The organism is Duganella sp. P38 (assembly GCF_050859475.1).
Lineage (GTDB): Bacteria > Pseudomonadota > Gammaproteobacteria > Burkholderiales > Burkholderiaceae_D > Rugamonas.
Map to the genome: position 1 here is coordinate 3,738,689 of NZ_CP193936.1, position 56,358 is coordinate 3,795,046.

At 63.8% G+C, this 56,358-nt stretch carries 48 protein-coding genes, 2 tRNA genes, 3 pseudogenes and 2 riboswitches (1 of these 55 running past the window's edge); of the genes and pseudogenes, 19 read left to right on the forward strand and 34 right to left on the reverse strand.

What is annotated here, in order from left to right; genetic code table 11:
- Positions 1-313 carry the 3' portion of a hypothetical protein gene (locus ACRQ5J_RS17310; RefSeq protein ID WP_432378356.1) on the forward strand. Its footprint begins 113 nt before the window's first position, so only the last 313 of its 426 coding nucleotides appear in the window; its start codon lies beyond the left edge, outside the window; its stop codon occupies positions 311-313.
- On the opposite strand, the gene def is transcribed toward ACRQ5J_RS17310, so the two are convergent.
- The 5 genes and pseudogenes from def to ACRQ5J_RS17335 all read right to left on the reverse strand — a co-directional run bounded on the left by def (position 310) and on the right by ACRQ5J_RS17335 (position 9,705).
- Positions 310-1,920, reverse strand: coding sequence for a peptide deformylase (def, locus tag ACRQ5J_RS17315; protein WP_432378358.1), 1,611 nt, complete (start codon positions 1,918-1,920; stop codon positions 310-312). The genes ACRQ5J_RS17310 and def overlap by 4 nt on opposite strands.
- A gap of 13 nt (positions 1,921-1,933) precedes the next feature.
- Complete coding sequence (gene ligA, locus ACRQ5J_RS17320) at positions 1,934-4,270, reverse strand: NAD-dependent DNA ligase LigA (protein ID WP_432378360.1); 2,337 nt, start codon at positions 4,268-4,270, stop codon at positions 1,934-1,936.
- Between the two features lie 12 nt (positions 4,271-4,282).
- Positions 4,283-5,464, reverse strand: coding sequence for a cell division protein ZipA C-terminal FtsZ-binding domain-containing protein (locus ACRQ5J_RS17325; protein WP_432378362.1), 1,182 nt, complete (start codon positions 5,462-5,464; stop codon positions 4,283-4,285).
- A pseudogene (smc, locus tag ACRQ5J_RS17330) lies at positions 5,461-8,988 on the reverse strand (chromosome segregation protein SMC). Before smc ends, ACRQ5J_RS17325 begins: the two are co-directional and overlap by 4 nt.
- A 90-nt stretch (positions 8,989-9,078) precedes the next feature.
- Positions 9,079-9,705, reverse strand: a complete 627-nt coding sequence (locus ACRQ5J_RS17335) for a phosphatase PAP2 family protein (RefSeq protein WP_432378364.1) — start codon at positions 9,703-9,705, stop codon at positions 9,079-9,081.
- Between the two features lie 117 nt (positions 9,706-9,822).
- Here ACRQ5J_RS17335 and ACRQ5J_RS17340 point away from each other — a divergent pair, with 117 nt between their 5' ends.
- The 3 genes from ACRQ5J_RS17340 to ACRQ5J_RS17350 all read left to right on the forward strand — a co-directional run bounded on the left by ACRQ5J_RS17340 (position 9,823) and on the right by ACRQ5J_RS17350 (position 12,326).
- Complete coding sequence (locus tag ACRQ5J_RS17340; RefSeq protein ID WP_432378366.1) at positions 9,823-10,443, forward strand: glutathione S-transferase family protein; 621 nt, start codon at positions 9,823-9,825, stop codon at positions 10,441-10,443.
- 88 nt (positions 10,444-10,531) lie between these two features.
- Complete coding sequence (locus ACRQ5J_RS17345) at positions 10,532-11,965, forward strand: methyl-accepting chemotaxis protein (RefSeq protein WP_432378367.1); 1,434 nt, start codon at positions 10,532-10,534, stop codon at positions 11,963-11,965.
- 160 nt (positions 11,966-12,125) lie between these two features.
- Entirely contained in the window at positions 12,126-12,326 is a 201-nt protein-coding gene (locus ACRQ5J_RS17350) for a hypothetical protein (protein ID WP_432378369.1), read from the forward strand.
- A gap of 52 nt (positions 12,327-12,378) precedes the next feature.
- Here the strand turns inward: ACRQ5J_RS17350 and ACRQ5J_RS17355 are convergent, their stop codons facing one another.
- Positions 12,379-12,939 carry an ATP-dependent Clp protease proteolytic subunit gene (locus ACRQ5J_RS17355; protein WP_432378371.1) on the reverse strand — a complete coding sequence of 187 codons (561 nt, stop codon included), beginning with the start codon at positions 12,937-12,939 and terminating at the stop codon, positions 12,379-12,381.
- 121 nt (positions 12,940-13,060) lie between these two features.
- Positions 13,061-13,147, forward strand: a riboswitch (glycine riboswitch).
- 10 nt (positions 13,148-13,157) lie between these two features.
- A riboswitch (glycine riboswitch) is annotated at positions 13,158-13,257 on the forward strand.
- Positions 13,258-13,301: 44 nt separating this feature from the next.
- Here ACRQ5J_RS17355 and gcvT point away from each other — a divergent pair.
- The 7 genes from gcvT (at position 13,302) to ACRQ5J_RS17390 (ending at position 19,470) form a co-directional block, all read left to right on the forward strand.
- Positions 13,302-14,423, forward strand: coding sequence for a glycine cleavage system aminomethyltransferase GcvT (gcvT, locus tag ACRQ5J_RS17360; protein WP_432378372.1), 1,122 nt, complete (start codon positions 13,302-13,304; stop codon positions 14,421-14,423).
- Between the two features lie 33 nt (positions 14,424-14,456).
- Positions 14,457-14,837, forward strand: coding sequence for a glycine cleavage system protein GcvH (gene gcvH / locus ACRQ5J_RS17365; protein WP_432378373.1), 381 nt, complete (start codon positions 14,457-14,459; stop codon positions 14,835-14,837).
- 105 nt (positions 14,838-14,942) lie between these two features.
- Positions 14,943-17,837, forward strand: a complete 2,895-nt coding sequence (gene gcvP / locus ACRQ5J_RS17370; RefSeq protein ID WP_432378375.1) for an aminomethyl-transferring glycine dehydrogenase — start codon at positions 14,943-14,945, stop codon at positions 17,835-17,837.
- 203 nt (positions 17,838-18,040) lie between these two features.
- Positions 18,041-18,367, forward strand: coding sequence for an ArsR/SmtB family transcription factor (locus ACRQ5J_RS17375; RefSeq protein WP_432378377.1), 327 nt, complete (start codon positions 18,041-18,043; stop codon positions 18,365-18,367).
- A gap of 8 nt (positions 18,368-18,375) precedes the next feature.
- A complete protein-coding gene (locus ACRQ5J_RS17380) occupies positions 18,376-18,612 on the forward strand; it encodes a hypothetical protein (RefSeq protein WP_432378378.1) in 237 nt (78 codons plus the stop codon).
- 20 nt (positions 18,613-18,632) lie between these two features.
- Positions 18,633-19,049, forward strand: coding sequence for a hypothetical protein (locus tag ACRQ5J_RS17385; RefSeq protein WP_432378380.1), 417 nt, complete (start codon positions 18,633-18,635; stop codon positions 19,047-19,049).
- Positions 19,050-19,122: 73 nt separating this feature from the next.
- Entirely contained in the window at positions 19,123-19,470 is a 348-nt protein-coding gene (locus tag ACRQ5J_RS17390; protein WP_432378382.1) for a hypothetical protein, read from the forward strand.
- On the opposite strand, the gene ACRQ5J_RS17395 is transcribed toward ACRQ5J_RS17390, so the two are convergent.
- From ACRQ5J_RS17395 to ACRQ5J_RS17405, 3 genes are read right to left on the reverse strand one after another with little or no spacing between them, the layout of a single operon-like run.
- Complete coding sequence (locus tag ACRQ5J_RS17395) at positions 19,471-20,913, reverse strand: hypothetical protein (protein ID WP_432378383.1); 1,443 nt, start codon at positions 20,911-20,913, stop codon at positions 19,471-19,473.
- Positions 20,910-21,626, reverse strand: a complete 717-nt coding sequence (locus tag ACRQ5J_RS17400; protein ID WP_432378385.1) for an ABC transporter ATP-binding protein — start codon at positions 21,624-21,626, stop codon at positions 20,910-20,912. The genes ACRQ5J_RS17395 and ACRQ5J_RS17400 overlap by 4 nt, the downstream gene beginning before the upstream one ends.
- Positions 21,623-22,009 carry a GntR family transcriptional regulator gene (locus ACRQ5J_RS17405; protein ID WP_432383675.1) on the reverse strand — a complete coding sequence of 129 codons (387 nt, stop codon included), beginning with the start codon at positions 22,007-22,009 and terminating at the stop codon, positions 21,623-21,625. The genes ACRQ5J_RS17400 and ACRQ5J_RS17405 overlap by 4 nt, the downstream gene beginning before the upstream one ends.
- A 191-nt stretch (positions 22,010-22,200) precedes the next feature.
- Between ACRQ5J_RS17405 and xth the strand changes: the two genes are divergently transcribed.
- The 3 genes from xth to ACRQ5J_RS17420 are packed head-to-tail and all read left to right on the forward strand — an operon-like array spanning position 22,201 to position 24,646.
- On the forward strand, positions 22,201-22,980 hold the full coding sequence (gene xth, locus ACRQ5J_RS17410; protein WP_432378387.1) for an exodeoxyribonuclease III: 780 nt from the start codon (positions 22,201-22,203) through the stop codon (positions 22,978-22,980).
- A complete protein-coding gene (locus ACRQ5J_RS17415; protein WP_432378389.1) occupies positions 22,980-23,744 on the forward strand; it encodes a histidine phosphatase family protein in 765 nt (254 codons plus the stop codon). Before xth ends, ACRQ5J_RS17415 begins: the two co-directional genes overlap by 1 nt.
- Positions 23,741-24,646 carry an NAD(P)H-hydrate dehydratase gene (locus ACRQ5J_RS17420; protein WP_432378391.1) on the forward strand — a complete coding sequence of 302 codons (906 nt, stop codon included), beginning with the start codon at positions 23,741-23,743 and terminating at the stop codon, positions 24,644-24,646. The genes ACRQ5J_RS17415 and ACRQ5J_RS17420 overlap by 4 nt, the downstream gene beginning before the upstream one ends.
- A gap of 8 nt (positions 24,647-24,654) precedes the next feature.
- On the opposite strand, the gene ACRQ5J_RS17425 is transcribed toward ACRQ5J_RS17420, so the two are convergent.
- From ACRQ5J_RS17425 to ACRQ5J_RS17470, 10 genes and pseudogenes are all read right to left on the reverse strand, one after another.
- Positions 24,655-25,665 carry an IS110 family transposase gene (locus ACRQ5J_RS17425; protein ID WP_432378393.1) on the reverse strand — a complete coding sequence of 337 codons (1,011 nt, stop codon included), beginning with the start codon at positions 25,663-25,665 and terminating at the stop codon, positions 24,655-24,657.
- Positions 25,666-25,933: 268 nt separating this feature from the next.
- A pseudogene (locus tag ACRQ5J_RS17430) lies at positions 25,934-27,597 on the reverse strand (peptide chain release factor 3).
- Positions 27,598-27,654: 57 nt separating this feature from the next.
- Positions 27,655-32,229, reverse strand: coding sequence for a pilus assembly protein (locus ACRQ5J_RS17435; RefSeq protein WP_432378395.1), 4,575 nt, complete (start codon positions 32,227-32,229; stop codon positions 27,655-27,657).
- 10 nt (positions 32,230-32,239) lie between these two features.
- Entirely contained in the window at positions 32,240-32,815 is a 576-nt protein-coding gene (locus tag ACRQ5J_RS17440; RefSeq protein ID WP_432378397.1) for a pilus assembly PilX family protein, read from the reverse strand.
- The gene (locus tag ACRQ5J_RS17445; protein ID WP_432378399.1) at positions 32,812-34,026 is read right to left on the reverse strand and encodes a prepilin-type N-terminal cleavage/methylation domain-containing protein; all 1,215 of its coding nucleotides are present in this window, start codon (positions 34,024-34,026) and stop codon (positions 32,812-32,814) included. Before ACRQ5J_RS17445 ends, ACRQ5J_RS17440 begins: the two co-directional genes overlap by 4 nt.
- Positions 34,027-34,028: 2 nt before the next feature.
- On the reverse strand, positions 34,029-34,595 hold the full coding sequence (locus ACRQ5J_RS17450) for a type IV pilus modification PilV family protein (RefSeq protein ID WP_432378401.1): 567 nt from the start codon (positions 34,593-34,595) through the stop codon (positions 34,029-34,031).
- Complete coding sequence (locus ACRQ5J_RS17455; RefSeq protein ID WP_432378403.1) at positions 34,592-35,218, reverse strand: pilus assembly FimT family protein; 627 nt, start codon at positions 35,216-35,218, stop codon at positions 34,592-34,594. The genes ACRQ5J_RS17450 and ACRQ5J_RS17455 overlap by 4 nt, the downstream gene beginning before the upstream one ends.
- A 169-nt stretch (positions 35,219-35,387) precedes the next feature.
- Positions 35,388-35,630 (reverse strand): annotated as a pseudogene (locus ACRQ5J_RS17460) (type IV pilin protein); the annotation flags it as partial.
- 102 nt (positions 35,631-35,732) lie between these two features.
- Complete coding sequence (locus tag ACRQ5J_RS17465) at positions 35,733-36,719, reverse strand: sensor histidine kinase (protein WP_432378404.1); 987 nt, start codon at positions 36,717-36,719, stop codon at positions 35,733-35,735.
- A complete protein-coding gene (locus tag ACRQ5J_RS17470; RefSeq protein WP_432378406.1) occupies positions 36,716-37,384 on the reverse strand; it encodes a response regulator transcription factor in 669 nt (222 codons plus the stop codon). The genes ACRQ5J_RS17465 and ACRQ5J_RS17470 overlap by 4 nt, the downstream gene beginning before the upstream one ends.
- 193 nt (positions 37,385-37,577) lie before the next feature.
- Here ACRQ5J_RS17470 and ACRQ5J_RS17475 point away from each other — a divergent pair, with 193 nt between their 5' ends.
- Positions 37,578-38,357, forward strand: coding sequence for a Crp/Fnr family transcriptional regulator (locus tag ACRQ5J_RS17475; RefSeq protein WP_432378408.1), 780 nt, complete (start codon positions 37,578-37,580; stop codon positions 38,355-38,357).
- Here the strand turns inward: ACRQ5J_RS17475 and ACRQ5J_RS17480 are convergent.
- From ACRQ5J_RS17480 to ACRQ5J_RS17535, 12 genes are all read right to left on the reverse strand, one after another.
- Entirely contained in the window at positions 38,254-39,837 is a 1,584-nt protein-coding gene (locus ACRQ5J_RS17480; RefSeq protein ID WP_432378410.1) for a CHASE3 domain-containing protein, read from the reverse strand. The genes ACRQ5J_RS17475 and ACRQ5J_RS17480 overlap by 104 nt on opposite strands.
- 110 nt (positions 39,838-39,947) lie before the next feature.
- Positions 39,948-40,580, reverse strand: a complete 633-nt coding sequence (locus ACRQ5J_RS17485; protein WP_179671926.1) for a response regulator — start codon at positions 40,578-40,580, stop codon at positions 39,948-39,950.
- Between the two features lie 143 nt (positions 40,581-40,723).
- Positions 40,724-41,140, reverse strand: coding sequence for a MerR family transcriptional regulator (locus tag ACRQ5J_RS17490; protein WP_432378412.1), 417 nt, complete (start codon positions 41,138-41,140; stop codon positions 40,724-40,726).
- A 17-nt stretch (positions 41,141-41,157) separates the two neighbouring features.
- A complete protein-coding gene (locus ACRQ5J_RS17495; protein ID WP_019919772.1) occupies positions 41,158-41,505 on the reverse strand; it encodes an integration host factor subunit alpha in 348 nt (115 codons plus the stop codon).
- A 167-nt stretch (positions 41,506-41,672) separates the two neighbouring features.
- Positions 41,673-44,096: a phenylalanine--tRNA ligase subunit beta gene (pheT, locus tag ACRQ5J_RS17500; RefSeq protein ID WP_432378415.1), complete on the reverse strand. Its 2,424-nt coding sequence runs from the start codon at positions 44,094-44,096 to the stop codon at positions 41,673-41,675.
- 112 nt (positions 44,097-44,208) lie between these two features.
- Complete coding sequence (gene pheS, locus ACRQ5J_RS17505) at positions 44,209-45,228, reverse strand: phenylalanine--tRNA ligase subunit alpha (protein ID WP_432378417.1); 1,020 nt, start codon at positions 45,226-45,228, stop codon at positions 44,209-44,211.
- 78 nt (positions 45,229-45,306) lie between these two features.
- The gene (rplT, locus tag ACRQ5J_RS17510) at positions 45,307-45,666 is read right to left on the reverse strand and encodes a 50S ribosomal protein L20 (protein ID WP_092271776.1); all 360 of its coding nucleotides are present in this window, start codon (positions 45,664-45,666) and stop codon (positions 45,307-45,309) included.
- Positions 45,667-45,691: 25 nt separating this feature from the next.
- Complete coding sequence (gene rpmI / locus ACRQ5J_RS17515) at positions 45,692-45,889, reverse strand: 50S ribosomal protein L35 (protein WP_056156036.1); 198 nt, start codon at positions 45,887-45,889, stop codon at positions 45,692-45,694.
- A 277-nt stretch (positions 45,890-46,166) separates the two neighbouring features.
- Positions 46,167-46,706 carry a translation initiation factor IF-3 gene (gene infC, locus ACRQ5J_RS17520; RefSeq protein ID WP_432383676.1) on the reverse strand — a complete coding sequence of 180 codons (540 nt, stop codon included), beginning with the start codon at positions 46,704-46,706 and terminating at the stop codon, positions 46,167-46,169.
- 21 nt (positions 46,707-46,727) lie between these two features.
- Positions 46,728-48,635: a threonine--tRNA ligase gene (gene thrS, locus ACRQ5J_RS17525; protein WP_432378420.1), complete on the reverse strand. Its 1,908-nt coding sequence runs from the start codon at positions 48,633-48,635 to the stop codon at positions 46,728-46,730.
- A 192-nt stretch (positions 48,636-48,827) separates the two neighbouring features.
- Positions 48,828-48,904 (reverse strand) — tRNA-Val (locus ACRQ5J_RS17530).
- A 46-nt stretch (positions 48,905-48,950) separates the two neighbouring features.
- Positions 48,951-49,027, reverse strand: a tRNA-Val gene (locus tag ACRQ5J_RS17535).
- Between the two features lie 140 nt (positions 49,028-49,167).
- On the opposite strand from ACRQ5J_RS17535, the gene ACRQ5J_RS17540 reads away from it, so the two are divergent.
- The 3 genes from ACRQ5J_RS17540 to ACRQ5J_RS17550 are packed head-to-tail and all read left to right on the forward strand — an operon-like array spanning position 49,168 to position 51,794.
- On the forward strand, positions 49,168-50,106 hold the full coding sequence (locus ACRQ5J_RS17540; protein ID WP_432378422.1) for a cation diffusion facilitator family transporter: 939 nt from the start codon (positions 49,168-49,170) through the stop codon (positions 50,104-50,106).
- Between the two features lie 31 nt (positions 50,107-50,137).
- Positions 50,138-51,139: a serine hydrolase domain-containing protein gene (locus ACRQ5J_RS17545; protein WP_432378424.1), complete on the forward strand. Its 1,002-nt coding sequence runs from the start codon at positions 50,138-50,140 to the stop codon at positions 51,137-51,139.
- 13 nt (positions 51,140-51,152) lie between these two features.
- Complete coding sequence (locus ACRQ5J_RS17550; protein ID WP_432378426.1) at positions 51,153-51,794, forward strand: CatA-like O-acetyltransferase; 642 nt, start codon at positions 51,153-51,155, stop codon at positions 51,792-51,794.
- A gap of 101 nt (positions 51,795-51,895) precedes the next feature.
- Here ACRQ5J_RS17550 and ACRQ5J_RS17555 read toward each other — a convergent pair whose 3' ends face one another.
- The 3 genes from ACRQ5J_RS17555 to ACRQ5J_RS17565 are packed head-to-tail and all read right to left on the reverse strand — an operon-like array spanning position 51,896 to position 55,395.
- Positions 51,896-54,154, reverse strand: coding sequence for a RelA/SpoT family protein (locus tag ACRQ5J_RS17555; protein ID WP_432378428.1), 2,259 nt, complete (start codon positions 54,152-54,154; stop codon positions 51,896-51,898).
- A 7-nt stretch (positions 54,155-54,161) separates the two neighbouring features.
- Positions 54,162-54,512, reverse strand: coding sequence for a RidA family protein (locus ACRQ5J_RS17560; RefSeq protein ID WP_432378430.1), 351 nt, complete (start codon positions 54,510-54,512; stop codon positions 54,162-54,164).
- A gap of 4 nt (positions 54,513-54,516) precedes the next feature.
- Entirely contained in the window at positions 54,517-55,395 is an 879-nt protein-coding gene (locus ACRQ5J_RS17565) for an alpha/beta fold hydrolase (RefSeq protein WP_432378432.1), read from the reverse strand.
- Positions 55,396-55,511: 116 nt separating this feature from the next.
- Between ACRQ5J_RS17565 and ACRQ5J_RS17570 the strand changes: the two genes are divergently transcribed.
- Entirely contained in the window at positions 55,512-56,306 is a 795-nt protein-coding gene (locus ACRQ5J_RS17570; RefSeq protein ID WP_432378434.1) for a 3-hydroxybutyrate dehydrogenase, read from the forward strand.
- The last annotated feature ends 52 nt before the right edge of the window (positions 56,307-56,358 follow it).

The window sequence follows — 56,358 nt, forward strand, 5'->3', positions numbered from 1 at the left end:
CGTGCTGCGGCTCACCCGCGAAGAGGAAAAGGCGCTGATCGCCCGCATTGAGGCGATCGACAACTACGAGGCGCTCGGGCGCATCGAACAGCGGCTGCACGAGTTGCTGGGCGTGCGCCTGACCATCACCCCCAGCACCAACGGCGTGCGTACTGTCATGGGCTTGCAGATCAAACTTGCGGAGCAGCCGGGCTTGTGCCGGCGCACGCGCGAGAGCATCCCCGCCGCCATCCGGCGCTGCCTCGGCAAGCATCCGGAAATCATCTACGCGCTGCTGAACGCGCGCGATCTGCTGCGCGACGGCGAAGACTAGTCGGCGTGGAACTCGCTGGCGTTGACGAACAGCTCCCAGCTGGCGATGAACAGCGCCGCCACTACAGGACCGATGACGAAACCATTCAGGCCAAACAGCGCCATGCCGCCGATGGTGGACAGCAGCACCACGTAATCGGGCATCTTGGTGTCCTGGCCGACCAGGATCGGGCGCAGGAAATTATCGACAAGGCCGATGACGAACACGCCGAACAGGGCCAGGCCGACGCCCTGCCACAACTCGCCGGTGGCCACGAAGTACACCGCCACCGGCGCCCAGACAATGGCCGCGCCTATCGCCGGCAGCAGCGACAGGAACGCCATCAGCACGCCCCACAGCACCGGCGCGCGCACGTCGAGGAACCAGAACGCCAGGCCGCCCAGCGCGCCCTGCGCGATGGCCACCAGGATATTGCCCTTGACGGTGGCGCGAATCACGGTGGTGAAGTTCTGGAACAGGCGCTGCTTGTACTTGCGGCTCAGCGGCACCGCCTCGCGCACACGCTTGGCCAGTTTGTCGCCGTCGCGCAGCAGGAAGAACAGCAGATAGAGCAGGATGCACAGGCTGGTGAGGAAGTCGACGGTGTACAGGCCGGCGTTGATGGCGCGCTTGGCCACATCCTGACTTACCTGCGAGGCCGCTTCGGTAAGCTTGTCCTGCAGGTAGGAGAGACTGGTCAGATGGAAGCGGTCCAGCAGCGACACCAGCCAGTTGGGCAACGCCGCCATGACCTTGTTGAAGAACGAGCCGACCGTGATTTCGCCCGAACGCATCAGCTCCACCACCGACGAAGCCTGGTTGATGATCGAAATCGAGATCAGCGTCAGTGGCAGAATCACCATCACGACGATTAGCAGCAGCGTCAGCGTCGCGGCCAGCGCCGCGCGGTTGCGCGTGCGTTGCAGCAGCCAGCGATACACAGGCGCGAACAGAATGGCCAGCACCACGCCCCAGAAAATCGCGCCGGCATACGGCGCCAGTATCCAGCCGAAGCCGATGGTGACCACGGCCAGCAGGAACAGGAATACTTTTTGTTGGAAGGAGAATGGAACCATAATCGTCGCTACGCGTCGGTCGTCGTCGTTGGGATCGAGGCCGGGGAACATCACCTCGGTGAAGCCGAATTTGGAAAAGTCCCTGATCCGCATCGGATACAGCTTGCCCAGCAGGTGATCGACCTCGTGCTGCACCACGCGCGCGTGGAAGCCATCGACCTCGCGCCGGATTGGCTGATTATGCTCATCCACGCCCTCGTAGCGCAGCTTGACGTAGCGCGGCACGCTGCCGCGCAGTCCCGGCACCGACAGGCAGCCCTCGAAACCCTCTTCCATCTCTTCCGACAACGGCGTCAGGACAGGGTTGATCAGCACCGTCTCCGGCACCTGCGGCGCCTCCGGATAGCGCGGGTTCTGCTTGAAGCCAAAGATCACCAGTTGCAGGTTGACGCCAATCTGCGGCGCCGCCAGCCCGGCGCCATTGGCCGCGTACATCGTATCGAACATGTCCGCAATCAGCTGCTTCATCGCCGGCGTATCGAACTCGGTCACCGGTTCCGCCACGCGCAGCAGGCGCGGGTCGCCCATCTTGAGGATTTCACGAACGGTCATTGCCTCTCCTTTCTTATTCTTGTGCGAGTAGCGCCAGCAGGCCGGCTTCGTCGAGGATGGTTACTTCCAGTTCCTGCGCCTTGGCCAGTTTGCTGCCGGCGTCGGCGCCGGCTACCAGGTAGTGCGTTTTCTTCGAGACGGAGCCGGAAACCTTGCCGCCTTTGGCTTCGATCAGCGCGGCGGCATGGTCTCGGCCCATGGTCGGCAGCGTCCCGGTCAGCACGAAGGTCTTCCCGGTCAGGTGCCCTTCGGCGGCCACCGCTTCCGGCAGCTGCGCCAGCAGGTCTTCACGCAGCAGGTGCAGCACCTTGACTTGCTGGCGGTTGCCCGGCTGCGCCATCCAGTTCTCCAGCGATTCGGACACTGTCGCCGGCAGGCCGAAGACGTTGAACACTTGCAGATACGCCAGCGCCTCCAGCGTTACGCCTTCTTCCACCAGCTGCTTGCTGCGCGGCTCGGTCAGTTTCGGAATCGCCAGCGCCGCCATCAGCTTGACCGGATCGAGTTTTTCGCGCAGCTTGGCGCTTGGCGGATGCTCGCCTTGCGGCGCCACGCCGGCCGCCAGCAGCGCGTCGATGGCTTGCTGGTTTTTCGGTTCGGCGAAGAAGTCGGCGATCGATTCGGCCACCGTGCCGCCGATATCGGGCAGCACGCGCAGCAGCGCCGCCGGTACGCGGCGGATCAGTTCAAAACGGCCCAGCCACTCGGCCAGCGTCTTGGCGGTGGATTCGCCGACGTGACGGATGCCGAGCGCGAACAGCAGCCGTTCCAGCGGCGGGTTCTTGCTGGCGGCGATGGCTTCCAGCAGGTTGTCCGCCCATTTGGTGGCGATCTTGCCCTTGGCGACCGTCTCCGGCGTGGTGCCGTCGCGTTCATCGGCCAGGCGCTTCATTTCCAGCAGATCGTCGAGCGTCAGCGCGTACAGGTCGGCCACGCGCTGCACCTTGCCCCATTCGACCAGGCTGTCGATGTAGCGGTCGCCCAAACCTTCGATGTCCATCATGCGGCGGCCGGCGAAGTGGCGGATGGCTTCCTTGCGCTGCGCGGAGCAGAACAGGCCACCGGAGCAGCGCGCGATCGCTTCGCCCTCTTCGCGCACCACGTGCGAGCCGCATACCGGGCATTCCTTCGGCAGCTCATACACCACTGTCGATTCGGGTCGGCGCTCAAGCACCACGGCCAGCACTTCCGGAATGACGTCGCCGGCGCGGCGCACGATGACGGTGTCGCCCACGCGCACGTCCTTGCGGCGCACTTCATCCTCGTTGTGCAGCGTGGCGTTGGTGACGTTGACGCCGCCAACGAATACCGACGCCAGGCGCGCCACCGGCGTGATGGCGCCTGTCCGGCCGACCTGCACTTCGATCGCCTGCACGGTGGTCAGCGCTTCCTCGGCCGGGAATTTGTGCGCCAGCGCGAAACGCGGCGCGCGCGAGACGAAGCCCAGCGTGCGCTGGTCTTCCAGGCGGTTGGCCTTGTACACCACGCCGTCGATTTCGTATGGCATGGCCGGACGGGCTTCGCCGATCTGTTTGTAGTAGGCCATCAGGCCATCGTAGCCGCGCACTACCGTGGCTTCCTTCGCTACTGGCATGCCCAGTTCACGATACCAGTCCAGCAGCGCCGAGTGCGAGGCCGGCATGTCCGCGCCTTCCAGCGCGCCGACGCCGTAGGCAAAGAAACTCAGCTTGCGCGACGCGGTAATGCGCGAATCGAGCTGGCGCAGGCTGCCCGCCGCCGCGTTGCGCGGATTGACGAACTCCTTCTGGCCCGCTTCGCGCTGGCGCGCGTTCATCGCCTCGAAATCCTTTTTGAACATCAGCACCTCGCCGCGCACATCGAGGATGGCCGGCGGGTTGGCGGTGTTCAGGCGCAGCGGAATGCTGCGGATGGTGCGGATGTTGGCGGTGACATCCTCGCCGGTATAGCCGTCGCCGCGCGTGGCCGCCTGTGCCAGCACGCCGTCGATGTAGCGCAGATTGATCGCCAGGCCGTCGTATTTGACTTCGGCGGCGTATTCCACCAGCGCGGCGGTGTCCAGCCCTTCGCGCACGCGGCGGTCGAAGTTCTCGATATCCTCGTCGGTGAAGCCGTTGTTCAGCGACAGCATCGGCACCGTGTGCGTCACCTGCTCGAACTGCGGCAGCGGCGCCGCCCCGACACGCCTGGTCGGCGAGTCGGGCAGCGCCAGCTCAGGGTGCGATGCTTCGAGCTGCTGCAGCTCGATGAACAGCTTGTCGTACTCCGCGTCCGGAATGGTTGGCGCGTCCAGCACGTGATAGGCGTGCAAATGCCGGTTCAGCTCCGCGCTGAGTTGCTCGATGCGCGTTTTGAAATCTACTTCTGACATTGCCAGACCTTCTTAGCTGAACAGACGCAGCGCACGGGTCGAACCGGCCGGAATGTCGGCGTCGTTCATCTCCGTATAGAAATCCTGAACCTGGCCGGCGATTTCAGTCAGCGCCGCGTCGGACAACGGCTGGTTGTAATCGTCGACGATGGTCGCGTCCAGGCGCGCCACCAGGCCCTTGGCGCAAGCGACCATGGCGCCGAAGCCGTCGCGCGCCGGCGCCACGCATGGCACGTCCAGCAGCAGCGTCAGGCGCGAGGTGGTTTCCTCGGCCGGGGTGACGTTGGTCGACAACGAGAACAGGAAGCCGCCGTCGCCGTCCGGCATCACAAAGCGGCCGTCCGGGCGCAGGTCGAAGCCCTGCTTCTCCAGCGCGCCGATGAGCGTGTTGATCGCCCACGGCGCGCCGTTCGATTGCAGGTTGACGCCCAGTTGCGCGTCGTGGCCGGCGACGAAACGGTGCAGGTTGCGCGCCTCGGCCATCACTTCGATCATGTCCGGAATCGCCGGCTCGGCGCCGATTTCGTCGGCCATGGCGCGCAGGCGCGTCACCAGTTCCGAATATTCCAGTTCGTTCAACGCGGTGCTGCGGCTGGCCAGCTGCACGCCGCCTTGCAGTTCGGTGTAGACGCCGCCATGGGCGATCGGCTCCCAGTCGCCGCTGACGGCCTTGCCGATGTAGTGCACCGGCTTGTTGCCGACCATGCGCAGCGTTTGCAGCACCGGCAGCAGCTTGTCGCCGCGCGCCGGCGCTTCCAGCGCCAGCGGCAGCAGGCAGTCGATCAGCGGATCGACCAGCGCGGTCGCCTGCTCGGCGGCGGCGGCCGATGCGGCGTTGGCGCGCGCGGCCAGTTCGTCCTCGCTGGCGGGCTTGCCGGCGTCGTCCTCGGTGGTGAATTCGGCCGCCACCGCGCCCAGCGCCGCTGCGGCGGCGGCGGCCTCGCCGCCGGCCACGCCGGGCGCCGCGCTGTCGAGCGAGAAGCTCGGTTCCTGGCGCACCTGCGGCGCCAGCGGGTCCACGGCGGGCGCCAGCTGCGGCTCTTCGCCGCTGCGCATCAGCACATCGTCATGGTCGGTCGAGAAGGCGCGTTCGACGCTTTTCTTGGCCTTGTACTCCTGGATTTTGTTGTACGTGAAGACGCCGGCGACAAACACGCCGGCGGCCGCGATTAAACTGAGTTGAAGATCTGTCATGCTGCTTGTGCCTCGGTAGCGAAGTTTGCGGCGGATTCCATATCCACCGCCACGATGCGCGATACACCCTGCTCCTGCATCGTCACACCGATCAGTTGATTGGCCATCTCCATCGCAATCTTGTTGTGCGAGATGAAGAGGAATTGAGTATGTTCGGACATGCGCTTGACCATGCGGCAGAATCGCTCGGTATTGGCGTCGTCCAGCGGCGCGTCCACCTCGTCCAGCAGGCAGAACGGCGCGGGGTTCAGCCGGAACATGGAGAACACCAGCGCGGTGGCGGTCAATGCCTTCTCGCCACCGGATAGCAGGTGGATGGTGGCGTTCTTCTTGCCCGGCGGCTGGGCCATGACCTGCACGCCGGAGTCGAGGATTTCGTCGCCGGTCATGATCAGCTTGGCCTGGCCGCCGCCAAACAGGATCGGGAACAGTTCGGAGAAGTGGCCGTTGACGCGGTCGAACGTGTCTTGCAGCAGATCGCGCGTTTCCTTGTCGATCTTGCTGATGGCGTCTTCCAGCGTGGTGATCGCCTCCTGCAAATCGGCGTTCTGCGCATCGAGGAAATTCTTGCGCTCGGAAGCGGTGGCCAGTTCGTCCAGCGCCGCCAGGTTGACGGCGCCCAGCAGCGAAATGGCGTTGGTCAGGCGCGTCACCTCGCCTTGCAGGTAGGACGCCTTCATGTCCGGATGCAGCTTCTCGGCCAGCGCCGCCTCGTCGGCCTGGGCCTCGGCCAGTTGCGCGGCGAACTGCTCCTGGTTCAGGCGCGCGGCCTGCTCCTTCAGCTGCATCTCCATGATCTTGTCGCGCTGCGGTTGCAGCGCGCGCTCGGTCGACATGCGGCCTTCCTCGAACATGCGCATCTGCTGCGCGATCTGATCGAGTTCGTGGCGCGCGTCGGACAGCGCTTTCTCTTGTTCGGTGCGGCGGTCCAGCAGCTCCTGCAAGCCCTCGTTGGCGCTGCCCTGCTCCAGGCCTTCAAGCTCCATGCGGCCGGCCTCCATGCTCTCGGTCACCTGCGCCACCTGCGCGGTGGCGGTGGCGACATTGCGGCGGAATTCCTCGATCTTGCTGCGCTGGGTCTTTTCCGCGAACTGCACTTCCTGCGCCGCGCGTTCCAGGTCGCGCAAGGCCTGGCGGGCGTCGGCCAGGCGCTGCTCTTTCTGCATAAAGTCGGTCTGGCCGTCTTCGTGCGTGCCTTGCAGCTCGCCCAGCTCCATGTCCAGCTGCTCGAACTTCTCTTCGGACTCCAGCTTGATCTGCGTCTGCTCCTCTTCCTGCGCGGCGATTTCGGCCAGGTCGGTTTCGATCTGCGTGCTGCGCTGGTTGAAGCGCGCCTCGATCTCGGACAGCTTCACCACCTCCAGCTGCAGCGTGTGCACCGACGATTGCAGGCCTTGCAGCCTGGCGCGGTACTCACTCAGCCGGCGCGCCAGATCCGACACGGCGGCTTCCGCGCGAACCGAGCGCGCACGCGCCTCGTCAGCGAGCATCTGCTGCGCGCGCAGCTGCTTGGTGATGTTGTCGATTTCCTGCTGCCGTCCCAGCATGCCCGTCCTGCTCGGAGTCGGCGGCGTAGAAGCGCACGCTGCCCTGCGTGACGACGTGGCCCTGGCGGGTGATGATGCTGCCGCCGGCCGGCAGCCTGGCGCGGTCGTCGAACGCTTGCGCCGTGTCCTCGGCGATGTAGACGTTGTGCAGCCAGTCCTGCAGCAAGCCGCGCAGACCAGGGTCGTTGATCTTCAGCAGATTCAGGAAAGGCTTCAGGCCCGGCGCCTCCACCGGCGCCGGCGGCACGGCGGTCGATGGCGCATACAGCGCCAGCTTGGCCGGCGGCGCATCGCTGAAGAAGGCCTTGGCCCATTCGATGTTCGACATTTGCAGCGCCGAGGTGCGCTCGCGCAGCAGCGATTCCAGCGCCTGCTCCCAGCCCGCTTCGATGTTCAGCTTCTGCCACAGACGCGGCAGCGATTCCAGCTCGTGCTTTTGCAGCCATGGCGTGACCTTGCCCTGCGTTTGCACGCGCTCCTGCAACTGGCGCAGCGCATTGAGGCGCGCTTCCAGCTGCGCGTTGGCGGCGGTTTCGGTGTTGACCTGCTGCTGCGCTTCCTGGCGCTCCTGCTCCAGCCTGGGCTGCTGCTCCAGCGCTTCCTCCAGCACGAACTGCTGTTCTTCCAATGCCAGCTGCTTTTCTTCCAGCTGCAAGCGCAGGTTGGCCAGATGCGCGCTGTCCGGCAGGCTCAAGCCGTTCTTTTCCTGTTGCAGGCGCTCGCGGCGCACAGCCAGGCCGTTCAGGATGTTGCTGGCGTTGCGCTGGTGCGCCGATTCCAGTTCCAACTGCTGCTGCGCCTGCATGATGCGGGCGCGCGATTCGGTGCTCCTGGCCTGCGCTTCCTTCCACGCCTGCTCCAGCGTCGGCAGCGATTCGGCCTTTTGCTCGGCCATCATCTGCGCCTCTTCGACCTTGGCGCCCAGTTCCTCCAGCGAGAATTCGGCCTCGCCGATCTGCTCGCTGTATTCGCTGACCTGGCGCTGCCACTGCTCGCGCTGCGCGCCCAGCGCGGCCAGCTGCGCTTGCAGGCGGCCGCGCGATTCGACCACGAACTTGATCTGCGCTTCCAGGCTGCCGATTTCGGCATTGGTCTGATACAGCGCGCCCTGCGCGGTGTGCAGGCGGTCGCCGGCGGCGAAGTGCGACTGCCGCATCTGCTCCAGCGACAGCTCGACGTTGCGCAGCTTGGCGGTCTGCTCTTCCAGGTCGTTCTGCGCCTGCTCGACTTCGCGGAAGTATTTTTCTGCTCGTTCTCGGCCTCGATCTTGCGCAGCAGCCAAAGCAGCTTTTGCTTTTCTTCCTGGTCGGCTTGCAGCTGATGGAACCTGGTCGCCACGGCGGCCTGGCTCTCCAGCTTTTCCAGGTTGGCATTCAGTTCGCGCAGGATATCCTCCACGCGCAGCAGATTCTCGCGCGTGTCGTGCAGGCGGTTTTCGGTTTCGCGGCGGCGCTCCTTGTACTTCGAGACGCCGGCCGCCTCCTCCAGGAACACGCGCAGCTCTTCCGGGCGCGATTCGATAATCCGCGCAATCATGCCCTGGCCGATGATGGCGTAGGCGCGCGGACCGAGGCCGGTGCCGAGGAAGATGTCCTGGATGTCGCGGCGCCGCACCGGCTGGCCGTTGATGTAGTAAGTGGACGTGCCGTCGCGCGTCAGCGTGCGCTTGACGGCGATTTCCGCGTACTGGCCCCACTGGCCGGCGGCCTTGCCGGCGTTATTGTCGAACACCAGCTCCACCGAAGCGCGGCCGGCCGGCTTGCGGTTGGTCGAGCCGTTGAAGATCACGTCCTGCATCGATTCGCCGCGCAGCTCCGAGGCCTTGGATTCGCCCAGCACCCAGCGCACGGCGTCGATGATGTTCGACTTGCCGCAACCGTTGGGACCCACCACGCCAACCAGTTGACCCGGCACCTGGAAATTGGTGGGATCAACGAAAGACTTAAATCCCGACAATTTGATGGAGGATAGACGCACGTTGTTATCTAGGGGTTGGGGCTGGAAAATTTCACAATAATACCATTTTGCGCATCATATCAGGCCGCAAACCAGAGGGCTACACCGTTGTCAGCGCAGCTGTGGCTTGGGCGCGCGCCAGCTGGCGCGGGTATAGGGACGGTCGTGACCCGACAGGTGCAGCGCCACCTTGGTGATCCAGGTTTCCGCCGGGATCGGCTTGACCTGCGGCGCCGCCAGCAGCACCGGCACGCACAGCACGGCCAGCACGCGGCTCATCGGCAACTGGCGCTCGCCCTGCGCGCACCAGATGAAGGCGGCGGCAATGGCCAGGCCGAGCACGCAGCCGGTCCAGGCTTCCGAGGCCGAGTGGGCGTCGGTATGGATGCGCGACATGGCGATCAGCACCGACAGCACCATGCCGGCCGTGCTGCCCAGCATCTGCGCCCAGGGCGGCGACGAGCGCGTGACCAGGAAGCCGGCCACCGGAAACACCGCCGCCGCGCGCATCGCGTGGCCGCTGAAACCGCCGAACTCGACCGAGGCGACGCCCAGGCCCCAGCCGATGTAGGCGATCTTGGTCAGCACCACCAGCGCCATGCCGCCGCCGAACAGCAGCACCCAGCTGGCCGCCAGCCGCCACGACTTGCCCACCAGCAGCCATGCCAGTATCGCCAGACCGATCGGGCCGGTGACGGCCAGACTCCCTACCACTCCCAACCAATGCCACAAAACCATAGCCATCCTTATTCCGCACTGCAGCATGCATTAAAACACATGGGAACATATTTTAGCGATATATTTCCCTTGCGCAATATCCGCTGCGCGCCAGGCAAGCTGTGGCATACTCTGGCGATGCTATCGATTTACGGAAAATCCAGCTCGATCAACGTCCGCAAAGTGCTGTGGACCTGCGCCGAACTCGACCTGCCCTACCAGCTGCAACAATACGGCGCGGGCCACCAATCCACGAGCACGCCGGAATTCCTGGCGATGAATCCCAACGGCATGGTGCCGGTCATCGTCGACGACGGCCAGGCGCTGTGGGAGTCGAACACCATCTGCCGCTACCTCGCCGCCAAGCATGGCCGCGGCGACCTGCTGCCGGTCGCGCCGATGGCGCGCGCGCAGATGGAAAAGTGGATGGACTGGCAGGCAACCGAGCTGAACAACTCGTGGCGCTATGCCTTCATGGCGCTGGTTCGGCACAGCCCGCTGCATGCCGATGCGGCCGCCATCGCCGCCAGCACGGCCGAATGGAACCGCCTGATGGGCATGCTGGACCGGCAACTGGAAGAGCGCCCCTTCGTCTGCGGCGACCATCTGACGCTGGCCGATATCGTCCTCGGCCTGTCGGTCAACCGCTGGCTGTCGACGCCGATGACGCGCCCCGCGCTGGCCGCGGTCGGCGCGTATTTTGCGCGCCTGGGGCAACGCCCCGGCTTCCGCCAGCACGGCTGCAACGGCCAGCCCTGACGGCGCCACGCCGCATGCTTGCGCGGCATCAACGGGCGGAATGGGCGTTTCCTTAAGATAAAACTCTGTCCACGCCCTGAAGGATGCCATGAAAATCCTGCACAACCTCGAAACGTCCCGCAAGCTGCTGGCCGCCTTCGCCATTCTGCTCAGCCTGACGGCCGTGGTCGGCCTCAGCGCGCTGTCGCGGCTGAACGCCATCAACCAGGCTTCGCTTGAATTATCCGGCAAATGGCTGCCGCAGACGGTGGACGCCCTGGCCAGGCGCAACGCCGCGCTGCTGAACGAAGGCAACGCGGCCTCGCCGGAGGCCGAGCTGCAACAGCAGCGCGCGCTCAACGCCCAGCTGAGCCGCCTGATGGTCGGCGCCATCCAGGCCAGCCAGGAAGAAACGCGCCAGACGGAAGCGCTGTACAAGGAAGCCCGCATCATCACCTTCAGCGTGCTGGCGACTGCCATCGGCGGCGGCGCCCTGCTCGGGCTGTGGGTGGCGCGCTCGATATCGCGTCCGCTGCAGCAGGCGATGGCGGTGGCGCAGCGCATCGCCGGTGGCGACCTCAGCTCGCGCATTGCGCCGCAGCCCGCCAACCAGATCGGCAAGCTGCTGCTGGCAATGCAGCATATGAACGACCAGCTCCAAGGCATCGTCGGCCAGGTGCAGAGCGGCACCCGGGCCCTCGGCGGCGCGGCGGCGCAGATCGCCGAGGGCAATCAGGAATTGTCGGCGCGCACCGGGCAGCAGGCGTCGGCGCTCGAACAAACCGCCGCGTCGATGGAACAGCTGACCACGACCGTGCGCCAGAACGCCAAGCATGCGGCGGCGGCCAACAAGCTGGCGTTGTCGGCCTCCGCCATTGCCGAGCGCGGCGGCGGCGATGTGGCGCAGGTGGTGGGGACGATGGCGTCCATCAACGACAGCTCGCGCAAGATTGCCGACATCATCGGCGTGATCGACGCCATTGCCTTCCAGACCAATATCCTGGCGCTGAACGCGGCCGTGGAAGCGGCGCGCGCCGGCGAACAGGGGCGCGGCTTCGCGGTGGTGGCGTCCGAGGTGCGCAACCTGGCGCAGCGCAGCGCTGCGGCCGCCAAGGAAATCAAAGACCTGATCAACGATTCGGTCGACAAGGTGGCGCTCGGCTCGCAACTGGCCGACCAGGCGCGCCAGACCATGGACAAGGTGGTCGACAGCGTGCAGCAGGTGACCGGGCTGATCGGCGAAATCGCCAGCGCCAGCGCCGAGCAGACCAGCGGCCTGGAACAGGTGAACCAGGCCATCGCCGCCATGGACCGGGCAACGCAGCAAAACGCCGCGCTGGTCGGCGAGGCGGCGGCCGCGGCCACCGCCATGCGCGGCGAGACTGGCAAACTGAGCGCGGCAATCAGCGTGTTCACCGCCGCCGATGAAGGGCTGGCGCCGCCGGCGCAACGGTGCACTGCGGGCGCGGGCGCGCTGGCGGCGGCGCCCGCCGGGCAGGCTGCGGGCCGCCCGCAGCAACAAGTCGACTGGGAAGAGTTTTAATTTGCCAGCAAGGCCTGCTCCTACAAGCATCTGGGCCAAATTCCGATACCGAGCCGGAGTTCAAAATCGCATCATGGCGTCACCGGAAACGCCTCAGCTCCTCCAACAGCCGGGACGATTCTGGCGAGTACGTTCTTTTCACTTTTACAAAGGAAGCAAAATGAACTCGAATCAAAAAGGCAGCAGCAACAACCAGGGCTCGAAACAAGGCTCCAACCAAGGCAGCAGCAAGCAATCGGGCAGCGCAGGCTCGTCCAGCGGTTCGCGTAGCGGCAACCAGGGCGGCACCCACGAGCAGCACGTCGAAGCTGGCCGTCAAAGCCACAAAAATGACGGCAACAAGCAATCCGGCAACCGCTAAGTAGACATTCTGCGGTACATGCGGCGCTGCGCGCGCCGCATCGCCGGACACATCAGATATTGGTGACGCGCTGGCCGCCAGGCGGCACAAAGTCCTCGACGCCGTTCACCAGCCCCACTTTCAACGCCTCGGCCGCCGTCAGGTGCAGGTCCGAGTATTCATGGGTGCGCCAGTGCTCGTCGGTCAGCTGCACGTGGTTGCGCAGGATCTGTTCGGTGCGGGCGTCGTCGGCCTGCAGGCCTTCGACGATGATGCGCAGCGCATCCGGGCGGGCGCCGTGCGGCGCGCTGGCGTGCGACTTGTGCACCATGAAGCGGGCGGTGTCGCTGGCATAGCGCTCGGCGCCGGCCAGGAACAGCACCACCGCGATCGACGCCACCGCGCCGGCGTTGTAGGTGACAATCTTGATCGGCAATTTGCTCAGGTAGTTGTACAGGCAGATGCCGTCGCTGACGTAGCCGCCGTTGGACTGGATCAGGATGTGGGCGGTGGTAATGCGGTCCTCGGTCATGTCGGCAACCGCGTCGAAGACGCGGCGCACCATGTCGCTGTTGACATCTCCGGACAGCGTGAACCACGCATGCCCGTCGTAATTGGTTTGGTCTTGGCTCATCTGTGGGCTCTCAAAATCGTGTGATTTATTCTAGCAAATTGTTTCTTTTCCAGCATTTTGCGCGTTCATTCGTGCGCGGCCAGGCAAGATTGACATTCAAGCCCTTCTGACATATATTCCCGAGTCTTGATCGGGAGAGGGCAAACCAGCTTTGCCGCCGAAGGGGCACTACCCAAAAACTCTCAGGCAAAAGGACCGGTCAGGGGGCCATGCAGCGTGGCTCAAACTCTGGAGAGAGGTTGCGGACGCAACCCACCGAAGGGGCGTGCGGAACCAGCTTTCCGCTATCTCTCAGGTACCAAGGACAGAGGGGTTTTGGAATCATTGGCATTCCCGTTAACCTCTTTCGTTTGGACCGTACCATGACGCTCAAAGCCACCCCACTCAATAACGCACACCGCGCAGCCGGCGCCCGCATGGTCGATTTCGGCGGCTGGGACATGCCGGTCAACTACGGTTCGCAGATCGAAGAGCACAACGCCGTGCGCACCGACGTCGGCATGTTCGACGTCGCCCACATGTGCGTGGTCGATATCAAGGGCGACCATGCGCGCGCCTTCCTGCGCCACCTGCTGGCCAACAATGTCGACAAGCTGCAGGTGTCGGGCAAGGCGCTCTACTCGTGCATGCTGAATCAGGAAGGCACCGTCATCGACGACCTGATCGTCTACTTCATCAACGAAAGCTGGTTCCGCCTGGTGGTCAACGCCGGCACCGCCGAGAAGGACGTGGCGTGGATGCAGCAGCAGAACGCCGCCGGCAAGCACGGCCTGACCATCACCCAGCGCCGCGATGGCGACAACGCCATGGCGCTGATCGCCGTGCAGGGCCCGAACGCCCGCGCCAAGGTATGGCAAGTGATTCCGGAATCGCAAGCCGCCGCCGCCGAGATGAAGCCGTTCAACGTCGCCTTCGCGCAGAGCGCCGCGTTTGGCGAGGCGATGATCGCCCGCACCGGCTACACCGGCGAGGACGGGTTTGAAATCGGCGTGGCCGCCGACAAGGCCGAACAACTGTGGCAGGCGCTGGCCGCCGCCGGCGTCAAGCCGGCCGGCCTGGGCGCGCGCGACACGCTGCGCCTGGAAGCCGGCATGAACCTGTACGGCCAGGACATGGACGAAAGCGTCAACCCGCTGGACGCCGGCCTGGCCTGGACCATCGACCTGGTGGCCGAGCGCGATTTCATCGGCAAGGCGGCGCTGCAGGCCAAGGGCCAGAACGCCCAGTTCGTCGGCCTGATCCTGCGTGAAAAAGGCGGCGTGCTGCGCGCGCACCAGAAAGTCATCGTGGCCGGCAGCGACGCCACCGGCGAAATCACCAGCGGCACCTTCAGCCCGACCATGCAGCAGGCGATCGCGCTGGCGCGCGTGCCGATGGGCGTGAATGTCGGCGACACCGTGCACGTGGAAATCCGCGACAAGAAACTGGCCGCGTCTGTGGTTAAATTGCCGTTCGTCCGCAACGGCAAAATCCTGGCCGTCTGAATTTAATACCCTCACCCTCTGGAGCATTACAATATGAACATTCCTGCAGACCTGAAGTACACCGAATCCCACGAGTGGGTACGCGCTGAAGCTGACGGCACCGTCACTGTAGGCATTACCGAGTACGCACAGGATGCACTGGGCGATATCGTCTTCGTCGAGCTGCCGAAAGTCGGCAACAGCTACACCGCCGGCGACGACGCCGCCGTGGTGGAGTCGGTGAAAGCCGCTTCCGACATCTACGCGCCGGTATCGGGCGAGGTGGTGGCCGTGAACGAAGACGTGGTTAACGCGCCCGAGTCGATCAACAGCGACGCTTATGCGGCATGGCTGTTCAAGATCAAGCCGGCCGACGCCGCCGCCATCGACGGCCTGCTGGATGCCGCCGGCTACACCAAAAACATCGGCGCCTGATGCCCGTCGCTCCCGCGTAGGCGGGAGTCCATGGCACGCCCACTCTGCATAGGTTCCCGCCGCCCGCGGGAACGACAGCCTACCCCAACTGCCCTCGCCCACATCATGACCCGCACCAGCCTGACCCAACTCGAAGCACGCGACGCTTTCATCGCCCGTCACATCGGCCCGGACGCCGCCGAACAGCAGGAAATGCTGTCGGTTCTCGGCTACGCCTCGCGCGCCGCCCTGATCGACGCCATCGTGCCCGCCAACATCCGCAACCAGGCCGCCCTGCCGCTGGGCGCCTACGCGCAGCCGATGCCGGAAAGCGAAGCGCTGAACAAGCTGAAAAAAATCGCTGCGAAAAACAAGGTGCTGAAGTCGCTGATCGGCCAGGGCTACTACAACACGCTGACGCCCAACGTCGTCCTGCGTAACATCTTTGAAAACCCGGCCTGGTACACCGCCTACACGCCCTACCAGCCGGAGATTTCGCAAGGCCGCCTGGAAGCCATCCTGAACTTCCAGCAAACCATCACCGACCTGACCGGCATGGGCATCGCCAACGCCTCGATGCTCGACGAAGGCACGGCCGCCGCTGAGGCGATGACGCTGATCCAGCGCGTCAGCAAGTCCAAGTCCAACGTCTTCTACGTGGCCGACGACGTGCTGCCGCAAACGCTGGAAGTGGTGCAGACCCGCGCCAGGCCGCTGGACATCGACGTCAAGGTCTTCCATCCGGCCGAACTGGCCGGCATCGGCGAATGCTTCGGCGTGCTGCTGCAATACCCTGGCGTCAACGGCAATGTGCGCGACTACAAGGCCGACGTTGAAACGGTCAAGGCCAAAGGCGCGATGGTGGTTGCCGCCGCCGACCTGCTGGCGCTGACGCTGCTGACGCCGCCGGGCGAATGGGGCGCCGATGTCGTCGTCGGCAACTCGCAGCGCTTCGGCGTGCCGCTGGGCTTCGGCGGCCCGCACGCCGGCTACATGGCCACCCGCGACGAATTCAAACGCTCGATGCCGGGCCGCCTGGTCGGCGTCACCATCGACGCGCAGGGCAACAAGGCCTACCGCCTGGCGCTGCAAACCCGCGAGCAGCACATCCGCCGCGAAAAAGCCACGTCGAATATCTGCACCGCGCAAGTACTGCTGGCGGTAATGGCGTCGATGTACGCCGTCTACCACGGCCCGCAAGGCCTGCAACAGATCGCGCAGCGCGTGCACCGCCTGACCGGCGTGCTGGCGTCCAACCTGAAAACGCTGGGCTACACCATCACCAACGACAGCTGGTTCGACACCCTGACCGTCAATGTCAAGAACGCCGAGCAGCTGCACGCATCGGCCCACTCGCACGGCGTCAACCTGCGCGTGATCGACGCCACCCACGTCGGCGTGTCGCTGGACGAAACCACCACCCGCGAAGACATCGCCCTGCTGTGGACCGTGTTCTCGCATCCGGTTGGCGGCCCTGCGCACGGCCCGGACTTCGACAGCGTCGAAGCTGCCGTCGCCGAGTCGTTCCCGGCCGCGCTGGCGCGTAGCTCGGCCTACCTGACGCACCCGGTGTTCAACCGCTACCACTCGGAAACCGAGATGCTGCGCTACCTGCGCTCGCTGGCCGACAAGGACCTGGCGCTGGACCGCACCATGATCCCGCTGGGTTCCTGCACCATGAAGCTGAACGCCACCAGCGAAATGATCCCGGTCACGTGGCCGGAATTTTCGACCATCCACCCGTTCGCACCGGAAGCGCAGACCGTCGGCTACCGCGAGATGATCGCCTCGCTGGAAGAGATGCTGTGCGCCGTCACCGGCTACGCCGCCGTCTCGCTGCAGCCTAACGCCGGCTCGCAGGGCGAATACGCCGGCCTGCTGGTGATCCAGGCTTACCACCAGTCGCGTGGCGAGGGCCACCGCAACATCTGCCTGATTCCATCGTCGGCGCACGGCACCAACCCGGCATCGGCATCGATGGTCGGCATGCAGGTGGTGGTGACCGCCTGCGACGCCAACGGCAACGTCGACCTGGCGGACCTGAAGGCCAAGGCAGAACAGCACTCGAAAAACCTGGCCTGCGTCATGGTCACCTACCCTTCGACGCACGGCGTGTTTGAAGAAGGCATCCGCGAACTGTGCGACATCGTCCACAGCCATGGCGGCCAGGTGTACGTCGACGGCGCCAACATGAACGCACTGGTCGGCGTGGCCGCGCCGGGCGCGTTCGGCGGCGACGTCTCGCACCTGAACCTGCACAAAACCTTCTGCATTCCGCACGGCGGCGGCGGCCCGGGCGTCGGCCCGATCGGCGTCGGCGCGCACCTCGCCAAGTTCCTGCCGAACCAGCGCTCGAACGGCTATATCCGCGACAACGCCGGCATCGGCGCCGTCTCGGCCGCGCCATACGGCTCGGCGTCGATCCTGCCGATTTCGTGGATGTACATCGCCATGATGGGCGCCGAAGGCCTGACCGCCGCCACCGAAACCGCGATCCTCAACGCCAACTACATCGCGCGCCGCTTGTCGCCGCACTTCCCGGTGCTGTACGCGGGCCACGACGGCCTGGTGGCGCACGAGTGCATCATCGACCTGCGCCCGTTGCAGGACGCCACCGGCATCTCCAACGAGGACGTCGCCAAGCGCCTGATGGACTTCGGCTTCCACGCCCCGACCATGTCGTTCCCGGTGCCGGGCACGCTGATGATCGAGCCGACCGAATCGGAATCGAAAGCCGAGATGGACCGCTTCATCGACGCCATGATCGCGATTCGCGGCGAGATCGCCAAGGTGGAAAGCGGCGAGTTCGACAAGCTGAACAACCCGCTGAAGTTCGCGCCGCACACCGCCGAGGTGCTGACGGCCGACGTCTGGGACCGCAAGTACTCGCGTGAAGTGGCGGCGTATCCGGTGCCTTCGCTGCGCAAGCAAAAGTACTGGCCGCCGGTCGGCCGCGCCGACAACGTCTACGGCGACCGCAACCTGTTCTGCGGCTGCGCGCCGATCAGCGACTACGAGTAAGCCTGGCTCGGCCCTGCGCCGTAACGGCGCACATCTAAGCAACCCCGTCATTCCCGCGCAGGCGGGAATCCATAGAGCGCCTCAAAGGCCAACTCAGCATGGATTCCCGCCTGCGCGGGAATGACGTTGTTTTAACTGGACCGGATAAACCCCTGCCACAATTTCTGCTTGCGTTCGCCTCACCTGTCAGATATTCTTTACACATGAAACCGAAACATCTCACTGGTGACCAGCTGCTGGCGGCGCTGGCGGCGCTGTCCAACCCGCACCGTTTGCGGGTGGTGGCGGCGCTGTCGGCCGGCGGACGGAATTATGTGAGCCAGCTGGCGCGCGAGTTGGGTATCAGCCGGCCGTTGCTGCATCTGCATTTGCAGAAGCTGGAGGATGCCGGGCTGGTCACGAGCCAGCTGGAATTGTCGGCCGACGGCAAGGCGCTCAATTATTTTGAGGCGGCGCCGTTCGCCATCGACCTGACGCCCGCCCTGATCGCGGCAGCAGTCGCTACTTTGACGCATAACCCTGAAAAATAGAGGCAACCATGTCTGAACCGGTGTACCTGACAACGCTCGCCATCTTCTTCGGCACGATCTTCATGATCGTCCTGATCCGCTCGCAGACCAGCGTCAAGAAGGCCCAGCTACAGGCGGAGAACGCGGAGTCCTACCGCGCCATCGCCGAACGCGCCACCGCCGCGCAGGAGCAAACCGCCGCCGCGCTGGCCGATCTGCAAACCCGCATCATCGCCATCGAAAAGGTGCTGAAGCAAGTCGAATAACCACCACCGGGAGCCAAGCCATGCCACACGTATCACTGTTTCGCCTGTATTCGCTGAGAGCTGTCTATCTGATCATCGCTGTGGGCCTGGCGCTCGCAGTGTGGCCGGGCGTGCTGCGCCATGCCGAACCGTGGGGGCTGGCGCAGGGCGTGGTCAAATGCATGTTGACGGCGTTCAGCCTGCTGTGCATCCTCGGCATTCGCTATCCCTTGCAAATGCTGCCGGTGCTGCTGTGGGAAATGCTGTGGAAGTCGCTGTGGCTGCTGCTGGTCGCCCTGCCCGCCTGGCGGCACGGCGCCATGAACGCGAACGTGGCCACCACCGCCGTTGAGTGCGCGGTCGCCATCATCATCCCGCTGGCCATGCCGTGGCGCTACGTGTTCGACCACTACATCCACAAGAACGGCGACCGCTGGCGCGCCGCCGTTGCCAGCTAGATCCGCATCGTGCGCCGCGTTTCACACCAGCACGGCGATAATGCGCGCAGCACGTACGATTTGAGGAGTCATATTGAAAGCATCTCCCGCGCCGGCACTGATTTCGGCATTGTTATTCCCCGGACTGGGCCATCTCGCGCTCAAGCCCCGGCGCGCCGCGCGCGGCATGCTGTTTTTGATCCCGGCCGCCGTGGCGGTGTTGTATCTGTTGCAGTCCGTCGTGCAACTGGCCAACCAGCTGGTCGACGAGATCAACGGCGGCAAGCTCGCTTTCGATCCGCTCGCCATCCTGGAGCGCGTACATGCGTCCGGCGTGGATAATCCCGCCACCAACATCGCCTCGGCGGTCGTGCTGATGTGCTGGGTCAGCGCCGTGGTCGATGTGCTGTGGTTAAGCCGCCGCCCGACCGCGCCACATTAATCACTCGGCCAACCGACCCGCCGGCAGCACCGGCGGGAGCGCCACCAGCTTGTGCCAGCGCCACGCCACCGCCAACGCACTGACAAGCGCCACCAGGGCGCCCAGCCAGAACCAGGGTACGGCCGGCCAGCGCTCGGCAACCGCCAGAAAAGCCGAACAAACCATCAGATAGAGGAGCGTCAACGCCTTCCAGGAGCTTGTACGGGTGGTTGGACGCATGACGGCGTAGTCTCGCAGCAGCGCGCAGGCAAACGGCAGCATCAAAGTGGCCAGCACGAAAGAAGAACCGCGCAGCCTTCCCTCGCGCAACACGAAGAAGTCAAAGCAGGCGACGCATACCAGTGCAGCGGCCCAGACAATAACGAAACCACGCACCAGGGCACCAGCCAGCAAGCGGTTCACGTCGCGCGCTGGCGGCGCGCCGGGGCTGAGGAAAAACACTGCCTGCTCGGTGCGGTAGCTGAGTGCGCCATCGATGGCGCGGTCAACATAAGTGACGACGGTAAGCAACAGGCCGCCCTTCATCACCATGCTCCACATGAAGAACTGACGGGTTTCACGCCAAGCGCTGAAGATCGCCAACCCAACCAGCAACAGTGCCATTGCCACTGCCAGATCGACCACATAGCCGAGCGGATACGCCCCCGGCCCCAGCGCATGCACCATCATCCGCTGCGGCGTGCCGCCGGTGCGGCTATCGTTACGCAGCGCCAGGTGATAGCGGGCGCGCCAGGTCGCTTGGCGCCATCTGTCCAACAGCGTGTTTGAAACCGGCAGCGGCGGCGCACCGACGGCAACCAGGCGCTGGTTATACAGCTTGAACCAGGCCCAATGCCGATCGCCGCCGCGCGGCAAAACACGCTGCAGTCCGAGCGCACCCAGTATCAGCAGCAAGACGCTGCCAATCGCGGTAATCCACGACTGCCCCAGATGCGCATGCAATGCAGCGCCGATGTCGTCGACCAGTGCGGATTGCGAGGCGATCAAGGAGACTGCCAGAGGAACCAGCATCGCTTGAGGATAACGAGTCACAAACAGGATATAAACGTTCATCATGCCAGCAGCCAGCAAGCCATAGCCGCCGTATTCCGACAGGGCCGCCGTTAACAATCCGCCCAGCAAGGTGCTGAAGATAAACAAGATAGCGACCACGCGCAGCAGCCGCCCGCGCAAGCCCGGCGTCAAACAGGCGTATTCCGGCCGGTTTTGCCGCGCGGCGCTCTTCAGCACCGCACCACACCACATCATCGTTGCGCACCATAACAATAATGCCAGTACGCATGAAGCGACCCTGGGTTTGTCTGCATACCAGGTGGCTGCGAGCACCAGCACGGCGCCGCCGCCAAGCAGCCAGTTGATGCGTACCATCATGCGATAGATGCTGTGCTCACGCACCACTTGCAACAGCAATTGCCGATATGCTGGCCAGCCGGCGGCGTTCATTTCGTCACCTCGACAAACAGGTCTTCGAGACTGAGATCTTTACCCTCCAGCAACTCATCGAGCGCGCCTTGCAGCACGATTTTGCCGCCTTGCAGGAAAGCGACGTCCAGCGCCACGCGCTCCAGATCGGACAGGATATGGGTGGAAAAAACAACGGTCGTATCGCGTTCTACGACATCGGTGATCAATTCTTGCAAGAAGTCACGGCGGCCGATGGGGTCAAGGCTGGCGACAGGCTCGTCCAGCACCAGCAGCGTTGGATCGTGGGCCAGCGCGCGGATGATCGACAGGCGCTGCTTCTGGCCGCCGGAAAGCTTGGCGATCTGCTTGTTTGCGGCATCGCCGGTGAAGCCCCAACGCTGCATCAGGCCGTTGACCTTGGCCTGATTCCAGCGCGGATACAACGCCTTGAAATAATCCAGCAGCTGCAAAGGCGTCAGCCACTCGAACAACTCCGACTTTTGCGGCACGTAGCCGATGTCGGCGCGAACCTGGTCGCTCAGTGCCGACGCCGGATGGCCGAACAACTTGCTGCTGCCAGCATCGGCTTCGCGCAGGCCCAGCAGGCATTCCAGCAAAGTCGATTTGCCGGCGCCATTCCGCCCGAGCAGGCCGACCACCTTGCCCGGTTCAATCGTCCAATTAACGCCTTGTAAAACCTGCTGATTACCGAAGGCTTTATGCAGATTGGTTATTTCGATGACCGGCTTCATTTGGCTTCTCCAAGAATTTTGGTAAACAGCGCAATCACTGTTTCATTATCCATTTCCAGCTGACGTGCTTCGGCGGCGGCTCTTTGCAACGTAGGAATCAATAGATTTTCACGACCCTGCGGACTATTTCCTTTTGCAACCAGCATGCCTACGCCACGTGCGCGATTTAATAAGCCCTCGGTTTCAAGCATGTTATATGCCTTGGAAACTGTCATTGGATTTACAGCCAAAGCCACCGCCACGTCCCGCACGGACGGTAAAACATCGCCCGGTTTTAAGACGGCAGCGGCAATTAAGCGTCGGACCTGCTCTATTAACTGCCGGTAAATTGGCTCGGACGAGCCGGTGGCGATCGAAAACAGGCTGGGAGAGTGTGTGACCATTTTCACGTATTTGTGTATTAGTTGATTAATACAGTATACGCAATTGGGGCTGGCGTCAAGCGCCGCCACGTCGCTGCGCGGCCTGATGCGCCAGCACCTGGCCTGATCGCGCCAATAACTGGCGCAGTCACCAGCGTTTGAGTGCGCTGACGCACAGGGAGGGAGCAAAGAGAGTGCGTATACTTGAACGCATGCGTATAGCCACTTTCAACATCAACGGCATCGGTGCCCGCCTGCCCGCCCTCCTTCAATGGCTGGAAGAAACCCAGCCGGATGCCGTTTGTCTTCAAGAATTAAAAGCGCCGCAAGAAAAATTTCCCGAAGCTGCGATTAATGCGGCAGGCTATCAGGCGATCTGGCACGGTCAGAAAAGCTGGAATGGCGTAGCAATATTAGCGCGCGGCCAGCTGCCGATAGAAACTGGCCGAGGTCTGCCGGGCGATCCCGACGATGTTCAAAGCCGGTATATCGAGGCGATAGTCGACGGCATATTAATCGGCGGCTTATATCTTCCAAATGGCAATCCGGCACCGGGGCCGAAATTCGACTACAAACTAAAATGGTTTGAGCGCTTGATTATTCACGCCGAGAAGCTATTGGATAGTCCTGCCATACTGGCTGGCGATTTTAACGTCATGCCGACCGAGCAAGATGTTTATAAACCCGAGCGCTGGCTCGATGACGCGCTTTTCCGTCCCGAGGTGCGTGAAGCCTATCACCGGCTGCTGGCGCAGGGATGGACGGATGCGCTGCGCACCATGCATCCCGGCGAAACAATCTACACCTTCTGGGACTACTTCCGTAATGCCTACGGCCGCAATGCCGGACTGCGGATCGACCATTTGTTGCTCAGTCCGTCGCTGGCGCCGGCGCTGAAGAAGGCCGAGGTCGACCGCGATGTGCGCGGCCGCGAAAAACCCAGCGACCACGCGCCGGTGTGGGTGGAACTGGATATCAAAAGGATAAGCTGATGGAACAGAAATGGCCGCAGCAACTCTGGCTGGTCCGGCACGGCCAAAGCGCCGGCAATGTGGCGCGCGACGCCGCCGAGGCCAGCAAACAATTCCTGATTGACATCGCTGACCGGGATGTCGACGTGCCACTGTCCGAACTCGGCCAGCGCCAGGCTGCGGCCATGAGCGAGTGGTTTCACGCGCTCGGCCCGGCAGGGCAGCCGACGGTGGTGCTGCATTCGCCGTACGTACGCGCCCGCGCCACCGCCAAGGCCGTCCTCGACCGCCTCGACCGGGATGGCCTGACCGCCATCGCCGCCGACGAACGGCTGCGGGAAAAGGAATTCGGCATCCTCGACCGGCTGACTCCGCTGGGCATTCACGACAAATACCCGGAGTTGGCGGAGCAGCGCGCCCACGTAGGCAAGTTCTACTTCCGCCCGCCCGGTGGCGAAAGCTGGTGCGACGTCATCCTGCGGCTACGCAGCGTCATCGACACCATCACCCGCGAATACCGGGGCGAACGGGTACTGATCGTCGCGCACCAGGTGATCGTCAACTGCTTCCGCTACCTGCTGGAACGGCTGGACGAAGACGCCATCCTGGCCATCGACCGCGCCGGGGACGTGCCCAATTGCGGCATCACCGAATACCGCTTCGACCCGACGGTCGGCAAGCATGGCAAGCTGATGCTGGTGCAAGCCAACTTTGTCGCGCCGCTGGAGCAGACCGGCACGCCGGTGACGCACGAAAAAGACCAGCCAGCGGCAGCCAAATCATGAGCGACGACATCACCGCCCGCCTGTTACGCGACTGGCCGCTGCCGATGCCGGCGGCAAACGCCGACAAAGATGCGAGAGGATATGCGCTGATCGTTGCCGGTTGCAAGGAGATGCCGGGCGCGGTGCTGCTGGCGGCCACAGCCGCCTTGCGGGCCGGGGCCGGCAAGCTGGTGATCGCCACGGCGGCCAGCATCGCGCCACAAGTAGGCGTCGCCGTTCCCGAAGCGCGCGTGATCGGCTTGCCGGAAACCGAGGCCGGCGGCCTGATGGCGGACGACGCCGGCAGCCTGATCCACGTCGCCAGACAAGCCAGCGCGGTGCTGATCGGGCCCGGCATGGAAGACGACGCGGCCTGCTGCCGGCTGGTACGCGCGCTGCTGCCGCACTGCGCCGGCAAGCCGCTCATCCTGGACGCGGCCGGCATGAGCATCGCCGCGCGCGACGCCGACTGCGCCGAGGCGGCCGCACCGGGCGGCTTCCGCTTCGACAATCCAACGCTAATGACACCGCATGCAGGCGAGCTGGCCAGCCTCACTGGCGCGGACAAGGGCGACATCCAATCGCAGCCGGAAGCGGCGGCCCGGCTGGCGGCGCAGCGCTGGCAAGCGACGGTAGTCCTGAAAGGCGCGCTGACGGTCATTGCCGACGCCAGCACGCGGCAATGGTGCCACGAAGGCGGCAACACGGGCTTGGCGATATCGGGTTCGGGAGACGTCCTGGCCGGCATCATCACCGGCCTGGCCGCGCGCGGCGCGACGCTCGAACAGGCGGCGGCCTGGGGCGTAGCCCTGCATGCGATGGCGGGCGAACAGCTAGCCCTCAAGCACGGCCCGCTAGGCTACCTCGCGCGGGAGATCAGCACCGAAGTGCCCGCCCTGCTGCGCGCCCTCGCCGCCAATTAAAACCGGGGTCAGATACCGTCTTGAATGGCAAGCCCTTTTGAAAGGTAATTGGCGTCAAAGGGCTTGCCGGTACGAATGACACCGTAGATGAGATGCACGAGCTTATGCATCACGGCGCCGATCACGGCTTTTTTCGCCATGCCATTATTCGCCAGGCGCTGGGCAAACTGGTGTAGTAGCGGGTTGTGGCGGCTTGCCACCATGCCGGGCATATAAAGCGCGGCGCGCATTGAGGTGCTGCCCTTGCGGCTGATGGTGGTGCGCCCCCGAAGCGAGGTTCCTGAGCTGCGCTGGCGTGGCGTCACGCCGAGAAATGCCGCCAAGGCCTTCGCGTTGCCGAAGCGCCGAATGTCGCCCAACTGGCCTAAGATGCGAGCTGCGGTGGTGTTACCAATGCCTGGAATACTGGTGATGAGCTGCGCGTCGTGCTTGAGGCCGGGATGGCGGTCGATGTGGTCATCCACGTCGTCTTCCAGTTGCTTGATCTCGGTGTCAAACCAGGCAATAAGCAAGCGCGCGTGCTCAGCCACCTCGCCCATGCCGCTGGCCTCATAGCTTTCCAGCCGGTTGCGTTCCTGCTGGCGCATATCCTTCAGAGCCAGTATCCGCTGCGACCACGCACGCAACTGACGTTGCTCCAGCGGAGCGGGCGCCCACGTTGCCGGCGCCATCGCCGCGCAGTAACGTGCGATCAATGCTGCGTCCGCCTTGTCGGTTTTATTGCGCAGGTTCTCGCTCTGGCCAAAGCCCTTGATGCAGCCCGGATTGACTACGCTCACGGCAAGCCCGGCATCATAAAGCGTGGTCGCCACCTCCTCGAAATACACACCGGTCGCTTCCATGCAGACCCGTAATGCCGCCTTGGGTAACTTGGTCTTGTCCAGCCATTCCAAGAGCACCTGATGGCCTGCGGCAGAGTTATCTATGACCTTGCTCTTGATCTTGCCGTTCACTAGCAGGGCCACGTCGAGCTTTTTCTTGCCGACATCGATCCCCACGATTGCTGTTGAGCTATCCATTTTTGACCTCTCTCGTATGCGGGCTTACGCGCGAGGCGATGACCCAAGATACCGTTCGGACTTTTAAAATGAAACAGGCAGGGGCACCAATCTGACCCACGGGCTCAATGGCCCAAATTCTGATCGGCATCACCCTGCCTGACCACCTCCGTCACTTTATCCGATGATGGGGCGGTATGCTCAATATACGAGGTCTGACATTCGCACACGAGCTCAACTGCTGCGCAGTTGAGCTCGTGTGCGAATGTCAGACCTGACCCCGAATGGGTTAGAGCTTGGCGGAGTGTTCGCGGGTGGCGTGGAATTGCAGCTTCGGCCAGCGCTCTTGCGTTAGCCGCAAGTTAACGCTCGATGTGGCCAGGTAGGCCAGATTGCCGGCGGCGTCGTAGGCGACGTTGTGACCAAGCTGGTCTTCGAAGTCCGACAGCGCTTTTTGTCGTCGCTGGATACCCAACGCGCACTGCTGATGCTGGTGCTTTCGAACACCGCGTCGACGCCGTATTCGTTCAGCAGACGGCTGGCTACCACTTCAAACTGCAGTACGCCGACCGCGCCCAGCACCAGCTCGCCACCCTGGACCGGCTTGAAGACCTGCACCGCGCCCTCTTCGCCCAGCTGCTGCAAGCCTCTGTGCAACTGCTTGATCTTCAGCGGATTGCGGATGCGTACCTGGCGGAAGAAGTCCGGCGCGAAGAACGGGATGCCGGTGAACGTCAGCTGCTCGCCCTCGGTGAACGAGTCGCCGATCTGCATATTGCCATGGTTGGGCAGGCCGATGATGTCGCCGGCGTAGGCCTCTTCGACCTGCTCGCGCGTCGAGGCCATGAACGTGACCACCGACGACAGCTTGACTTCCCGCCCCAGCCGCAAATGCTTGACCTTCATGCCGCGCTCGAAACGGCCCGAGCAGACGCGCAGGAAGGCGATGCGGTCGCGGTGCGCCGGGTCCATATTGGCCTGGATCTTGAAGACGAAGCCCGAGAACGGCTCTTCCTTCGGATCGACCGCGCGCACCGTGGCGTCGCGCTCGCGCGGCGCCGGCGCCCAGTCGACCAGCGCCGACAAAATCTCGCGCACGCCGAAGTTGTTGATCGCCGAGCCGAAGAATACCGGCGTCTGGATGCCGGCCAGGAATTGCTCCAGGTCGAACGGGTTGGAGGCGCCGTGCACCAGCTCGACCTCCATGCGCAACTGGTCCATCTCCAACGGGAACATTTCCTGCAGGCGCGGATTGTCGATGCCCTCGATCAGCTCAAACGCGCCGTCCGCGCGCTCTTCGCCAGCCTTGAACAGCATGATGGTGTCGTTCAGCAGGTGGTACACGCCGCGGAAATTCTTGCCCATGCCGATCGGCCAGGTGACCGGCGCGCATTTGATCTTCAGCACCGATTCCAGCTCGTCGAGCAGTTCCAGCGGGTCGCGGGTTTCGCGGTCCAGCTTGTTCATGAAGGTGACGATCGGCGTGTTGCGCATACGGCACACGTCCAGCAGCTTGATGGTCTGCGCTTCCACGCCCTTGGCGGCGTCGATCACCATCAGCGCCGAGTCCACCGCCGTCAGCACGCGGTAGGTGTCTTCCGAAAAGTCCTGGTGACCCGGCGTGTCGAGCAGGTTGACCACGTGGTCGCGGAATTCGAACTGCATCACCGACGAGGCCACCGAGATGCCGCGCTGCTTTTCGATCTCCATCCAGTCCGAGGTGGCGTGGCGGCCCGATTTACGGGCCTTGACGGTGCCGGCCATCTGGATCGCGCCCGAGAACAGCAGCAGCTTTTCAGTCAGCGTGGTTTTACCCGCGTCCGGGTGGGAGATGATGCCGAAGGTGCGGCGGCGCTGGACTTCACGCGCGATCAGGGCCGGCGTCTTGGCGCTGGCGGCGGCGACGGCGTCGTCGGGATTCTCGGGGATTGTGTTTTCGGTATCGTTGACCATGTGTTCTGCGATCTGAGGCGGTTCTGCAAACCCTCGATTATACCGGCTCTTGGGCCTTTATTGTTGTCCCTTTATCCTGCGCCAGCCGACCCGGTGCGCCTCGGCCGTGTCCAGCTCCTTGGCGGCGCTGGTGATGTTGCTGCCGTCGGCCAGCGTGGTGATCAGCTTCAGCTGCCCGCTCGGCAGCCGCACGATGATGAAGCCGACCGCCGCCGAGGCGTTCGACAGGGTGGCGCCGGCCGCGTCGCCATTGACGCCCTGCCCGCTGCAGACGTCGATCTGGTACAGATTGCTGGTGCCGCCGACCGAGCACGCCGACGAGGACGAAGGCACGTTGGTGACCACGTTCGCCACGCCGCTGACGATTTGCGGGTCCAGGTTCATGCGCTCGCCGGCGTTGAGGTTCCAGTTCAGATACCAGCCGTCGCGCTGTTGCAGGTCGACCGGGTTGCTGCTGGCAGCGTAGCTGACGCTGTTGCTGGTCGCGCCCTTGACGCTGAGCACCTGCTGCACCATGTTGCTGTTCGGGATGCTGCCAAGCGCCGCGCCGCTGTCCCTGACCGCAAACAGGCTCTGCACGTCGGTGTTGGCCGTGTCCGGCACATCCAGCAGCCTGCCGCTGCCGAACAGCACCACCCGCGTGGCGCTGGTGCGCGTGGTGCTGATGCCGTTGGCGTCGGTGCTGGTGAGCGGCACGCCGCACTGCGTCACGTCCGGCCGCGTGGTGATCGGCTTGCTGGCGCCGGCCGTGCCCATGCGCAGCACGCCGATCGGCCCGGTCAGGCTGGTCAGGTCGAAGCGCCACATCTGCCCCAGCATGTCGCCGCCGTAGACGTAGGTGACGACCGGGTCGGCCAGCGGGTCGTTGCTGATGGCCGTGATGCGCGCCAGGCCGGACGGCGTGCCGACGTCGCCCGAGGTGGCCGCCTTGGCCAGCACCGCGCCGGTGGCGATGTCGACCACGAACAGCGTGCCGACGCCGCTGCCGCCGGCCACGCCGTCGGCGCCCGGCACATTGTTGTAGCCGGAGGTGAGCAATACCACCCACTTGCCGCGCCATTTGCCGAACTGCGGATTGCCGAAGGTCAGGCCGATGTCGGCGTCGTTGTGCTGCGGGCACACCAGCGGGTCGGCGCACAGCTCCCACAGCACTTTCGGGCTGTCGGGCTCGGTCACGTCCAGCGCGTAGTAACCGCGCCCGCCCGCATTCAGGCCGGCCACCAGCACGGTGCGCCAGGCGCCGCCGATCTGCACGTCCGCCACCTCGGGCGAGCCGTCAACCGTGAACTGGTGGTTGGTGCCGTAGGTGACGCTGGCCAGCGCCGCCATCTTGCTCATGACGATGCGCGGCACATAGGCCCAGCGCTCGGCGCCCGTCTGGGCGTGGAAGGCGTGCAGCATGCCGTCGTTGGCGCCGACAAACACCGTGCCGGCGCGGCCGGCGTAGTCGGATTTGTACTGCGCGTACGACAGGTCCGGGTAGTTGTTGTGCGGCTCGCGCACATAGGCCGGCTTGGACGAGGCGATGTCGCCGATGACAATCGGCAGCGTGTTGCCGTTGGCGTCGGTGGTGCTGCTGTAGGCGCGGTAGATATTGTCGTCGGCATGGGCCTGCGCCCCGCGCAGCCAGTTGACCAGGTTGGCGCCGCTGTTGGCGATGGCCTTGTCGCTGGCCGACAGCAGCGTGCATTGCGACAGGATGTTGCACTTGTTGGCGAACCAGCTTTTGGTGGTGGCGTCCATCAGCGCGTCGGTAAACAGGAAGTCGACCGGGTCGGCGCCCGGCTGCTGGTCCGGCTGCATCATCTTGATGCGGCGCGTAGCCAGCGCGCCGCCGACCGTGGTGTTGGAGCTCCATTCGGTGCGGGCCAGCACCTGGCCGGTGCTGGTGTCGATCTTGCGGTCGGTCAGCTCGCCGTACCAGTGCACGGTGGTGAAGGTGGCGGAGAAAATATCGTTGTCGGTCAGCGTGATGTTGGGCGTCGAGGTGGCGGCAGCCGCGGCCGCGCCGGTGCGCACCTGCATGTTCGACAGCGCCTCGCGCAAGCCGTTGACCACGTCTTTCGGGTCCTGCGCGCTGAAGTATTTGCCGTGGCCGTTGATGGCCGCGTGCCACAGGTCGTCCACCCGCTCCTGCACCGTGCTGGCGGTGTTGGTGACGTCCGGGTTGGGCCAGACGTAGGCGCCGCCGCCGTTCCACGGGCAGCCGCTCGGCACCTGCGTGATGAGGTTGTAGAAATCGCCGCCCGGCCTGGGCGCGGTGTCGTAGTTCGGCTCGTAAGTCATGATGCCGTCCACGCCCAGGCCCAGCGTGTAGGTGTTCATGTGCAGATGGGTGTTTTCGCCGGCCGCCGCCGGCACCGAGCCGGGCTTGCTCATGTCCGGCTCCAGCGCCGGCCGCAGCGATACCGTGCCGGTGCTGGAGCCGCCGTTGTACCAGTGCAGCGCCACGTCGGCAATCGACGGCTGGCTCTGCGCGCGCTTGTCGACGCAGCCGCTGGCGATGCTGCAAAAGCGCGCCGGGTTCTCGACATTGTCGTTGTTGACCACATTGCCGGTGCTGGCGCCGTTCCAGTAGCCGTCGGTGGTCAGGATCAGGAAGTTCGGCTGGCACGGGTACTGCACCACTTCCTGCCCGGCGGCGTAGTTGTACGGCGCCAGGTTGGCGAACATGCGGCCGGTGTTGTCCATCGCCGTGCGGATCGGCGTCGCGCCCGAGGTGGTGGTGCTGTACAGCGTGCTGTACCAGGTGCTGCGCGCGCTGCCGGAAAACTCCGCCGGCTTCATGTCGATGGCGTTGCCCGCGCCCGCCGCCGACAGCTTGACATAGCCGACCTTGTAGTTGGCGGTGATCGGCGCGAAGGCGATGCCCACCGAGGTCTTCATCATTTGCAGCCGGCTCTTGTAATACACATACCAGTTGGCGAAATTACTCATTTCCTCGGCGTAGGTACAGCTGGCGCCGGCGCAGTCGTCGCGGTCGACCGACTTCGGATAGGTCCGGCCGCTGACGATATTGACCCGCACAAAGGGATTCGGCGCCGCCTGGCCGGCGCTGATGGCGGCCGACGTCAGCGGTATCGTATCGACCACGGCAGCGGTGGTGTTCCAGCTCATGCTGCCGGCGTTGGCGATCGATACCGCGATGCTGCCGCCGCTGGCGCTGCTGGTGGCGTCGATCAGGCATGCGCTGTTGCCGCCCAGCGGCGCCGGGCAGTTGCTGCCGCCGCCGAGATACGCGCGCGCCGCGGCGTTGAATGTGCCGATGGCGTTCACCACCGACGTCGCCACCTGCGTTGCCGAGCGGCCGTTGCCCAGGCTGGCGTTGCTGAGCAGGGTCGCGCCGTTGAAGCTGAGCGTGATGCGCGCGGAGTTGCCGGTGGTGCCGCTGAACGTTACCGACGCCGGCGACAAGCGCGCTGCGGTGGCCGTGGCCGACAGCCCCCAGCCGGCGCGCGCGCCGTCGGTGTGCGGCGTGCAGTTAACTACGCTGAAGCTGCCGCTGCAACTGAGCACCGGCACCACCGCCACCACGTTTTCGGCGCTGAGGTTGATGCCAAAGCTGCTGCAGGCCGGCACCGTGGACTGCCCGGTCGGCGTACGCACGCAGGCGTAGTACAGCCGTGCCGAAGCCGGGTTGTTGTTGAACGTCGCCGTCGAGGTCGCGATGATGTTGGCGGCCAGCGCGCTGGCCATGGCCTGCTGCTTGATGGCGCTGTTGGTGCCCGTGCTGGCCGTCACCTGGCCGCTGCTGATGGTGACTACGTTGTTGCTAGTGTCGGTCACCTGCACATTGCCGATGCTGAGCGAGGTGGCGCTGCCGGACTGGCCAATGCCGATGGTGCCGTAGGCAACAATGGCGCCGGTCGGCTGCGAGTACGCCGGGTAGATATACACGCCCACGCGCTTGCCCTGGCATTGCGTCAGCGCGCGGTCGCTGCACCAGCGCACCTTGACCGGCACCGGATAGCCGGCTGGCGCCGCGCCGCCGATGGTGGTCGATTTGCAGGTGGTCATGGTTTCGTCGGTGCAGTACTGGCCGACGCCGATGGTGTAGTAATACGGTCCGGTGGTGATATCCACCGGGCTGCGGTACTGCTGGTCCGGATAGGTGTAGCTGGCGCTGTTGAAGGCGCACTGGGTAGTGGAGTTGACCTGGCACCATTTCAGGTCCGGGAAGCCGGTGACCAGGTTGATGTTGTTGCTGCCCGTGTTGCCGAACAAATCGGCGCGGCGGGCGCCGAAGCCGTCGTTGCTCACCACGGTCCAGTTGCTGGTGTTGGCGGCGTTCTGCTCCGGGTAGTAGCTGCCGTCGGCCCTGATCGGCACCATGTAGCGGATCGCCGGGTTGTAGTACTGCTTGTTGAAGTCCGGGCTCATGAATGGCGGATGGCCGACATTGCAGGCCATGACGCCCAGCGCCAGCGTCAGGCTGCTGCGGCACAGGTTGTCGTTGACGTAGTCCGGCGTGTAGGTCTGGTCCATCGAACCGGAGTTGTCGAACAACAGCATCAGGTTGGGCTTGACGCTGCCGGTGCCGGTGATGTTGAGCAGCGGCACCTGGGCGATCTGCGTGGTGGCCGCCATGGCCGGCAACGCGGCCAGCATCAGCAAGGATAGAAGCGTCTTCATGATGATTTCCTCAAGGACCTTTCATGATGACCGCCTGCGTCACCACATGGCCGCCGCGCGGGCCGAACACGCGCGCCGTCACAACATAATGCAGCTGCGGCGCGGTGGCCAGGTTGGGTGCGTCCACGCGCAAGGTTTCGCCCAGCGCGCGCGGGCCGGTGGCGCCGGTGCGCGGCGCGCTGGTCTGGCATTTGTTGTTGGTGTCATATGCGCCGGGAAAATCGCACAGCCGGTGGATCACGTATTCGACCCGGTTGCCGTCGGCGTCGGCCGGCAGCGTGACCGAGCCGAGCCAGAAGTTCGGGGTGCTTGCGGTCCAGGCCGGCGACAGCGTGGCGACATAGCCGGCCGCCGGCTGGTCGGCCAGCAGGTCGGCCTTGGTGGCCAGGTTGCGCAGATAGGTGAAGCCGGCGTGCAGTCCGGCGTCGGCCGCCTTGGTCATGGCGGCGTCATAGGCCAGGTTGCTGGTGGTGAGCGTGGTCGAGGTGCTGGACTTGAGCAGGTATATGCTGCTGACCATCATCACCGCCAGCATGATCAGCATGATGGGCAAGGCAATGCCGCGCTGGCTGGTCGCTGTCTTCATGGCCGGTACTGGGAGTTAATGATGGGAACGATGGTTTCGAACACCCGGTAGCGATAGCATTTCCAGCTGACCGGGTCGCCCGCCACGGCGACATTGACCTGCACCGGCGCCGCCGCGACGCCGGCCGGCACGCTGCCGGCAAACACGGTCGGCAGCGCCGCGCTGGCGCTGCATTGCACGCCGGGCCGCGGCCGCTCCACCGTTTTGCTGCGCGCCACTACCGCGATGCGCACGGCGGCGATGCGCTGATAGTCGCCCAGGCCGCCATTGACGCCGTCGCCGTCGGCGTCCATCATAGCGCCGCTCCAGGCGCCGATCCGCATGCCGCCGCTGGCGGTCGGCAGCAGTTGCTTGCCATTGTTGGGTGGATTCGGATCGTAGCCGGCCAGCACCCGCGTATCGAAGCCGTATTGCGCCTTGATCGAGACGATGTTGTCGGCCACCGACACGCCGGCCGCCTCGGCGCCGGCCAGGTCGGTGGCGCGCAGCAGCAGCACGCCGTTGCTGACCGACCAGGTGTGGAAATGCAGCTGGTCCGGCGCGCCCAGGTTATACATGAAGGTGACATTCATGTTGTAGTGCTGCGGCATGCTGGCGGCGGCGTTGTAGCGGTACTGGCTGCCGCCTTGCAGCAGCATTTCGGCGCCACGGCCGGTGGCGGGATTGAAGCCGGCGATCTGCATCACCGAGCATGGCCGGTCCGGCGCCTGCGGCGCCACCACCAGCACGTGGCCGGCGGCGTAGCCGTAGGGCGCGCTCTCGGCCGCCACCACATAGGATTCGCCGGTGTAGTTGGCCTTCATCATAGTCGAGGCGACGGCGGCGTTGGAGCTGCCGCTGTTGAACGAGATCAGGTCCGGGTCGGCGCCGTTGGACTGGATCACCACCGAGGCCAGCGGTGTGATGGTGACGCCGTCGCGCTGGGCAGTCAGCAGCTGGTAGCCGCGCTGGTCGCTGAAGTTGGCGGCGCAGCCGGCCACGGTGGGATCGTTCAGGCCCCAGCCGGCCATGGCGGCGTCGCCGCTGAGCTGGAACATCGCCAGCATGCCGTTCTGCATCGCATCGCCACCGCCGACCGCGGCGTCCTTGTTGGTTTCGCCACTGATCACCAGGCGCGTGGCGAACAGCAGCGCCAGCAGGCCGATCACCACGCTGATCATCAGCTCCACCAGCGAGAAGCCGCGCACCGGGCGCTTGAGCGAGATAATCATGGTCAGCGGGCGATGTAGGAGGTGACGCGATGCTGGTTGACCTCGCTGCGCGCCTTGCGCTGCCAGCGGATCGAGATGTCGATCTGGTAGCGGTTCATTGCGGGCTGGTCGGCCACGGTGACGGCCAGCACGGCGCCGGGGATCGCCGTCTTGGTTTCCTGCGCCCACGCGGCCAGGCGGGTGTTTGGCGCGCCGTTTTCCGCCAGGTTGTAGAGGTTGATGCTGGCCACGTCGGCGCTCATCACGCCGATCAGTTTTTCACTGGCCAGCGTGGCCTCGGCGCGCATGCCAGCGTCCGCCAGCGCCGAATACGCGCGCGCCTGCATGCCCACCGTGCCCAGCAAGCCGATGCCGAGGATCACGATGGCCAACATCGCCTCCAGCAACGCGATGCCGCGCTGGCCGGTTCGCCCCGCCTCTCCGCGTGGGCCGCACCGGCCAGACCGGAGTGGCTGGCCGGGCTGGCCGATGGCCGTCATGGTGGGCAAGCGCAGCTGTCCAGGCTGGCGTGGTCGGCCGCGCTGGCCCAGCGGGCGTGGTTGGCCGGGCTGGCGGATGGCCGGTGTCATGGTGGGCAGGCCCGGCTGTCCGGGCTGGTGACGGTGGGATCGCATTTGGTCGCCATGCCGGCCAGCGCAATGTTCAACGCCACCGGCCTTACCTCGCCCGCGTACCGGCTCGACGGATCGAGCCGCAGCTGCGTCAGCCGTTCGCTGAACGTGGTGTTCACCCAGCCCAGCGCCGTGTAGTACACCTGCGAACTCCCCTCCGGCAAAATGCTCGGCTTGAGCACTTCGGCCGACGCCAGCGCGTCCGCCGAGCGAAACACCGATTTGAAGCCCGCCGCGCCCAACGGATCGTTGGCCGCCGGCGTGTCCACGGTCGACCAGCCGCCCTGCCCCGGCTGGCATTGGGTGCCGGCGCCGACATAACACAGGTCGACCTGCCAATCCATCTGCCCGCTATGGGCGTTGGGCGTCAGCGAAATCCGGCTGGCCGTGTTATGGGCCACCGCCGCGCGCCGCGCCGTGCCGAAGCCATCCGCATAAAACTCGCTGATGCCGCGCGCGCGGTTGGCCAGCAGCCAGTTGCTGGCGTTGGGAATGCCGATCGCCAGCATGATGCCGAACACGGTAATGGTCACCAGCAGCTCGATCAGCGTGAAGCCGGCGGGCAGCGCTATTCGGTACATGCGCCCCCTTGTGGTCGACCCAGCAAGTGGTGCTGGCGCCCCAGCCGGCGCGCCCGGCGGTGGTAGCGCGGGCGCCGCTTTCATTGATGGTGTAAGCGAAGCCGTCGGCCTTGGCGCGCCCGGTGGCGGTAATGGTGTAAGTCGAGGCGGTGGCGTTGCTTAAGGCGTAGGTAAAGTTCGGCGTGGCGGACGGGAAGCCGGCCGATGCCTCAAAGCCGACATAGGTGCGATTATTCGACCAGTACTGCTCCGCCGCCGGCTGCGCCGCGCCCAGCGCGGTAAAGGCTTCGTTAAGGCGGCCGCGCAGCACATAATCGTTGTAGGCCGGCACCGCCACCGCCAGCAGAATGCCGACTATGGCCACGGTAACCAGCAGCTCGATCAATGTAAAACCCTGCTGGATGCGCTTCATGGCCGGACTCCCGTGACGTTATCTCATCGGGTTCCAGTGTACGCTTGCCGTCTTGCAACTCCCTGAGGGAAAGCTGACAAACGCCTGACAAGCGCACAGACTTCAGCTGAATTTCACGCTGAACAGTGCACCGCTGCCGCCGGCTGGCTCGCTCAGCGTCAGCCGGGCGCCGTGCACGACGGCGATATCGCGCACGATGGCCAGGCCGAGGCCGCTGCCGTGGGCCTTGTCGTCCAGCCGCACATAGCGGCTGAACACCTGTTCACGGCTGGCCGGCGGAATGCCGGGGCCGTTGTCCTCCACCGTCAGCACGCCGGGTCGCACCGTCACCGTCACCGCGCCGCCGGACGGCGTATAGCGGATGGCGTTGTCGATCAGGTTATCGATCAGATCGCGCAGCAGGAAGCGGTCGCCGGTAATGGTCGCCGGCAGCAGGTCAAAGCCGATGTCGATCGACTTCAGCGTAGCCTGCTCGACGAAGGATTGCACCGACTGCGCCACCAGGGCGTCCAGCGCCAGCGGTTCCAGCCGGGTCTTTTCGAAATGATGCGGCTCGGCGCGCGCCAGCGACAGCAGCTGATTGGTCTGCCGTATCATGCGCTCGGTGGCCGACAGCATCAGCCGCACCGACTGCGCGGTGTCGGGCTCGGCGTGGCGCGCGGCCAGCCATTCGAGTTGCGTCTTCAGGCCCGCCAGCGGCGTACGCAACTGGTGCGCGACGTTGGCCAGGAAATCCTTCCGCGCCTGCGCGCCCTCGCCCGCCTTGGCCAGCAGGCCGTTGAAGGCCGACACCATCGGCTCCAGCTCGTACGGCACGCCGGCGGCGTCAATCGGCGCGAGATCATCGCCATCGCGCTGGTTGAGGTCGGCGCGCAGCCGGTCCAGCGGCCGCAAGCCATTGCTGACCGAAAACCAGATCAGCGCCACGCATGCCAGCGCGAACACCACCTCCAGCAGCACCAGCGTGCGCATCACCACCTCGCGCAACGGCGGCGGCGCCAGCATCCAGGCCAGCGCGCCGGCGCCGAGATTGGCCAGCAGGATGGGCGGGATCAGCCACTTGAGCAGGCGCAGGCGGATGCTGCTCATGCGCCCGCCTCCAGCATGTAGCCGAAGCCGCGGATGGTGCGGATGGTGACGCCGGCGTCGGCCAGTTTCAGGCGCAGGCGCGACACATAGACCTCAACCGCGTTCAGGCTCAGGTCGTCGCCCCATGGCAGGATGGCGTCGATGATCTGCTGCTTGGAAACCACGCGCGCCGCGTGCTGCAACAGGTATTCCAGCACCGCCCATTCGCGCACCGACAGTTCGACCAGCCTGTCGCCCACGCGCGCGCGCCGCGTGGCCGTGTCCAGCGACAGATCGCCCAGCGCCAGCGCCGCCGGCTGCGGCGTGTGGCGACGCGCCAGCGCCTTCACGCGCGCCACCAGCTCGGCGGTGGCGAAGGGCTTGACCAGGTAATCATCGGCGCCCTGCTCCAGGCCGCGTACACGGTCCTCGATGGCGTCCCGCGCCGTCAACAGCAGCACCGGCACGGCGCAACCGCGCGCGCGTAGGCGCCGGACTACCTCGAAGCCGTCGATGCCGGGCAGGCCGATGTCCAGCAGCACGACGTCGGCGACGCCCGCGCGGCGCAGCAGCAGGTCGGCCTGGGCGCCGTGGCCGACTACCGTGACCTGCATGCCGTGGCCGCCCAGCGTGCGGCTGAGGCCGTCGGCCAGCAGTACATCGTCTTCGACCACCAATACTTGCATATTCGTGCGCCATCTGATCCGGATGTATGCCATTATGCCGCTGCCTCTCCCGGATTAATAGCGGGCACTGTAGGAACAGGACTACATTTCTGCCTGTTCCATGCCTACATTCGTGCGTCCGCTGCTCTTATGTTCGCCAATTAACATTCCTCATAAAGTTACACCAACACGTAACTAGCTTGTGAGGAACACCATGAACAACATCCAAGTCGCCGCAACCACCAAGAATAACTACAAACATGTTGCGCCACGGCCTGTGGTCACCCTCAGCGGCGCGCAGCAAAACGAACTGCTGGGGGCGCTGCCACGCGACGTCCTCGAAACCCTGTTTGAACACCTGGAACTGGTGCAACTGCCATTCGGCAAAGAGCTGTTTGAGTTCGGCAATGCGATGGAATATGTTCATTTCCCAACCACCGCCATCGTCTCGCTGCTGTATGTCATGGAAGACGGCGCCACCACCGAGATCGCCGTGGTCGGCCATGAAGGCGTGGTTGGCGTGTCGCTGTTCGAGGGCGAGCGCGCCATGTGCAGCGCGGTGGTGCAGGCGGCTGGCTACGGCCTGCGCATGAAGGCCGAGCACCTGCGCGCGGCGTTCGCCAAGGGCGGCGCGCTGCCTGCGCTGCTGATGCGCTACAACACCGCGCTGTTCGCGCAAATGGCGCAGAACGCCGTCGGCGGCCGCCACAGCTCGATCGAACAGAAACTGTGCCGCTGGCTGCTGGACCGCCTCGACCGTTCGCCGTCGAACTCGCTGAAGGTGACGCAGGAAATGATTTCGATCATGCTGGGCGTGCGCCGCGAAAGCATCACTGCGGCGGCCGGCAAGCTGCAGGACGAAGGCCTGATCACCTACCGCCGCGGCAACATCACTGTGCTTGATCGCTCAGGCTTGGAGGCGTATGCCGGTGAGTGCTACAAGGTGGCGAAGTCGGAGTTTGATCGTCTGCGCCTGGATGTAGCGCGTTGCTGATGACGTCGCTGATGGCCGGCGGCAGCATCGTCGCGGCCGGCGCGGCGGCGCGGCGCTCCTGACCAGGCGGTTCCACCGGCGGCGCCGCATGATCGCGGCTGCGCAGCGGAATCGCCACTTCGATGCAAGTCCCCGTATCGTTGCGGCCGCGACGGATATTCATCGTGCCGCCCAGTTGCAGCGCGCGTTCGCGCATCCCCAATAGTCCATGCGACATCGGCTTGATGATGGTGTCGGGCGCAATGCCGATGCCATCGTCGATAATCCGCAGCATCAACCCTTCCTGGTTCCGGTTCAGCGTGACGGTCACGCGGCTGGCCTTGGCGTACTTGCGGATATTGGTCAGCGATTCCTGCACGATGCGGAACAGCGCGATCGACAGGTCGCCAGAATTGCGGCTCAGGCCTTCGATCTCGGCCGCGACATTGCAGTCGCAGCGCACTTGCGACAGGCGGCTGAATTCCTGGCAGTAGCTTTCGATGGCCGCGCACAGGCCCAGGTTGTCCAGCAGGCTCGGACGCAAATTCTCGACGATGCGGCGTTTCATTTCCACCGTTTCCACCAGCGTGCCGCGCGCGCGTTTCAGCTGCTCGGCCAGTTCCGGGTGGGTATGGCGCAGCTGCTGGGTAACGGCCGCGATATCCATGCTGATCGAGGTCAGGTTGGCGCCCAGTTCGTCGTGCAGCTCGCGCGACAGGCGCACTTTCTCTTCCTCGCTGATGCTGATCAGGCGGCGCGACAGCACCGACAGCTGCTCGGTACGTTGCTGCACCGTGCTTTCCAGATTCTCATTGGTGCTTTGCAAAGCGTACTCCACCGCCGCGCGGTGTGCGAAGCTGCGCCGCACCAGCTGGTAGAACATCACCAGCACCATGATGGCCAGCGCATTGATGCTGACGCCCAGCCACACCGCCTTCTGGTATTCCTGGTAGAACATCGCGCTGCGCGCGTTGAGCATCTCGTTTTGCTCCTGCTCCATGATGACCACCAGCAGGCGGATCTCGTCCATGCTGGCGCGGTCGTCGCTGAGCTTGGCGATCTTGACGATTTCCTGCAAGCCGCCGTCCCGGTAGACGTCGATCGCCTGGTTCATGATGCTCAGGCGACGGCGCACCAGCGTGTGCAGCTGGGCCAGGTTTTTCAGTTGCGATGGATTGTCGGCCAGCAGCTTTTCCAGCTCGCGGAATTCGGCCTCGCTGTCGGCCAGCACGGTGCGGGTCGGCCCCAGGTAGGAATCGCGGTCGGACAGGAAATAGCTGCGCATGCTGCTCTCGGCATCGAGCACCAGCACATTCAGGTATTGCAGGCGGTCGGCCACGCGCGCGGTCTGGCCCAGCAGCACTTGCGCGCCGCGCAACGCCTGCAAATTATGGAACAGGCTGAAACCGTTGACGATCAGCAGCAACGCGCAGGTCACGCACAAGACGGTCTTGTACAGCGGCATGCCCTTGTGCGGCGCTGTTTCTGCGGTGAAATACATCCGATTCCTTCACAATGGGGGATTGGACCGTAAACTGGCCCAAGCTACCAATTATAGACCGGAAGAAAAAGTGATGTGTCTGTGCGCACGCCAACAGTGCGCACATGTTGCTAATCTAAAAGATTGTTCTTCATGGCGTAATAGGTCAGGTCCGAGTTGGACTGCATGCCCATTTTTTCCATGATGCGGGTGCGGTAGGTCGATACCGTTTTAATACTCAGCGACAGCGCCACGCCGATGTCCGACACGGTGGCGCCGCGCGCCAGGCGCAGGAACACCTGGAACTCGCGGTCCGACAGCTCGGTGTGCGGGGCCTTGTTCGGATCGCGGTCGAAGCTCTGCGCCAGCAGCTCGCCCACCTGCGAGCTGACGTAGCGGCGACCCTGGTAGACCGTGCGCACGGCGGTGATCAGCTCGTCCGCCTCGCATTCCTTGTTCAGATAGCCGTTGGCGCCCATCTTGAACAGGTTGAGCGCGTACTGCTGCGCCGGATAGCCGGACAGGATCAGCACCGGCAGGTCGGGCTGGCCTTGGCGTATCGTGCGCAGGGTGTCGATACCGCTTTGATCCGGCATGGCGATATCGAGCAACAGCACATCGCAAATTTCGCGGCGGGCGATATCCAGCGCTTCACGGCCGGTACCGGCTTCCGCCACCACCTCGAAGTCATCCGAGGACGAAAAAATCTGTTTAAAGCCTGCTCTTACAATTTGATGGTCGTCACAAATGGCAACGCGTATCATTGTTTCCTCTCGTCGTGTCCGGCATAGACCCGGACTGTCCGCCACCGTGCATCAGCTTTCATCGCTGATAATCGAATAATATTGAAAGTATAGCAGCAATCAAGCTGCCAGCCGCGCCTCGCGCCAGCAGTGCGCGGGCCTCTTCAGCCGACTTTAAGCAAGTCGAGAATGGCCAGCAGCTCGCCGCGGATCAAGTCACGGTCCAGCGGGGGAACAACGGCCGGAGGTGGCGTGCCGTTGACAGCTGCATCGCCATCATACTCTGCAGCGCCGCTATCGTGACCGCGATGGTCGAGTTTATTGCGGGCGCCGCTGATGGTGAAACCCTGCTCGTACAGCAGCTCGCGGATGCGGCGTATCAGCAGCACTTCGTGGTGCTGATAATAACGGCGGTTGCCGCGCCGCTTGACCGGCTTGAGCTGGGTGAATTCCTGCTCCCAGTAGCGCAGCACGTGCGGCTTCACGCCGCACAACTCGCTGACTTCGCCGATGGTGAAGTAGCGCTTGGCGGGGATCGGCGGCAGGACGACCAGTTCTGGTTTGACGAGACGATCGTTCATGGCAAATCAGCTCCCATTCAGGCGGCGCGCGCCATCGGATTGCTCTCTTCCACCATGCCCTTGAGTTTCTGGCTGGCGTGGAAGGTCACCACGCGGCGCGCCGTGATCGGGATTTCCTCGCCGGTTTTCGGGTTGCGACCCGGACGCTGCGGCTTGTCGCGCAGCTGGAAATTGCCGAAGCCGGACAGCTTGACGGCTTCGCCGCGCTCCAGCGCGTTGCGGATCTCGTCAAAGAACGTCTCGACCATATCCTTGGCCTCGCGCTTGTTCAGGCCGACCTGTTCGAACAACAGTTCGGCCAGCTCCGCCTTGGTCAGCGTCGGCAAATCTTTTTCCGCATCCTGGCGCACTTTGGCAACCTGCATGGCCCGGTGCAAATCGGCAGCCAATGCGGATTGGAGTACGGCGGAATCAACGTCGTTGTTAGTAATTTTCCAGCCCTGCCTTATATCAAAAATGAACAAGTCCGGCACAGGCCGGACTCCTATAACCACCGTCATTCCCGCGCAGGCGGGAGCGACGGGGTAGCCGATTAACGCAGGCGAGCGCCGTGTTTTTGCTTGGCGGCGTCGGCGGCGGCGGCCATTACGGCCTCGACCACATCGTCTTGCAGCGTGTTTTGAGTATCTTGCAAGCTAAAGCGGAAAGCAAGCGATTTTTCGTCCACCTCCAAACCTTTACCACGATATTCATCAAACAAAACAATAGCTTGCACAATCTTGCCTTGCGGAATTTCTTGCGCAGCAGCATTAAATGTATCCAGCACCTGTTGCGCCGACACGGCCTGCTTGACGACAACCGCCAGGTCGCGGGTCGCGCCCGGGAACTTGGAAATCTCATCATACTTTGGCACAGGTCGTTGCTGCAAGGCAAGCGCATCAAGTTCAAACACGATCGCGGCATTCGGCAGTTCGTATTTCTGCAGCCAGCGCGGGTGCAGCTCGCCGATGAAGCCGATGACTTCGCCGTCCAGCAGCACGTGCGCGGCGCGGCCCGGGTGCAGCGCCGGGTGTTCGGCCTTGACGAAGCGCAGTCGCAGCGGTGCAAACAAGTGCTCCAGGTCGGCCTTGACGTCGAAGAAGTCGACCGCGCGGGTGTCCTGGCCCCACTGCTCGTCGGCCACCGGGCCGTAGGCGATGCCGGCCACGCGCTTCGGCTGGTGATAGCCGGCCACCGTCAGCGGACCGTCGGCCACGCTGGCGTCGCGCTGGTAGATGGCGCCGACTTCAAACGCGCGCACGCGGCTGGCCTTGCGGTTCAGGTTGTAGCGGACGTTGGCCACCAGGCTGCCGACCAGCGTCGAACGCATCACGCTCAACTGGCTGGCGATCGGGTTCTGCAGCTTGATCGGGTTGTCGTTGGCGGCAAAGTCCTGCTCCCAGGCGGCTTCCACGAAGCTCATGTTGACCACTTCCTGGTAACCGAGGTCGGCCAGCTGGTGACGCACCGCGAACAGCGAGCGGGTGTTTTCCGGCGCAATGATCATGGTGTTGGCGGCCACCGGCGCCACGGTCGGGATGTTCTCGAAGCCGTAGACGCGCGCCACTTCCTCGATCAGGTCTTCTTCGATTTCGATATCGAAGCGGTACGACGGCGAGGTCACGCTGAACACGCCGTCTTCCAGCGTGAACGGCAGCGCCAGGCGGGTGAAGATGTCGGCGATGACCTGGTCGTCCAGCGCCACGCCGATGACTTTCTGCGCGCGCGCGGTGCGCATCCTGACCGGTTCGCGCTTGGGCACGTTGACGGTCTGGTCGTCGATGGCGCCGACCTTGGTGCTGGCGGTGCCGCAGATTTCGATCAGCAGCGAGGTGATGCGCTCGATGTGCTCGACGGTGGTGGCGTAGTCGACGCCACGCTCGAAGCGGTGCGCCGCGTCGGTCGAGAAGTTGTACTTGCGGGCGCGGCCCTGGATGGCGTTCGGCCACCAGAACGCGGCTTCCAGGTAGATGTTTTCGGTGTCCAGCGAGACGGCGGTGGCGTCGCCGCCCATGATGCCGGCCAGCGATTCGATTTCCTTGTCGTCGGCGATCACGCCTACCCATTCGTCCACCGCCACGGTGTTACCGTTCAGCAGCTTCAGCGATTCGCCCTTGCGGCCCCAGCGCACGTCGAGGCCGCCGTGGATCTTGTCCAGGTCGAACACGTGGGTCGGACGGCCCAGTTCCAGCATGACGTAGTTGGAAATGTCCACCAGCGCCGATACCGAGCGCTGGCCGCTGCGCTCCAGGCGCTGCCTCATCCAGTCCGGCGTCGCGGCCTTGGCGTTCAGGCCGCGGATCACGCGGCCCGAGAAACGGCCGCACAGGTCCGGCGCCGAAATTTTCACCGGCAGCTTCTCGTCGAGGTTGACAGCGACCGGACGGAAGGTCGGCGCGGTCAGCGCCACGCCGGTCAGCGCCGACACTTCGCGGGCGACGCCCAGCACCGACAGGCAGTCCGCCTTGTTCGGGGTGAGCTTGATGGTGAACTTGAGGTCGTTCAGTGCGTAGTAGTCGCGGAAGTTCTTGCCGATCGGCGCGTCGTCCGGCAATTCCAGCAGGCCGCTGCCCTCTTCCGACAGTTTCAGCTCCTTGGCCGAGCACAACATGCCTTGCGACTCGACGCCGCGCAGCTGGCCCACCTTGATTTCAAACGGCTTGCCGTCGGCGCCCGGCGGCAGCACGGCGCCGGCCATCGCGCACACCACTTTCAGGCCCGGGCGCACGTTCGGCGCGCCGCAGACGATGGTCAACAACGTGCCGGTGCCGACGTCGACCTGGCAGACGTTGAGACGGTCGGCGTTGGGGTGCTTGGCCATGTCGCGCACGTGGCCGACGACCACGTTGGAGAACGGTGGCGCGACCGGTTCCACTTCTTCCACTTCCAGGCCGGACATCGTCAGCAGATGGGCCAGTTCATCCGAAGTCATCTTCGGATCGACCATGGTGCGCAGCCAATTTTCAGAGAATTGCATAATCAAACCTTTAGTTATCGTTTGCCCCGTCGTTCCCGCGCAGGCGGGGACCCATGGAGCGGCTGATCAGCGTCAGCATGGATTCCCGCCTGCGCGGGAATGACGGTATTCTTTAGTTGAACTGCTTCAGGAAACGCAGATCGCCTTCGTAGAACAGGCGCAGGTCGTTGATCCCGTAGCGCAGCATGGTCAGGCGCTCGAGGCCGGAGCCGAACGCGAAACCGATGTACTTTTCCGGATCCAGGCCGAAGTTGCGCACCACCGACGGGTGCACCTGGCCCGAGCCGGACACTTCCAGCCAGCGGCCCTTCAGCGGACCACTGCCGAACGCAATGTCAATCTCGGCCGACGGTTCGGTAAACGGGAAGTACGACGGACGGAAACGCACTTGCAAATCGTCGGTCTCGAAGAAGGCCTTGACGAAGTTCAGGTATACGCCCTTGAGGTCGGCAAAGCTGATGTTCTCGGCGATCCACAGGCCTTCCACCTGGTGGAACATCGGCGAGTGGGTGGCGTCGCTGTCGACACGGTAGGTGCGGCCCGGGGCGATCACCTTGATCGGCGGCTGGTTGTTGCGCGCGTAGCGCACCTGCATCGGCGAAGTATGGGTGCGCAGCAGCAGCGGCTTGCCTTGCGTGTCGTTGCCTTCGATGTAGAAGGTGTCCTGCATCGAACGGGCAGGATGGTTTTCCGGGCTGTTGAGCGCGGTGAAGTTGGTCCAGTCGGTCTCGATTTCCGGGCCGTCGGCCACGTCGAAACCGATGGAGCGGAAGATTTCTTCCACACGTTCCCAGGTACGCATCACTGGATGGATGCCGCCGCCGGCGCGGCCGCGGCCTGGCAAGGTGACATCAATCGCTTCCGCGTTCAGGCGGGCTTGCAGCTGGGCTTCGGCCAGCGCGTCACGGCGCGCGGTCAGCGCGGCTTCGATCTGCTGCTTGGCGGCGTTGATCAGCGCGCCCTGCGCCTTCTTGGCGTCCGGGTCGAGCTTGCCCAGGCCCTTCATCAATTCGGTAATCTGGCCGGTCTTGCCCAGGTATTTGGCTTTGGCGTTTTCCAGTGCGGCGGCATCATCTTTGGCCGCGTCGAAATCCTGCACTGCTGAGGCGACGAGTTGTTCCAGGGAGTCCATGCGTTTTTCTTATCCTTGAATCAAAAACGGGGCACAGGTGTGACCCTTGCCCCGTTCTCTGCGTAAATCAGCGCTTAATTAAGCAGCGATTTTAGCTTTAACGACGTTGACAATCGCAGCGAACGCTGGCTTGTCCATCACAGCCATATCGGCCAGGACTTTACGGTCCAGTTCGATCGAAGCTTTCTTCAGACCGTTCATGAACGCGCTGTAGGTAACGCCGTGCTCACGGGAAGCAGCGTTAATACGGGCGATCCACAGGCGGCGGAAGACGCGCTTCTTGTTACGACGGTCGCGGTAAGCGTATTGGCCAGCGCGCATTACTGCTTGCTTGGCAATACGGTATACCTTGCTACGACGACCGCGGTAGCCTTTGGCCAGGTTCAGTACTTTTTTATGACGGGCACGCGCAGTAACCCCACGTTTTACTCGAGGCATATTAGCTCCTTAATTGAGTGTGAGATTAAGCGGATGGCATCATTGCGTAGACGCGCTGGACGTCGGTCGCATCGATGTTACGGGTGCCGCGCAGTTGACGCTTGTTCTTCGTCGTCTTCTTGGTCAGGATGTGGCGCTTGAAAGCCATACCCGATTTAACGGTACCACCTGGACGCACGCGAAAACGTTTTTTCGCGGAGCTCTTGGTTTTCATTTTAGGCATAGATATTCTGTCCTCTCGGACAGCTCCTATTAAACAGGATTACAGGTGGCAACACTACGTCGCTCTTAGATGCCTGCTCTCACTTGTTTGTGCAGCGGATGCGAGTCCACTACATTTACTACAGCCGACAATTATAGCCCAGTGGGCGCGATTGTGCAGCAAAATTTCGCAACGCCAAAAACGTCATTCCCGCGAGGGCGGGAATCCATGCTGAGCGTGTAATCACGCGTCCTATGGATTCCCGCCTGCGCGGGAATGACGGGGCATTGCTAAGTTATTACTTCTTTTTCTTCGGCGCCAGCACCATGATCATCTGGCGGCCCTCCATTTTCGGGAACTGCTCGACCTGGCCATGCGGCTCCAGGTCGGCTTTCAGGCGTTCCAGCATACGGAAGCCAATATCCTGGTGCGCCATCTCGCGGCCACGGAAGCGCAGGGTGATCTTGGTTTTATCACCGTCTTCGAGGAACTTGATCAGGTTACGCAGCTTGATATTGTAGTCGCCGTCATCAGTACCCGGACGGAATTTGACTTCCTTCACGGAGATGACTTTTTGCTTCAATTTCGCTTCGTGAGCCTTTTTCTGCTCCGAATACTTGAACTTGCCGTAGTCCATCAAACGGCAAACCGGCGGAGTCGCGTTCGGCGCGATCTCGACCAGGTCGACGTTTGCCTCTTCCGCCAGGCGGAAGGCCTCGGCCAAACTCACGATACCGAGCGGCTCGTTATCGACCCCGGATAAACGCATTTCAGGGGCAGTGATTTCGCCATTGATGCGATGCGACTTGTCAGTAGCTATGGTGATTCCTTTTAAAATCTAATGATATGCCAGTGCGCTTTAGGCTTTCGTGGCGACGTCTTGCTGAAGTCGCTCTATCAGGGCATCGACGGACATGACGCCCAGATCGACATTGCCCCGTGCCCGCACGGCGACGGTGTTGGCATCCCGCTCCTTGTCGCCCACCACGAGGATGTACGGCAGTTTTTGGACGGAATGTTCACGTATTTTATAGTTTATTTTCTCGTTGCGCAAATCGGTCTGTACGCGGAAGCCGCTGCGGCGCAGCTTTTCAGCCACTTGCTGTACATATTCGGCCTGCGCATCGGAGATGTTCAGCACCGACACCTGCACCGGCGCCAGCCACGCCGGCAGCGCGCCCGCATAGTTTTCGATGAGGATGCCGATGAAGCGCTCCATCGAACCGACGATCGCCCGGTGCAGCATGACCGGCACCTGGCGGCTGTTGTCGGCCGCCACATACTCGGCGCCCAGGCGCTCCGGCATGAAGAAGTCAACCTGCATGGTGCCGACCTGCCATGGGCGGCCCAGCGAATCCTTCAGGTGGTATTCAATCTTCGGACCGTAGAACGCGCCCTCGCCCGGCAGCTCGGTCCAGGTCACGCCGCAGGCGCGCAGGCCCGAGCGCAGCGCTTCCTCCGCCTCGTCCCAGACGGTGTCCGAGCCGATGCGGTTATCCGGACGCAGCGCCAGCTTGACGTCGATATTATGGAAGTGGAAATCTTTATAGACTTCCATCGCCTGCGTGTGGAACGCCACCACTTCCGGCTCGATCTGCTCGTGGGTGCAGAAAATGTGGCCGTCATCCTGGGTAAAGCCGCGCACACGCATGATGCCGTGCAGCGCACCGGACGGCTCGTTGCGGTGGCACTGGCCGAACTCGCCGTAACGCAGCGGCAGGTCTCGGTACGAGCGCATATTGCTGTTGAAGATCTGCACGTGACCCGGGCAGTTCATCGGCTTCAGCGCGTACGAGCGGTTTTCCGACTCGGTGACGAACATGTTTTCGCGGTAGTTGTCCCAGTGGCCGGTCTTGCCCCACAGGCTGGCGTCGAGGATCTGCGGCGCCTTCACTTCCTGGTAGCCGTTGACCTGGTATTTGTTGCGCATGTACTGTTCCACCTGCTGCCAGATGGTCCAGCCCTTCGGATGCCAGAACACCAGGCCCGGCGCCTCGTCCTGGAAGTGGAAGAAGTCCAGCTGCTTGCCCAGCTTGCGGTGATCGCGCTTTTCAGCCTCCTCCAGCATGTGCAGGTATTGTTCCTGGTCTTCCTTCTTGGCCCAGGCGGTGCCGTAGACGCGTTGCAGCATCTCGTTCTTGCTGTCGCCGCGCCAGTAGGCGCCAGCCAGCTTCATCAGCTTGAAGACTTTCAGCTTGCCGGTCGATGGCACGTGCGGGCCGCGGCACAGGTCGGTGAAGTTGCCTTCGCTGTACAGCGACACATCCTGGTCGGCAGGAATCGACGCGATGATCTCGGCCTTGTAGGCTTCGCCGATCGACTTGAAGTACGCCACCGCCTCGTCGCGCGGCAGCACCTTGCGGGTGACCGGCTCGTCTTTCTTGGCCAGTTCGGCCATTTTCTTTTCGATGGCGATCAGGTCGTCCGGGGTGAACGGGCGCTTGTACGAGAAGTCGTAGTAGAAACCGTTTTCGATGACCGGGCCGATCGTCACTTGCGCATCCGGGAACAGCTCCTTGACGGCATAGGCCAGCAAGTGGGCGGTCGAATGGCGGATCACGTCCAGGCCCTCGGGGTCCTTGTCGGTGACGATCGACAGGTCGACGTTTTTATCGATCAGATAGGAGGTGTCGACGACCTTGCCGTCGACCTTGCCAGCCAGCGCGGCCTTGCCCAGGCTGGTGGCAATGCTCGACGCCACTTGAGCAACGGTGACTGGACCGTCGAATTCGCGGGCGGAACCGTCAGGGAGGCGAACTGAAATCATGGTGATCTCCAATGTAGGCGCGCAGGCCGATGATGTGAGTTTAAAAACTGCAGACGAAAAAAAACGCGGGCTAGCCGCGTTTTTCTCTTTTTGACAAGCAAAAGAATCCCGTTGACTAGCGTCACTCCCAAAGCTTGGTAGTAGTTCGCGGTGTCATAACCGTGATTGCCTTTCTCGCTCTTACATGTGTTCTGGTGGGCGGTGAGGAATTCGAATCCCCGACCCCTTGGATGTCGACCAAGTATTCTAACCAGCTGAACTAACCGCCCGTTGCACTGCTATTTTACTGCTTATTTACTGCTGCACTACGAAATCTGGTGGGCGGTGAGGAATTCGAATCCCCGACCCCTTGGATGTCGACCAAGTATTCTAACCAGCTGAACTAACCGCCCGAAGACCAGCATTATAGAGAGCGATTCGAAGAAAAACAAGGGTGATCAAACGAAACATTTCAATTTCTCCCATGGCGGCGTAACAGCAGGTGTTTCCGGCTTACATTACACTGTCGTTATTCATACTCGACAAGCTATCCATGCAAGCAGACACCACCTCGCCCTCCGCCCACCTGCACGAACACCGCGCCGGTGACGCCCGCTACAAACATTACACGGTGCAGCGCAGCCGGTCGGTGCTGGCATGGTCGCTATTGCTGACGCTGGGCTTTGCGGTGGTGGAGGTGGTGACCGGCTTCATGTCGAATTCGCTGGCGCTGATCTCGGACGCCGGCCACATGGTCACCGACGCCGCCGCGCTGGGGCTGGCGCTGCTGGCGCAGCTGATCGCCAAGCGGCCGCCGTCGGCGCGCCACTCGTTCGGCTTCGGCCGCGCCGAGGCGCTGGCGGCGTTCGTCAACAGCCTGGTGCTGCTGGTGCTGGTGGCGTGGATTACCTATGAGGCGCTGACGCGCTTTTCGCACCCGGAACAAGTGCATGGCGCCACGGTGTTCATCGTCGCCGGGCTGGGCCTGATCATCAACCTGGTGCTGGCGTGGCTGCTGTCGCGCGGCGACAGCAATATGAATACGCGGGCGGCGCTGGTCAATGTGCTGGGCGACTTGCTCGGCTCGGTCGCGGCGCTGGTTTCGGGCGCGGTGATCTACTACACCGGCTGGATGCAGATCGACCCATTGCTGTCGCTGTTCGTGGCGCTGCTGATCCTGAAGTCGACGGTCGGCGTGCTGCGCGAGTCCTACCACTTCCTGATGGGCGGCGTGCCGGAGGACATCAGCTACCTCAACGTCGGCGCCGACCTGGAGCAGATCGACGGCGTCTGCTCGGTGCACGACCTGCATGTATGGGATATGTCGCCCGGCCAGCCGGCGCTGATCGGCCATGTCGAAATCACCGAATTGTCGCGCTGGCCGGACATCCTGCGGGCCATCAAGGCGATGCTGCTGGAAAAACACGGCATCGATCACATCACGCTGCAAGCCGAAGTCGCGCCGCAAGCACAAGCCAACCCGACGCGCTGAATGAGCGGCGCCGTGATCGCAAAGGAATAATATGCAATATCTTCTGTGCGCACTCCTGATGACCGCCCTCCCCGCCCTGGCCCAGCCGCTCGACGCGCTGCTGGCGCAAAGGGACCACGACCAGCATGCCGACCTGCGCAGCGTGCTGGTCATGCGCGACGGCGCCATCCTCGCCGAGCGCTACTACAACGGCGAAACCGCCGAGACGCTGCACGACATCCGCTCGGCCGGCAAAAGCATCACCGCCCTGCTCGCTGGCGCAGCCGCCGACCGGCGCCAGTTGCGCGCGCACGACACCATCGGGCGCCTGTGGCCGGCAGCCAGAGCCACGGCACTGGCGAACGTCACGCTCGACCAGGCGCTGACGATGCGCTCCGGCCTCGCGGCCTTCGATGAAGACCCAGCCTCACCCGGCAATGAGGACAAACTGGACGAGGCCGCCGACCCGGTGGCCTTTGCGCTGGCCGTGCCGGCCGAGACCGCCCCCGGCACACGCTATCGTTACAATTCGCTGACATCCTACATCGTCGGCCTGGTGGTCGAACAGGCCACTGGCCAGGACCTCGAAGCATACGCGCGCAGCGTGCTGTTCGAGCCACTGGGCATCGGGCAATGGCAATGGCTGCGCGATGCAGCCCAGCACCCGAAGGGCCAGGGCAACCTCTTCCTGCGCACGCGCGACCTTGGCAAAATCGGCCAGATGGTGCTCGACAGCGGCCGATACGGCGGCCGCCAGGTCATCAGCGCCAGCTGGCTGGAGGCGGCGCTTGCGCCCCGGGTGCGCACCGGCGGCGTCGATCCGTATGCCGACCACTATGGCTACTTCTGGTACAGAAAGGTCCACCACATCGACGGCCGCAACATCGTCGTCCACTTCGCCTCGGGCAATGGCGGCAACAAGATCTATGTGGCGCCGGATTTGAAGGCCGTGGTCGTCATCACCTCCAGCGCTTATGGGAAAGGCTATGGGCAAAGGCGCTCTGAAAGCATCCTCAAAGGCATTCTGGCTATAATGGCGGCGCCATCCAAATGAACACCCGAGTGCTATGCAGAATTTTGAAAAACGCCGCGACCGATACCATGCTTTTGCGTCGTTCGAGAACCCGCTGGTCAACCTGAGCTTCGAGCTCGAAGTGCCGGACTTCCGGCCTTATTGCAAGCGACATCAACTGCCGAGCTTCCACTTCTTCCTGTATCACGTGCTGCATGCGATCAAAGGGATCGACAACTATATGTACCGCATCTACAAGGGAGAAGTGATCAAGATCGAGGATTTCTGGGCTTCGTACACGGTCATCAACCAGCACCGGAACCTGAATTTCGCGCGCTTCGTCATGACCGATGACCTGCGGGAATTCATCGCGCGCAGCGTGGCTTCGGCCAAAGAGGCGGAGGCCAGCGAAAAGCTGATCAACACCGCCGAAGACCTCAGCGAATACGAGCAGCGCCGCAACATTTACATTACCTGCATGCCGTGGCTGAAGCTCTCCGCCATCGAGCACCCGATCTACGAGCACAAGAGCTACGACATACCGTCACTCGCCTGGGGCCGCTACAGCGAGCCGCGCGCCGACGGCAAGATGACGCTGACCATGGCGGTGCAAGCGCACCATGGTTTCATTGATGGTTATCACGTGCATCTGTTGGCCGAGGCCATTGCAAACAACATCGCCACGACCATCGCCTAGCACCGTCGTTCCCGCGAAGGCGGGAACCCATGCCCGGCGTGCGGTCATGCGCCCTATGGGTTCCCGCCTTCGCGGGAACGACGGGGGATTTAACGACGGATTCAGCCTCGGCGCGCCTCCTGAACACCGGTAACTTCGGCAATCGCGTTCAGCGCCTTGTGCAACTGCGCGGTAGCGCCGATTTCCGCCGTGAAGGTCATGCGCGCAAAGCCCTTCGCCGACTGCGTGTTAACGCCGATGACGTTAATCTTCTCGCGCGAGAACACCTCCGAAATATCGCGCAGCAGCCCCTGGCGATCATTGGCCAGAATGAAAATATCGACCGGGTACACGGTATCGTTGCCCGCCCGTCCCCATTCGGTGACAATCACCCGCTCCGGCGCCTTGGCGCGCATCTCGGCAAAGTTTTTGCACGTGGCGCGGTGAATCGAAACGCCCTTGCCGCGCGTGACGAAACCGACGATGCCATCGGGCGGCGCCGGCTTGCAGCATTTGGCCAGCTGCGTCATCAGGCCGTCCGTGCCCACCACCAGCACGCCCGACTTGGCGCCCTGCTCCACGCTCGACGCCCGGCTCTTGCCGAGGAAAACTTCATCCACCGGCTCGGCCGGCTCGCCGCTGTCGTGCAGCGCCTGCTCGATGTGGCGCAGGCTGAATTCGTCCTTGCCGACCGACAGGAACAGCTCGTCGACCTTGGCGAAGCCCAGCTTGTTGGCCAGCGCCTCCAGATTGACCGCCGTTTTGCCTTCGCGCTGCAAGGTTTTTTCGACCATGGCGCGGCCGTGCGACAGCGTTTCCTGCATGTCGATGGCGTGGAACCAGGCGCGGATTTTCGAGCGCGTGCGCGTCGCCACCGTGTATTCGTCGCTGAGCCAGTCGCGCGACGGCCCGGCCGTGCCCGGCGCACCCTTGGCGGTGATGATTTCGCAGGTCTGGCCGTTTTTCAGCGGCGTGTTCAGCGGCACCATGACGCCATCGACGCGCGCGCCGCGGCAGCGGTGGCCGACATCGCTGTGCAGGTGATAGGCAAAGTCGATCGGCGTGGCGCCGACCGGCAGTTCGATCACGCGCGCTTGCGGCGTCAGCACGAAGATGCGGTCGTCCAGCGCGGCGGCCTTGAGTTTCTCGACCCATTCGCGCTGCTGCTCCTCCTGGCCGACCACGGCGTCGGCAACGTCGGTTTTCCACGCCAGCAGCTGGCGCAGCCAGGCGATTTTTTCATCGTATTTCTGGCCCTGGAAGTTGGAGCCGCCCTCTTCCTTGTAACGCCAGTGCGCGGCCACGCCGTATTCGGCAAAGCTGTGCATTTCCTGCGTGCGGATCTGCACTTCCAGCGGCCGGCCGTCCTCGGCAGTGACCACCGTGTGCAGCGAGCGGTAGCCGTTCGGCTTGGGGCGCGAGATGTAGTCGTCGAATTCCTTCGGGATCGGGGTCCAGATGTTGTGCACCACGCCCAGCACCGTGTAGCAGGTCTTGACGTCGGCGACGATGACGCGGAAGGCGCGCACATCGTACAGGTCGGTGAAGTCCAGCTCCTTGCCTTTCATCTTGCTCCAGATGGAGTAGATGTGCTTGGGCCGGCCGAACACCTCGGCCTTGATGCCGGCCGCCGCCATTTCCGACTGCAGCCGCGCGATGGCGTTGGTGACGAAGCCTTCGCGCATCATGCGCTTTTCTTCCAGCATCTTGGCGATGCGCTTGTAGGTTTCCGGCTCGATGAAGCGGAACGACAAGTCCTCCAGCTCCCATTTCAGCTGCCAGATGCCGAGGCGGTTGGCCAGCGGCGCGTACAGGTCCAGCGTTTCGCGCCCGTAGGCGCAGGTCATGTCGTTGAACAGTTTGATGTCGGCGAAGTAGCGCAGCGTGGTCACGCACGAGGCCAGCCGCACCAGCACCACCCGCATGTCGGAGGCCATCGCCAACAACATCTTGCGCAGCGTTTCGACTTGCGCCACCGCCATCTGCTGGGCGTTGCGGCCGCGTCCCGGCGCGGCGGCCGCGCCCGGATTCTGGTTTTGCGTCAGCTCGCGCAGCCGGATCAGCTGGCGCACGCCGGCCACCAGGTCGTTGACGTCCTGGCCGAAGCGCGGTTCGATGACGGCCGCCTGCTCGGTGTCGAGCACGGTCAGCTCGAACAGCAGGCCGGCCAGGCGGGTTTCGATGTCGGTACTCAGATAGGCCAGCGTGCCAGCCACGCCGACGGCAAACTCCAGCGCCGGCTGGCCGCTGCTGCACTGCTTGTCGGCGTAGGCGGCGCTGGCGAATTCGAGCGCCGCCAGCATGCGGACGCTTTCATCGGGCGTGAGTCCCTGGACCAGTTGCTCCGAGGTGGCACTGGTCAGCGCGGTGGTGGAAACCATGGTGCTCCTAGCGCTGGGCTGCGACGACGACGATCTCCACCAGCCATTGCGGGTCGGCCAGCCTGGCTTCGACGGTGGCGCGCGGCGGCGTGTGGCCTTGCGGCACCCAGGCGTCCCACTCTTCGTTGAAGCCGGCGAAGTCGGCCAGGTCCTTGATGTAGACCTGGCAGCTGAGGATGCAGGTCTTGTCGCTGCCGGCCTCGGCCAGGAGACGGTCGATGTGGCCCAGCACTTCGCGCGTCTGGCCCTGGATGTCGGCCGCGGTGTCTTCCGGCACCTGGCCGGCCAGGTACACCGTGTTGTTGTGAATCGCCACCTCGGACAGGCGCTTGCCTACATGCAGTCGTTTGATTTCCATACTATTAACCTAACAGGAATTGCTTTGCTATTTGAATCTGATCGTCGTGGATGAAGGTCGGCGCGTGGCCGACGTCCGGGATTTCCACCAGCCGGGCCTTGGGGCCGCGCTCGGTCATCTGCTGCGCCGTTTCGCGCGACAGCAGGTCGGACTCGGCGCCGCGCACCAGCAGCGTCGGGCAGGTGATGGCGTCATACGCGGCCCACAGCATCGCCTGGTCGGCCTCGGCCGATTCCGGCGTGGCCGAGCGGAACGGCAACGCCAGCCCCATATCGTAATGGCGCACCCACTTGCCGTCCTTGTCCTGGCGCAAAACATCGGCAGCCAGCTTGTGCCATTCATCGGCGCTGTGCTCGCCAAACGAGGTGGAGACGTCGCGCACGAACTGCGCGCCGGCCTCGAAGCTGTCGAAGCGCAGGTCCTGGCCGATGTAGTCGCCGATGCGCTGCATGGCTTGCGGCGCCAGCACCGGGCCGATGTCGTTGAGCACCAGCTTGCGGATCGGGTTGCCCGGCAGCGAGGCCAGGCCCATGCCGATCAGGCCGCCCATCGAGGTGCCGAACCAGTCGACCTTCTGACTTTCGGCGTCTGGCAGCACGCGCGCGAGCAGGGTTACGATATCACTGACATACTGGGGAATGACGTAGAGCTGCGGGTTTTTCAGCCAGTCCGAGCGGCCGCGGCCGACGATGTCCGGCGCGATCACGCGGTAATCCTTGGCCAGCGCGCGCGCCATGTAGTCGAAGTCGTCGCCGACGCGGGTCACGCCGTGTACGCACAGCAGCACGTTGGGATTGCTTTCGTCGCCCCACTCTTTGTAGGACATGCGATGCAAGCCTGCCAGCGACAGGCATTGAACAGACTTTATTTGGGCTTCGGACATGCGGCTTCCTTAATGTGCAGAAACACCATTTTACCGCGTTGTGGTTAAAATTCTATTAAAGTGTAGCGCAGCGCGCCTTCAATCTCCAACCCTATCACCAACCTGTAGAGGACAGTATGGCAAACAAGACTTTGAGCGGTAAAACCGCGTTGGTTACCGGTTCCACTTCCGGCATCGGCCTGGGCATCGCCCGCGCGCTGGCGGCCGAGGGCGCCAATGTGCTGCTGAACGGCTTTGGCGACGCCAAAGAGATCGAGCAACTGCAGGCCGACATCGCCAGCGAGTTCGGCGTGCAGGCCGCCTACCACAACGCCGACATGACCAAGCCGGGCGAGATCGAGGCGATGATCCAATTCGCCGGCGACAAGTTCGGCGGCGTCGATGTGCTGGTCAATAACGCCGGCATTCAGTTTGTCGCCAATGTCGAGGACTTCCCGGTCGAGAAATGGGACGCCATCATCGCCATCAACCTGACCTCGGCCTTCCACACCTCGCGCCTGGTGCTGCCGCGCATGCGCGAGCAGAACTGGGGTCGCATCATCAACCTGGCCTCGACCCACGGCCTGGTGGCGTCGGCCGGCAAGTCGGCGTACGTCGCCGCCAAGCACGGCCTGATCGGCCTGACCAAGGCCAACGCGCTGGAAACGGCCACCACCGGCGTTACCGTCAACGCCATCTGCCCCGGCTTCGTGCTGACGCCGCTGGTGCAGAAACAGGTCGACGACCGCGCCGCCAAGGAAGGCATCTCGAATGACCAGGCGAAAAAAGCCTTGTTGGCGGACAAACAACCGGCCGGCGAGTTTGTCACGCCCGAGGAACTGGGCGCGCTGGCCGTGTTCCTGTGCTCGGACGCGGCCAAGCAGGTGCGCGGCGTGGCCTGGAATATGGATGGCGGCTGGGTGGCGCAGTAAGCATCCCGGCCGTGATTCCGGCGCAGGCCGGATTCCATGCTGACGTTGCCGA

Coding starts and splice junctions, on each gene's coding strand:
- def (WP_432378358.1), bottom strand. CDS start 1,920: ATGACCGTTCGTGAAATCCTCAAGATGGGCGACCCGCGCCTGCTGCGC.
- ligA (WP_432378360.1), bottom strand. CDS start 4,270: ATGTCAGAAGTAGATTTCAAAACGCGCATCGAGCAACTCAGCGCGGAG.
- ACRQ5J_RS17325 (WP_432378362.1), bottom strand. CDS start 5,464: ATGACAGATCTTCAACTCAGTTTAATCGCGGCCGCCGGCGTGTTTGTC.
- ACRQ5J_RS17335 (WP_432378364.1), bottom strand. CDS start 9,705: ATGGTTTTGTGGCATTGGTTGGGAGTGGTAGGGAGTCTGGCCGTCACC.
- ACRQ5J_RS17340 (WP_432378366.1), top strand. CDS start 9,823: ATGCTATCGATTTACGGAAAATCCAGCTCGATCAACGTCCGCAAAGTG.
- ACRQ5J_RS17345 (WP_432378367.1), top strand. CDS start 10,532: ATGAAAATCCTGCACAACCTCGAAACGTCCCGCAAGCTGCTGGCCGCC.
- ACRQ5J_RS17350 (WP_432378369.1), top strand. CDS start 12,126: ATGAACTCGAATCAAAAAGGCAGCAGCAACAACCAGGGCTCGAAACAA.
- ACRQ5J_RS17355 (WP_432378371.1), bottom strand. CDS start 12,939: ATGAGCCAAGACCAAACCAATTACGACGGGCATGCGTGGTTCACGCTG.
- gcvT (WP_432378372.1), top strand. CDS start 13,302: ATGACGCTCAAAGCCACCCCACTCAATAACGCACACCGCGCAGCCGGC.
- gcvH (WP_432378373.1), top strand. CDS start 14,457: ATGAACATTCCTGCAGACCTGAAGTACACCGAATCCCACGAGTGGGTA.
- gcvP (WP_432378375.1), top strand. CDS start 14,943: ATGACCCGCACCAGCCTGACCCAACTCGAAGCACGCGACGCTTTCATC.
- ACRQ5J_RS17375 (WP_432378377.1), top strand. CDS start 18,041: ATGAAACCGAAACATCTCACTGGTGACCAGCTGCTGGCGGCGCTGGCG.
- ACRQ5J_RS17380 (WP_432378378.1), top strand. CDS start 18,376: ATGTCTGAACCGGTGTACCTGACAACGCTCGCCATCTTCTTCGGCACG.
- ACRQ5J_RS17385 (WP_432378380.1), top strand. CDS start 18,633: ATGCCACACGTATCACTGTTTCGCCTGTATTCGCTGAGAGCTGTCTAT.
- ACRQ5J_RS17395 (WP_432378383.1), bottom strand. CDS start 20,913: ATGAACGCCGCCGGCTGGCCAGCATATCGGCAATTGCTGTTGCAAGTG.
- ACRQ5J_RS17400 (WP_432378385.1), bottom strand. CDS start 21,626: ATGAAGCCGGTCATCGAAATAACCAATCTGCATAAAGCCTTCGGTAAT.
- ACRQ5J_RS17405 (WP_432383675.1), bottom strand. CDS start 22,009: ATGGTCACACACTCTCCCAGCCTGTTTTCGATCGCCACCGGCTCGTCC.
- xth (WP_432378387.1), top strand. CDS start 22,201: ATGCGTATAGCCACTTTCAACATCAACGGCATCGGTGCCCGCCTGCCC.
- ACRQ5J_RS17415 (WP_432378389.1), top strand. CDS start 22,980: ATGGAACAGAAATGGCCGCAGCAACTCTGGCTGGTCCGGCACGGCCAA.
- ACRQ5J_RS17420 (WP_432378391.1), top strand. CDS start 23,741: ATGAGCGACGACATCACCGCCCGCCTGTTACGCGACTGGCCGCTGCCG.
- ACRQ5J_RS17425 (WP_432378393.1), bottom strand. CDS start 25,665: ATGGATAGCTCAACAGCAATCGTGGGGATCGATGTCGGCAAGAAAAAG.
- ACRQ5J_RS17435 (WP_432378395.1), bottom strand. CDS start 32,229: ATGAAGACGCTTCTATCCTTGCTGATGCTGGCCGCGTTGCCGGCCATG.
- ACRQ5J_RS17440 (WP_432378397.1), bottom strand. CDS start 32,815: ATGAAGACAGCGACCAGCCAGCGCGGCATTGCCTTGCCCATCATGCTG.
- ACRQ5J_RS17445 (WP_432378399.1), bottom strand. CDS start 34,026: ATGATTATCTCGCTCAAGCGCCCGGTGCGCGGCTTCTCGCTGGTGGAG.
- ACRQ5J_RS17450 (WP_432378401.1), bottom strand. CDS start 34,595: ATGACACCGGCCATCCGCCAGCCCGGCCAACCACGCCCGCTGGGCCAG.
- ACRQ5J_RS17455 (WP_432378403.1), bottom strand. CDS start 35,218: ATGTACCGAATAGCGCTGCCCGCCGGCTTCACGCTGATCGAGCTGCTG.
- ACRQ5J_RS17465 (WP_432378404.1), bottom strand. CDS start 36,719: ATGAGCAGCATCCGCCTGCGCCTGCTCAAGTGGCTGATCCCGCCCATC.
- ACRQ5J_RS17470 (WP_432378406.1), bottom strand. CDS start 37,384: ATGCAAGTATTGGTGGTCGAAGACGATGTACTGCTGGCCGACGGCCTC.
- ACRQ5J_RS17475 (WP_432378408.1), top strand. CDS start 37,578: ATGAACAACATCCAAGTCGCCGCAACCACCAAGAATAACTACAAACAT.
- ACRQ5J_RS17480 (WP_432378410.1), bottom strand. CDS start 39,837: ATGTATTTCACCGCAGAAACAGCGCCGCACAAGGGCATGCCGCTGTAC.
- ACRQ5J_RS17485 (WP_179671926.1), bottom strand. CDS start 40,580: ATGATACGCGTTGCCATTTGTGACGACCATCAAATTGTAAGAGCAGGC.
- ACRQ5J_RS17490 (WP_432378412.1), bottom strand. CDS start 41,140: ATGAACGATCGTCTCGTCAAACCAGAACTGGTCGTCCTGCCGCCGATC.
- ACRQ5J_RS17495 (WP_019919772.1), bottom strand. CDS start 41,505: ATGCAGGTTGCCAAAGTGCGCCAGGATGCGGAAAAAGATTTGCCGACG.
- pheT (WP_432378415.1), bottom strand. CDS start 44,096: ATGCAATTCTCTGAAAATTGGCTGCGCACCATGGTCGATCCGAAGATG.
- pheS (WP_432378417.1), bottom strand. CDS start 45,228: ATGGACTCCCTGGAACAACTCGTCGCCTCAGCAGTGCAGGATTTCGAC.
- rplT (WP_092271776.1), bottom strand. CDS start 45,666: ATGCCTCGAGTAAAACGTGGGGTTACTGCGCGTGCCCGTCATAAAAAA.
- rpmI (WP_056156036.1), bottom strand. CDS start 45,889: ATGCCTAAAATGAAAACCAAGAGCTCCGCGAAAAAACGTTTTCGCGTG.
- thrS (WP_432378420.1), bottom strand. CDS start 48,635: ATGATTTCAGTTCGCCTCCCTGACGGTTCCGCCCGCGAATTCGACGGT.
- ACRQ5J_RS17540 (WP_432378422.1), top strand. CDS start 49,168: ATGCAAGCAGACACCACCTCGCCCTCCGCCCACCTGCACGAACACCGC.
- ACRQ5J_RS17545 (WP_432378424.1), top strand. CDS start 50,138: ATGCAATATCTTCTGTGCGCACTCCTGATGACCGCCCTCCCCGCCCTG.
- ACRQ5J_RS17550 (WP_432378426.1), top strand. CDS start 51,153: ATGCAGAATTTTGAAAAACGCCGCGACCGATACCATGCTTTTGCGTCG.
- ACRQ5J_RS17555 (WP_432378428.1), bottom strand. CDS start 54,154: ATGGTTTCCACCACCGCGCTGACCAGTGCCACCTCGGAGCAACTGGTC.
- ACRQ5J_RS17560 (WP_432378430.1), bottom strand. CDS start 54,512: ATGGAAATCAAACGACTGCATGTAGGCAAGCGCCTGTCCGAGGTGGCG.
- ACRQ5J_RS17565 (WP_432378432.1), bottom strand. CDS start 55,395: ATGTCCGAAGCCCAAATAAAGTCTGTTCAATGCCTGTCGCTGGCAGGC.
- ACRQ5J_RS17570 (WP_432378434.1), top strand. CDS start 55,512: ATGGCAAACAAGACTTTGAGCGGTAAAACCGCGTTGGTTACCGGTTCC.